Raw genomic sequence first — 57,193 nt, 5'->3', positions numbered from 1 at the left:
AAAAAGAATGCAACAAAAATCGTAAAATCCAAATCAATGGTCACGGAAGAAATCAGTTTGAACACAACGCTTGAACAGGCTGGTTGCACCGTTGTAGAAACGGACCTTGGCGAATACATCCTCCAGGTTGATGACCATGATCCGCCATCACATATTGTCGTTCCTGCCCTGCATAAAAACAAGGAGCAAATCAGGGACGTTTTTACAAAGAAGCTTGGCTATCAAAAAACGGAAAAACCGGAAGAACTGGCCTGGCATGCACGCGAAATGCTCCGGCAGGAATATTTGACAGCAGATATCGGGATTACCGGCTGCAATTTTGCCGTTGCCGAGACAGGCTCCTTCAGCCTTGTGACCAATGAAGGAAATGCCGACCTCGTTACCTCCCTCCCAAAAACCCAAATCACGGTTATGGGGATGGAGCGGCTTGTTCCCACATTCGAGGAAATGGAAGTGCTCGTAAGCCTGTTGACAAGAAGCGCTGTCGGCCAGAAGCTGACAAGCTATATCACTGTACTGACTGGTCCACGGGAAGATCATAATGTCGATGGTCCTGAGGAATTCCACCTCGTCATCGTCGATAATGGACGCTCAAAAATTCTTGGAGGCGAATTCCAGTCTGTCCTCCAATGTATCCGTTGCGCTGCTTGTATCAATACTTGCCCGGTTTACCGACATGTCGGCGGACACTCTTACGGTTCGATTTATTCAGGGCCGATCGGAGCTGTTCTATCGCCGTTGCTCGGAGGATACGATCAGTATAAGGAGCTTCCCTATGCTTCCACCCTTTGCGGAGCCTGTACCGATGTTTGTCCTGTAAAAATACCCCTTCACCAGCTATTGCATAAACATCGGCAGGTAATTGTCGAGGAGGAAGGAAAAGCGCCTATTTCCGAGAAACTCGCCATGAAGGCTTTCGGTCTTGGAGCCGCATCCCCGATGCTGTACAAACTGGGGTCAAAGGTTGCTCCTGCAGCGATGAATCCATTCACAACCGGCGATAAAATTTCAAACGGCCCCGGCCCATTGAAAGCCTGGACTGAGATCAGGGAATTCCCTGCCCCGAATAAAGAAAGATTCAGAGACTGGTTCAAAAACAGGGAAAAAGGAGGCAATGAATCATGACAGGAACAATCCAAAACCGTGAAGCGTTTTTAAATAATATCGCAAGTTCGCTCGGAAGAAACCGTATAACCGGCAACATCAAGCCGCCAGTCTGGAAGCACGGTCCGCAGGATGAAGTTTTAAAGGATGCGACACCAGATGAATTGATTGATGTCCTGAAAACTCAATGTCTTAAAATCCACACAAGCCTGGTCATGACAGATGCCAAGAATCTGCCTGAAACCTTGAATGAAGTTGTAACCAACTATGGAGGCGGACCGGTCGTTTCCTGGAAGGATGACCGATTCGCAAAATGGGGTCTTGACTCCCTGATGAAGCAAGAATGGCCTTCGAAAAACATCGAAGTCTATGAATGGGACCATACAAAAGGCAAGGAAAACATCCGCCAGGCTGAAAGAGCGAATGTCGGACTCACCATCAGCGAAATGACCCTCGCTGAGTCAGGGACAGTCGTATTATTAAGCGATAAAGATAAAGGCCGGACCGTCAGTTTCCTGCCTGCCACTTATATTGCACTCATTCCAAAGAGCACAATTGTGCCAAGGATCACCCAGGCTGCCCGCAAACTTCGGGAGATGCACCTTTCCGGCAAGCAAGTTGCATCTTGCGTCAATTTCATCACCGGACCGAGCAACTCAGCCGATATCGAATTGAACCTTGTCGTCGGAGTTCATGGACCTGTTAAAGCGACATATATTGTGATCGAGGATTTATAGTTTTTAAGTTTTAAAGCCGGTCTCCCAAAAAGGAAGCCGGCTCATTTTTTCGTAAATTGCACATTAACCCAGTTATATTACAAGCTCCAACTGCTAATTGCATGGTTATCCCCGAATTGCACCGGCATCCTTATATTGGAAATAAAAACCGATCCTCAATTAGAACCCTGAGTATTATTGAACCGTATACCCTCCATCTATGACGGCGGCCTGGCCGGTGATTCCTTTTGCAGCATCACTGGCCAGGTATTGAACATAACTGGCGATTTCCTCGACAGTCAGCAAGCGTTTCTGCGGCACGAGCGGAAAAATGACTTCTTCGAGCACTTTTTCAAGTGGGACATTCCTTGTCTCCGCCAGGCTTGATAGCTGATTGCGGACCAATGGAGTATCGACATATCCCGGGCAGACGGCGTTGACGGTGATCCCGTGCTCTGCGGTTTCAAGTGCAGCTACCTTCGTCAAACCAATGACCCCATGCTTGGCACTGTTATAAGCTGCCTTACCAGCAAACCCCACTAGCCCATTGATTGATGCCATGTTGATTACCCGGCCAAAACCTTGCTTTTTCATGACCGGCAATACATGTTTCAAGGCTACAAACGGGGCTGTGAGCATTACTTTTATCAGCAATTCAAATTTTTCCGTTGGGAAGTCTTCAATCATGGATACATATTGCAGACCTGCATTGTTGATAAGAACATCGACACGGCCAAAGTGGTCGACGCATTTCACAACTGCCTGCTCAATGTCTTTTTCGCTGGTAACATCACATTTCCAGCCAGCAGCTTCGAATCCTGATTCACGCAAACAAGCTGCTGCTTCTTCCACCGTTCCTTCCTGTAAATCCGTTAAAAATACCTTCCCGCCCTGTTCAGCAAAACTTTTTGCGATCTCATACCCGATTCCCTGGGCGGCACCGGTTATCAGGACTACTTTATCTTTTACCATCGGGAAGCTCCTTTCCTTAAATACCTAATCCTAGTGTAAATAGAACAATCGCGATTGCCACACCAATCAGCGGTACAATGACGGTCACTGCTGCCACTGGATTGTAGGCATCCTGATGGGACTCGCCGCAAATCGCCCTGACAGTCGTGACCACATAACCATTATGCGGCAGAGAATCTAGCGCTCCCGAGGAAATGGCCGCTACCCTGTGCAATGCTTCCGGATTGACGCCCATATCCATATAGTGAGGTGCAAGTAATGGAAGTGCAATTGCCTGACCTCCGGAAGCCGAACCAGTCATCCCGGCAATGACACTGACGGCAATCGCCGCTCCGATCAACGGGCTTCCAGGTATATTCGTCATCGCATCAACCGCTGTCTGGAAAGCCGGAACTGCCTTCGCCACGCCGCCAAATCCTACAACGGCAGCAGTGTTGCCGATCGCTATCAAAGCGCCCATCGTGCCTTCTGATAGTGCTTCCCAGAAATTTTTGAAGTACTTGCGATTTAGCAAATAAGCGGATACAACCCCGCCAAGCAGAGCTATGATGAGTGCTGATTGTTTTAATGAGTCATGGAAAACGAATGAAATTACTAACACCACAACCAAAGGAATCAGTCCCATCAAAGGATGTGGCAACTCTCGTTTTTCCAACATTGGATCGGTCTTCCTCGCTTCAAATTTCTCTCCTTTTGCGATGGCTTTTGTGATCATTCGTTTCAGCCACCAGTATCCAAAGATCATCATAAAGACGGCAACGATGGCGCTGACCTCCCAGCCTGCAAGCGGAGAAGTATTGAGGAACTCAATCGGAATCCAGTTCTGGATTTCCGGAGAACCTGCAGAAGTCATTGTGAATGTAACCGAACCGAAGGCCAATGCAGCCGGAATGAAACGTCTTGGCAAATTGGCCTGCCTGAACAAGCTTAATGCCATTGGATAAACAGAAAATGCTACGACAAACAAGCTCACCCCGCCATATGTCAACACAGCGCAGGCAACGACAATCGCTAGCACGGCATATTTCATCCCCAGCTTCTCGACGATGAACTCAGATACGCTGTCTGCTGCGCCGCTATCTTCCATTACCTTTCCAAAAATCGCCCCAAGCAGGAACATCATGTACCATGCGGTAACGAAACCCGAAAAACCAGACATATAGTTCCCGACAAAGTTAGCCGCCCCTTCTTCAGCCAGCTGCGGAAACAGCGGCATCCCGCTGAACACAGCTACAAACAACGCGGAAATCGGCCCGACAATAAGCAGGTTCATCCCTCTCATCGTCAGGTAAATCAATAAAGCCAGACCGCCAATCAATCCAATCATACTCAGCATTCTTTTTTCCCCCTTGTTATGTTAAAGTGAACAACTAAAAAAAACTGCCCTCCTTGCCAAATGTGATGGTAACGCTTACAAAAGACTAGAATAAAATTGCTGTATTATCTTATTGCAACTATCGTGCCAACTTTTCGAACCAGGCGGATCGGTATGTATTCATAATTTTCAGTCACCCTTTTCCGGATTTCCGGACTCTAGCATTCTTCTATTCCTTTTACTTAATAGGAATCTGTTTTTTTGAGCTGTGCTTTTCCCACTGATAAACACCATTCATACAGTGGGAACCCTTTTAAATATTGCTAGAAAACAGGGAAGTCCGGAAACTCGGACAGCATTCCAAGTTTCCGGACTACAAGAGACCGTATTTATTCAATTTTTCATAAAGTGTTGATTTGCTGATCCCCAGCTCCCTGCCCATCAGCATTTTGTCGTCATTATTCCTTTCAAGACTTTGCTTCAATACCCATTTTTCTGTTTCTTCAACAATATCTTTTAGCTTCTTGTTCTTGAATCGATAAATCGCTGTCTGTGATTGCAGGTAATCCGGCAAAGAATCCAGCGTAATTTGTTCTCCTTTAGTCAAATGAACGGCAGCTTCGATGACATTTTGCAGTTCACGGATATTCCCCGGCCAACTGTATGATTTCAGGATTTCCATCACATTTCTTTCCATTCCTGCAATCCGCTTGCCTAACCGGTTTGTGACCTTTTCGATAAAATAGGCGATCAGAAGGTTCAAGTCCTCCGCACGTTCTCTTAATGGAGGGACGCTGAAAGGGACGACATTGATCCGGTAAAATAAATCCTCCCTGAATCGTTTCTCCTCGATCATGTTCTCAAGCGGCCTGTTTGTGGCAGCAATGATCCTTACATCAACTGAAACTGGTTTAGTAGAGCCAATCGGTTCAATCTCTCCATCCTGCAAGGCACGCAACAGTTTTACCTGCATGCTCAGCGGCATGTCGCCAATCTCGTCAAGGAAGAGGGTGCCGCCATTTGCCAGCTGGAATTTCCCCTTTTTCCCGCCTTTTTTCGCGCCTGTAAAAGCTCCTTCCTCATAGCCAAACAACTCGGATTCTAGCAGGTTTTCGGGGATTGCTCCGCAGTTTACCTTGATGAAAGGCTTCTGGCTCCGGCTGCTTAACTGGTGGATGCTGTGGGCAAACAATTCCTTCCCTGTGCCGCTCTCTCCCCTGATCAAAATTGAAATATCGCTGTTTGACACCATTTTCACTTTCTCTTTTAAACTGACAATCTGCTGCGACTCGCCAAGGATGTCATCGAGCGTATATTTCACGCCAGAATCAATTTTTTGAATGTAGGGCTGCATTCTCGTGAGCAGGCTTTTTACATGGCTGTCCATTTTCATCCATTCCTGTGTGTCCCTGAAGAAGACAGTGCCGAACGCTGCAACTACCTCGCCATTTTTGATGATGGGCACCCTGTTGGCAATCATGTAATTGCCTTTGATATATTGCAGGTCGGCCAGTTCTTCCTGGCCGGTCTTGGCCACAATATGCATCCTGGTATTCTCGATCACTTGTGTCACATGCCGGCCAATCGTTTCTTCCCGATTGACTTCAAGGAATTCACAATAATTATGGTTGATATAAATGATCCTTCCTTCTTGATCCACGACCACAAGCCATTCAAATGCATTCTCGACGATAGTTTCAATAATGTCCGCAGGGATATGTAAAAGCTTTGTATTCATAATCCGCCACCTGGTTTTTCTTTTGATTTTATCACATTTTTCTGAAAATAATAACGGATTCAAAAAAAGCACCTGAAAAGGCGCTTTCGTCTACATTAACTGCATGGTCGTGATGCAGGTCGCATCGTTTTCAAAAGTGGATATTTCTGATTCAACACTTTTACCGTCATATCCAATCTTTGTTTTGTACTTTTTATCACGCGGAAGCCATAAATCGATGAAGCCGTTCGGCTGGGACATCATCTTCTCGTCAACAACTACGTTTCCTTCCTCATCCTCAATATATACATCAAACTCTTTTTCAACCAATTCACCTTGACAACCTGTCAAGCTATGATTCGTTCAAGGATGGGTTTGATTTTCATAAGGTGCGATTGAGACGAAGAAGTCTTCTTCTGAGATGTCATAGACTTGCTTGTCCCCTTCACTGTCAGCAATCGTCAGCTCATGTGAGGTGATGGATGCCTTGTGGTCCTTGTTTTTGCCCGCGCTGTAATCACTCACCAATTCCTTGATGTTTTGTTGTTGTTTTTCAGGTTCAGCAGATTTTTCTCCGCCATTGCAGGCAGTTAACAGTCCTGCAGCCAAAAACGCCATTCCTAGAATTTTAAATTTCAACCCATTCACCCCCTTATCTTTCAAAGTATGATTATATCATAATCCCACATTCCTATATTAGATGCAAAATATGCATTTTTTATCGAGAAAAAATGCATATTTTGTGACTGATTAGAAAGGGAGCTGGACCCCCTTCGGCCCAGCTCCCTGTTGTTTTTTAGGCTTGTGCTGCACGTTTTGAGATTCTTTTAACTTTGCGTTTGTGCAGCAACATTATGAGATACCTTCATTTTCCGGTCGTAAACAAGTGTAGTGAAAATCCCGATAAACATGATCGCAATCAGGATTGCGAATAACATGGGCATACCGTACAGGTCGACAAGGATTCCGCCCATAAGCGGGCCAATCATCCTTCCGCCCGTAGCGGTACTGTTGACGATTCCCTGGTAAAAGCCTTCCCGTCCTTTTGGCGCCAGGTCATTTGCAATGGTCGGAACGGCCGGCCAGATCAGCATTTCCCCAATCGTCAGGATCACCATGCCAGCAACGAAGCCAGAGAACGCTTGAGCTCCCGCAGCCACTGCATAGGAAACCATGAAGATGACCATTCCGATGATGATCTGCAGCTTCAGCTTATTCTGGAACGGCTTGATCAGCCTGTTCACAATTGGCTGGCCAAGGACGATCAATGCGCCGTTAATTGTCCAGAGAATGCTGTATTGGTTCAAGGAAATATTCAATTCCTGAGTATAAGCTGCAATCGTTGTTTGCCATTGTACGTACCCCACCCAGCAAAGCAAATAGCCAACAGACAGGATCAAAAGAGCATACAGCTTAGTATGGCTTTTTACCGCGCCGTTTTCCTGGAGGACGTTCGTTTGCATCGCAGCCCTGGTGTCGATGCTGCGATAGCCCAAAATAGCAATCACCATGAAAATCAGGTACATAGCTACGTTCGCTATGAAAATCAGCTGGAATGAATAGGATGCGACAAGCCCGCCAAGCGCTGCCCCAACCGCGACCCCAAGATTCTGAGCCACATAAATAGCGTTGAATGCTTTGCGGCCACCCTCTTTCCAGACCGACCCAGCCATTGCATACATAGCCGGAAAGACGATTCCAGAACCAAAGCCAACCAATGTCAAAAAGAAAATATACTGCGGCCAGCCAGGCCAAAAAGTCAAGCCAAGCAGTGCCAAAATGGTGATGCTGATTCCAAGAATGATAGATTTGTAGCCGCCGATTTTATCAAAAAGACTCCCGCCAAAAAGATTGCCGATGACGCTGGCAGCTGAATTCAGCATCAATACGATTCCAGCAACAGACAATGATTTGCCGAGGTGCTCATGTATATAGATTGTGTTCAAAGGCCATAAAAAAGAGGAACCAGTAACATTGACTGCCATCCCGATAATCAAAAGCCACAAGGCTCTAGGCATCATATAACGCCTTCTTTCACTAAATTAATTTCGAAAAAACAAAAAGCGAAAGCGCCTCGTTCAGCCCCGACAAGCACTGGAGGGCCGACCGGTGAAGTCGTTCTTTGACTTCATTGGGCGGACCGAAATCGAAAAGAATAGCCGACTGCCCAGAAACGCAGAAACTGGAGACTCCGACAAAGAAGCGCTTTTTGCTTCTGCAGGCGGAGTTGAAGTTTCGGAGTTTCTAGGAGGCGACACTAGACAAGTGACTCGAGGGGCTAGGCGCTGGAGCTGGATTAAGAAAAACATATATAGTTATCCAAACAGTATATAAATTAAATTTCCAATGCAATACCAAAGTAATTTTAGTGGTTTTTATCGTGGGTTGCAATAGGAATTTATACAGGGATTTGAAATTAATTTTCTATTTTTTTGGTAGTGAAATTGGAAAAAATATTTGATTATTTCCAGTTCGCGGAATTACCTGTGATTTTCGCGGAATTGGGTTGTTCTTTCGCGGAATCTAGTAGTGTTTTCGCGGAATTGAAGCTTAATAACATAGGATTTTTCTTGAATTGTAGACTTTATTCGTGGAACCAAGCAAAACTTACCCCAAATCAATGCAGAATCCAGACGTGTTTTTATCAAATCAAACGGTGTTTTCGCCCGATTCCATTTAATCAATAAAAAAACTAATCAAGGATGATTGACACTTCTCATGTTTTCTGCAAAACTAAAGAAAACACCGTACAAACTAGCATTTGCACAGTGTTTTCCTATTTATCTATTCTCTAAATTTACTATTCTCTATTTTTTTGGAGCTGGCTGTTGGGCCGGGAAGTAACTGTTGATTGCTTTGTCTTTCTTCTTGAAGTTATCTTTTTCGTCGTAAACAGCCTTCTTCACCTTTTCAATCTCTGTCTTGACCTCTTCTAAATTGACGCCTTTTTTGGTCAATTCTTCGATGGCAATATTGATGGCTGCGTTTGATTCTTCAGTCGAAATCCTCAATGAATCCATTGATCCCTGCGGATTATGGAAACCAGCCGAACTTTCAGCCGCTACGATATCCCAGAACCATTGTCCTTTTCTGATATGCTCCTGAGCCTGCTTTATTTTTTCTTCGCTTACTCCTGATGTGATCATCTTATTCACGTAATAGTGTGAGGTAATCGAAATATCCTCGGCCTTATGAAGGGCTTCCATATGAGTATCCTGAATACCGATTACGCGTTCTTTCAGCTCATCCATATCCCTGTTGGTATGGCAGGTTGCGCAGGATTGATCCATTGTCTTCAGAGGCGATGTCCACCAGTGTGAACTGATTTTCTTTTTGCCGTCTACTCTGTCATATGGCATGTGACAGTCTGCACATGTGACTCCAGCCTCGCCATGCGGACCTTCGATATGTGTCTCAAAGTCAGGGTGCTGGGATTTCAGCATTGGCGTTCCGGAAATATTGTGAACCCAGTCTTTCTCAAAACCTTGTTCCTTGGCAGTTGTCTCATAGTATTCATACATATCTTCAGGCTTGAATCCATTCGCCCAAGGATAGGTAACTTCACTATTGTCAGCTGCAAAGTAGTACTCTACGTGGCACTGTCCGCAAACATAGTTCCTCATGTCATTCTTTGTTGGGTTGGACATGTCGATGCCCTGTGATTCCATTGCCTTGATGAAGCTTGGGCGTGTGACGCGCAAATCCATCGTCTGCGGATCATGGCAGTCTGAACAGCCGATTGGCGAATGGCCCATTGCTTCTGCTTTCGGCCAGATGTCTTTGTTAAAATTGCCGCTCCAGTAATCGTCACCCATTTCCTCGATCATGTGCGGTACGGCAGTCGATTTACATGTCAAGCAGGAACCGACCGACTTGTCAGTGATCCTCGCGATCGCCCGGACGTCCTCATTCGCGTAAATATGGCCGCGATCTTCATTGTATTCAGTCGCAAAGCCATAGCCGTTAAAAAGGACTGGCAAATACGGTTCCTTGTCATGGTCGAATTTGCTTCGTTTCACGGAACCGCTGTATTTTGTGTCTTCCATCTTTTCGTTTTGTTTGTAGCTGTCATATTGAAGCGGGAAAAGATCCTTGAAGGCTTCATTGCTGATTTCATCTTTGCTAAGCCCCGTTTTTAGCTCACTGGCTGAAGTGGCTTCTTCATCCGAGCTGGAGCAGCCTGTAATGATGAGCATGACAGCCGCAAGGAGCAAATATGCCCAGCGGAAATTTCTAGCCATTGTTCATCGTACCTCCTTTTTTCTCTAAAAGCTCGCCTGGTTTAGGCGGTTTAAAATAATCCTCTGTCTTGAAGCCTTTTCCATGCGGCACTGCCTGGTGGCAGCTTGAACAGCTGTCTTTAGCATCATGCGATATATTTTCCAGTGTATTTTCATGGCAGCTGATACAGTTTTCATTTATGACTTCGTCAGAGCTTTCTGTTGCGTGGAGCACCTTCGGTATTTTTGCTTCCCCTAGTGTATTGAAATACACATGTGTCATGCCCGCCTTTGCCTTATAGGTATATTTTTTGACCATATTCTCGTGTGGCAAATGGCAGTCCCCGCAGGCCAGACCGGCGTGGTTGGAATCGGAAAACGAGTCATGGACCTCTGTCATGATATGGCAGCTTGAACAGAATTCAGGTGAATCCGTATAAGCGAGTGTCTTGACAGTGACGACCGAAACAATGATTCCAGCGAACACACCAATGAATAACAGCATCTTTTTGTCTATTCCCAGCAGCTTTTTCAGCATTCTCTTTCACCTCCCTTATAGCCAACTACTAAAAACTGTTTCCGCATTCATACGAAAACAGCCTTATTAAAACACGATTGTGCTTTAACCAAGGTCATGGTGAAACTTTTTCCTGGATCAGACTGATTAAATCATCCTTCGTTGTCGGCCCGGAAAAGCGTTCGACTATCTTGCCGTCCCCGTCAATGATGATGGTCTCAGGCTGTCCGATCACATTGTAATCTTTAGAGATGTCTTCTTTTGTGTCTAAAAGATACGTAAGCTTAGAGCCACTTTCTCCGATATATTTTTCCATCCGTTTTTTCGATTCGCCTTTTGCGAGGATCAAAAGTTTTGCATCCTTGTATTCTTTGCCGAAAGCTTCCAATTCAGGCGCTTCATCAATGCATGGCGCACACCATGTCGCGAAAAAATTCAGGACGACCGGCTGGCCCTTAAAATCAGAAAGTTTATAAGTATTGCCGTCGATATCCTGCAGTTCAAAATCGATCGACTGGTCACCAGGCTGGGCGGATGCTTTCCCGCCCAGTCCGCTGACCAAAAAGCCAAGGACTCCGATGACAGCAGCAATCACGATGACCGGAACGATTTTTTTGCCCATTTTCATCACCCGCTTTTTAAAAATCTGAGTTCCATTCTTCCAGTATTTCGATCTCTTTTTTCAGCTGCTTCTGGCGGCGGCCAAGCACAACGACATATCCCGCTATCAACGTCCAGATCACTGTATAACCCATGAATAAGTAAGTCATTTTCCATTCCTCCTTAATAGTTAGCCCGCAAGCTTTTCAATTGCTTTTGACTTAGCCTTTTTGACGATATGTCTCATTTTTTCAATTTCGATGCCTTTTCGCATCAGGAACGTGTACAACAAGGTGATCGTAAAAATCGAGAACAGCAAGGTGACAAGCATGTCAGGCTCGATCCCGCCTCCTGACTGGTTTTTGCCTTCACCGAACACGATTGGATGAAGCTTCGTGTTCCACCAGCGAATCGCCATGAAGACAATTGGCACATTGATGACACCAACGATGCCAAAAACAGCTGACAGCCTTGCGATTTTTTCCATTGAACCGTCCATCTTGCGGACGAAAAGATAAGCGACGTATATGAACCAGAGGATCAGTGTTGTCGCGAGGCGGGGTTCCCATGTCCACCATGTATTCCAGCTTGATTTTCCCCAGATCATCCCGGTGATTAATGTGATTGTCGTGAAAAGGACGCCAATTTCAGCTGAGATTCCGGCATTGATATGGTACTGAAGCCTTGGTTTTATCAGCACTCTCACACTGTAATAACCAACTACACCGAAAGCGAGGAAGGCGACCCAGGCACTGCCAACATGGAAGTAGAATATTTTTTGCGTGGCACCCATCATTTTTTCAACAGGCGACCAGATGAAAATCAGGTAAAGCGCGATAAAAAATGATGGTATCAGCGTAAACAGCAAGATTCGGTCAATCAAACCAGCATTTTTTTTCATCAAGATCCCTCCATAATAAATTCAAATAAGAAAAAGCATGCGGCTAAAAATAACAGGTCATAAGCTCCCATTAATCTGATCCATGACGCTGCATCAGCAATCACTTCATTTTCCAGAACGATTCTTGTCGCCTGGACTCCGGCAATCAGCAATGGGCTTAAAAGCGGAAGCAGCAACACCGGCAATAACATTTCACTGTTTTTGGCATTCGCTGACAGGGCAGCCAGGAATGTGCCGACAATGATAAAGCCCAGTGTCCCGATGACGACAACGAGAATGAACCAGCCTATTTTCCCAAAGAAGCGGTAGTCGAACAGCAGGAACAGCACCGGAATGCTCACAAGCTGAACAGCTGTGACGAGGATGAAATTCGCCAGCGCCTTCCCCAGATAAATACTCGAAGGATCGATGGGTGCCGAGCGCAGTCCAGTCAGGGCATCATTTTCATGCTCCGAAAGAAACGAGCGGTTCAGGCCAAGAATCCCGGAAAAGACAGTGATCAGCCAGACCAGACCTGGAATGACAGCCTTCACCATATTGTTGGTTGGATCGAAGGCAAAGCTGAAAATGAGGACAACCAGACTGGAGAAAATGACCATCATCCCAATCGTCTGCTTTGTCTTAATTTCATTGCGAAGGTCTTTGCTGGCAATCGTCCAGGCATCTAGAAGAATCGACATCATGAGCTCTTCACCTCTGATTCATACCATTGCTTCATCTCTGCCAAGCTGATCCCATCACCAAGTGGCCTGGTCGCGATGATTCTCCCCTTTTTCAGCAGGGCAGCCCTGTCAGCAAGGGCATGCACCTGTTCAAAATCATGTGAGATGATGAGGATGGACGTTCCGCTGTTCCGTTTGTTTTTAATGATTTGATTCAGGAGCGCAACGGCTTCCTGGTCAAGTCCGGTGTGCGGCTCATCGAGCATCAGGATTTCGGGATCAGGCAGCAGCACCCTGGCAATCGCCAGCCTCTGCAGCATCCCTCTTGAGAATGAGCGGATTGGCATATCGCGGAACAGGTACAACCCAACCTCCTTTAAAAGCTCATTCGCTTTCCTGTCAAGGTCCTTCACCTTGTAAAGCTTTCCGTAAAATCTAAGATTCTCGAGCGGGGACAGGTTATTGTACAGGAAGGATTCATGACCTAAGAACCCAATCCGCTGCTTGATCTGTGCAGAGTTTTTCCTGACGAGCTTTCCATCAAGGAGAATCTCTCCGCTTGTAGGCTGCAGCAATCCGACCGTACATTTGAAAAACGTACTTTTCCCGGCACCGTTTGGCCCTATTACCGCGAGGATCTCCCCTTTTTGGAGTTTAAGGGTGATGTTTCGCAGTATCAGTTTATCTCCCAGCATTTTGGTCATTTTTCGCAGTTCAAGCATGGTCCCCAACTCTTTCATCCAGTGTATTGTTCCAATTCCTTGTTCACCTGGTCCAGTCGGCCCTGGTAATCAAGCATTTTTTTATTTATTTCTTCGGTCATTCCTGCTGAGCCGAGCCTGCCTTCCAATCCGGCAAGCTCCTCCTCAATCACTTTTTTCCTTAGTAAAAGGTGCCTGAACAGTTTCTCATTATCGTCAATCACCTTATGTACAGCAGTCCGTTTTCGTTGAAAAAACCACAATAGAGCAATTACAACTACCAGAAACATCAGCACATAATGAGGATTCAACAAGTTCAATCCAGGCGACGTCAGCCAAAAGTTCACGAGCCATTCAGGGTGATAGGCAGGAGCCATTCAACTCACCCCTTCTGCTGGCGGAGTTTTTTCAGTTCCCTGAGAATTTCTTCTTCCGCATCGTCAGCCTGCATTTTCGCTTTGCCTTTTGGCAGTTTGGTTTTGCCTTGCTTAAGCGTTTCTGTTTCTTCCTTTAATAGGTCAGCTGCCAGCAATTGATAATTTTCTTTCATTTTTTCAAAATCATCACTATTGATTTTTTTCATCAGAAAGTCCATTTCCAGCTCATTCACTGCGCTGTACACCTGCTCCAGAGTCAGCTTTTCACCTTCTGCTTCCCTTCCTACGGGCTGGAATTCACCTGAGGAAAAGAAGGGAGAAATGATAAAGTAAAAACAAGTAATGATCACGAGTGATCCAATTATTAAAAATACATAATCCATTTTCATCAACTCCTAGAAAAGCTTTCGGCGCTCTTCGTCAAAAGTTTTGGATGCAATTTCCTTCTCGATTTCGGAATCCCATCCTGCTTTGGCTTCAACGTTTACTTCCGCCTTTTTGAGTGTCAATTTCCTGATCCAGACCCCGACGATCACAGTTCCGATGCCAAATCCTGCAGCCGGCATTCCCCAGGCAATCCAGCCGCTAGTGCCGCCGCCAGGTGTTCTCAAGGCTGCCTGCCCGTATTCATCAACATAAGATTGGATGATTTCCGGCTCTGATTTGCCGCCATTCAGCATTTCTACCACTTCGTCATAATAAATTTTCTTGATTGAACAGGTGGATAGATCATGATCTGCATGACCCTGCATATCAAGCTGGGTGATGACGTGCTTGAATTCTTTTGAGTTATAAGTGAAAGCAGATGTCAGACCAGGAATCAAGATGAAGCAAAGGAATGTCGCAACGAAAATTTTCTTTTTCATCTTCATCACCTTCCCGCAAATTTATTGGTCTGGTAGCGGATCGATGCCGGTCTGCCTCCAATTAACGCGAATGCAGTGCCAATCACCATGATGATACCGCCCATCCAAATCCAGCTGACGAATGGATTCACTTTTACCATGAAGGTAACTTTGTCTTTGTTTTCCCAGGAACTGAGCACCACGTACAAGTCCTGGCTCCATTTCGTCTTGATTGCTACCTCTGTTGATGGCTCAGGCCATGTTTCGTAAAAGATTTTTTCCGGCTTGATTTTGCCGATATCCTTGCCTTTATAAGTTACATCCACATCCGCGGCGACTACGCCATTTCCATTTTTCATATGCTCGGTCAGTTCATTGAATTTCAGGGTGTATTCGCCAATCTTGATGCTGTTCCCGGCGTCGACGGTTTTCAATATTTCTGTTGAGTAAGAGTGAGAAGATATGACTCCCACCGCAATCAGCGCAATCCCGATATGGACGATATAACCGCCATAGCGGCGCTGGTTTTTCACCGTCAGCTTGAAAGCGGCTTTCAGGATGTTTTCCTTTGTCGCTTTCCGTCTTGCGCCAATGCCCCTAGCGAATTCAAGCAAATGTGTACCAAACATGAAGCTTGTTGCCGATAACCCGATGATTGCGTATATTCCTTTAACACCGAAAACGAACAGGAGGATGGCAGTCGCAATGCCCATCGCAAGCGGCCAGAGAATATTTTTCATGAACTTTTCAAATACGGCTTTTTGCCAGGCAATCAGCGGACAGATTCCCATCAGCACAATCAGCACCAGCAAAATCGGGGCCATGACTTTATTAAAGTAAGGCGCTCCAACATTGACCTTAGTCCCGGTGAATGTTTCTGAAATCAATGGATACATCGTGCCCCAGAAGACAGCGAACGCTGCGGCCACAAGAATCAGGTTGTTCAGCAGGAAGCTGCTTTCCTTTGAAAAATAGGCTTCGATCGGACTGCTCTCTTTCTTGATCAATCCATATCTAGTCATGACGACATATAGCGAAAACAGCATCATGAATGCCATGAACACAAGGAAGTAGGTTCCGAGGTTACTGTCCCCAAATGCGTGGACACTGGTCAGGACTCCGCTTCGGACAAGGAATGTTCCAAACAATGTCAGGATGTAAGACAGGATGATCAAGCTTACATTCCACGTTTTCAGCATATTTTTCCGTTCCTGTATCATCACTGAATGCAGGAATGCTGAAACGGTCAGCCATGGAAGGAAGGAAGCATTCTCAACCGGGTCCCAGGCCCAGTAGCCTCCCCAGCCAAGCTCAAGATAAGCCCACCAGCCTCCGATCACGTTTCCAAGTGTCAGGAACAGCCATGCCAGCAAAGTCCATCTTCTCGTCAGCTTGATCCACTCCGAATCCATTTTCTTGAGGATCAGTGCGGCAATCCCAAACGCGAATGGAACCGCCAGTCCGACATAGCCCATATAGAGCGTTACAGGATGGAGGATCATCCCCGGATTTTGAAGCATCGGATTCAACCCTTTTCCGTCTGCCGGGATTTTATCAGTCATTTCAAATGGATTGACATTGAGGGCCATCACCGTAAAAAAGAATAGGATATTCACCAGCAGGATGCTTGAAACATATGGCATCATAGGGTTCTTCTTTTCTTTTGAAAACACGACCATTGCCGCATAAATCGATAATAGGAAAGCCCAAAGCAGCAGGGATCCGGCATTTCCAGCCCAGAAGGCTGTCAGTTTGTAAGCCATCGGCAGGCTTTCGTTTGTATAGGAAGCCACATATTTATATTGGAACTGGCTTGTTCCGAGAAGATACAGCAGCAGGAACGAGGCGATGCTCGAAACGAAAGCCAGTGAGAGGACCGCTCCTCTTGCACTTTCAAGCCATTTGCTGCTTTTCTTCTTTAACCCTGTAAGGTTGGCGATAATTCCATACAGGGAAATCGCGATTCCTAGGTAGATTGAGATATTCCCGATCAGATACATACAGATAACCACCCATCTGTTTTATTCCTTCTTGTCATTTTTGTACATTTCCTTATGCATTTCGCTGTCATAGTTCTCCATGTCTTCGCCTTCATATTTTGTCGGGCATTTAGTCTGGACTTTTTCCGCTTCGAACACTCCGTCTTTTTGAATAAAACCTTCGACTAAAACAATGACATCCTCTGAAAAGTTATCTGGCTTGATTCCTTTATGGAAAACCTGCAGTGTCCCTTCGCCTTCTTCGTAAAGTTCGAAACGAAGCTCCAGCTTATCCGCATCCCATTTCACCGATTCCTTATTGAGCAAGCCCTGAGTCATAATATAGTCGCCTTCATAGTTCGATCCGTTTTTGCTCAGGTCTTCAATCGTAATTTCCTTGCTTCCCGCACTTGGCATCGTTGAAAACATCATGATGACGAACGCAATTGCTGCAAGTCCCAGTCCGATCACGATTTTTTTGTTTTTGGACATCACTTTTTACCTCCCAGCTTTTTAAGCAGTTCATTGTATTCAGTTTCCGTTATGCTTCCTTCAACGAGCATCGCCCTGAGTTTTGCCTTTTTAGCTTCCAATTCAGATGAAGCATTGACCTGCACAGGCTTTGTTTTCTGTCTCTTCATGAAGAAAATTAATAACAAAGCGGCGATGATTGTGATACTCCCGACTACCGTGATAACCAGCCATAAAGGCATTTTCTCGTCGTTCTGTTTAACAGTTCCCGCCTTTTTTGCATCCCCAGCCATGTCCTCCATGATCTCAGCGGTCGTCCTGTCGTCAGTTCGTTTGTATTCGAGCTTGATATTCTTTGCTTCACCGGCTTTCATTTCCTGGCTCTGATAAAGGAACATATTCATGTTGTAGGAATTTTTCTGCTGCTGCTCTGAAGCCGGTTCAAGCTTGAAGCTTTCCGAATTGAGCGGTTCAACGAAAATCAGGTTCAGCAAACCAATTTCCGTAAAGTTTGTAAAATCGTAAGCAAGCTCCTTTGTGCCGTCTTTCTCGCTGATGCTGTCTGTGTAGTACTCAATCACAAATTTGTAAATCTCCCCCGGCTGGATTTCCTCACTCGTTTCCCAGGAAATTGTTCCTTTTTCCTGATCCAGCTCGTATTCAATTTCATTCATTTCGGTGAGGTCCCGCGAATAATCACCGGCAAAACCAATCCTGAAATTCTTCTCATCCATTGGGAGCGGAACGACCACCTGGCCTTTTTGCGGCTGTTCAGCATTGTTTTTAAGGGCACCATGGTATCCCACCAGCAGTGGCGGATTCTTCTTTTTATCTTTCGGATGGTAGGAATATTCAGGCATTACCTGGATTGTGAGCTCCTCCATATTCAAAACATCTGGTTTAGCCTCTGCTTCAGCCAGACCAGGAAGCTGAAAAATGAATAATAAGATGAAGGACATTATTAGCTTAGGAACTTTCATTTTCTTGACTCCTTTCTATATGTGACGAATTCGTGAATAATTTCACAAGACAACTTTCATTTAAAAACAATTATTTCATCTACTGGCGTTTTTAATTTCCTGCTCCTGCTTTACTACCTTATTTAAACCATTTCTCAGAGCCCTCAATCTGTGATTTAAATCACGAAATTTTCGTCAGTTTTATCCGAATTGTGAACGGGGGGTATTTGTTAAATGAACAATACTGTGGCCCTTCTACTATTGACACAATAAAAAAACCCCACTTCCTTTCTGGAAGTGAGGGTGTTACAAATTTATGAAGATTGCCCTGGTTCGGGATGGAATTTTGACTTTACAGGCTGCCCGCCACTTTGTTCATACATCTTCTTGGATTCTTTAATTGGATCATGCTCCATTCCAAGTTCAATATCCTGGTTGTTCATTCCATTCCGTGTCTTTTGTTCAGGATTATTCTGCTTTGAGCGCTTTTTCAAAGTTTATCCCTCCCGTTTTAATGATCAAGCAATATCATATTGTTTTGAACCTGCTGCAGCTGCAGTCTCATTCGGTGAAGCTGGTCACGCTGCTGTGCATTCGCACTGAAGGCGAGCTTGGCAAGATCATTATATGCAGCTTCGATGGCCTGAAGAGCGTTTGTGAAATCGCCGTCATTATAATGCTGTTGGGAAGCAGCGCTTTTGTATTGTTCCTGGGCAAGATTGATGGCATCCTCACATTGCTGAAGTAGCTGGTCAACCGATTGACGTGTTGCCAATTTTAGCCCCTCCTTTTCTTGATGCTGAAGCAAGTCTGCTTCTTCTTTATTTTGTTCACAATTGATTTTCCTATCACGTTTTTGTCAATATTTAATGCTGGCAATAGCTTTGACAGAGATTTAAACTGCAGAATTCAAAAAGCAGCTATTAATTCAAAACAGCCTTTTGTAATCTTTTTGCAATTGGATTCACCTATCCTAAGTGGTACAATTTTTATTATTACTGACTGACAGGTTATAAGGAGGTTTCTGGCATGAAACAGGCCAACCCTTTTCCATACGCAACAGATGATAAACGATACCACACATGGAATTACCATTTGCGGAACCATTTTGGCCACAAGGTTTTCAAAGTGGCGCTTGATGGCGGCTTCGATTGTCCGAACCGGGACGGCACGGTAGCCCACGGCGGCTGCACATTCTGCAGCGCAGCTGGTTCAGGCGATTTCGCCGGTGACCGGGTAGAAGATCTCGGCACACAATTCAAGAAGATAAAAGAAAAAATGCATACAAAATGGAAAGACGGCAAGTACATGGCCTATTTCCAGGCTTTCACCAATACCCACGCACCGGTCGAGATCCTGAGGGAAAAATACGAAACCGTTCTGAAAGAGGAAGGTGTCGTTGGCCTTTCGATTGCAACCAGGCCTGACTGCCTGCCGGACGATGTGGTTGAATACCTTGCTGAACTGAATGAACGCACATATTTATGGGTTGAGCTTGGTCTTCAGACTGTCCATGAAAAAACAGCCAATCTAATCAATCGTGCCCATGATTACCAGACATACAAAGAAGGAGTGGACAAGCTCCGCAAGCACGGCATCAGGGTTTGTTCTCACATCATTAACGGATTGCCTCTAGAAACACCGGAAATGATGATGGAAACGGCTCAAGAAGTCGCCAAACTTGATGTCCAGGGCATCAAGATCCATCTTCTCCATTTGCTGAAGGGTACACCGATGGTCAAGCAGTATGAAAAGGGGATGCTTGAATTCCTTAGCCTTAAGGATTATGTAAAATTGGTCTGTGACCAGCTCGAAATCCTGCCCCTTGAAATGATCATCCACAGGATTACAGGAGATGGCCCAATTGAGCTGATGGTCGGCCCGATGTGGAGCGTCAACAAATGGGAAGTGCTGAATGCGATCGACAAAGAAATGAAACGCCGCGACAGCTGGCAAGGTAAATTCTATACTGGAAACAAAGTGGTGATTGAAAATGAAGCTTGAGAGGATTCTTCCATTTGCACGGAATCTCCTTGAACTAGCGGTTAAACCAGGGGATATTGCGGTGGATGCTACTGTTGGAAATGGCCATGATACGTTGTTTTTGGCTAATCTCGTAGGCCCGGCCGGCCGTATTTATGGCTTTGACATTCAGGATGAAGCGCTTATGTCATGCAAAACAAAGCTTCGCGAGCACGAATTGCAGGATCAGGTCACCCTGTTCCATACCGGACATGAAAACATCACAGAATGCATTCCCCCACTACATTTCGGTAAAATAACCGGTGCCGTTTTCAACCTTGGCTATCTGCCAGGCGGGGATAAAAACATTGTCACCGTGCCCGAAACCACCATCCATGCCATCGACCAGCTGCTCGAAATCATGGCGCCAGAAGGAATCATCGTGATTGTGATTTACCACGGACACCCGGAAGGCAAAGTAGAGCGGGAATATTTATTGCGTTATGTAAAATCACTGGATCAAAACATCGCACACGTTTTAGAGTATAAATTCCTGAACCAAAAGAACAATCCGCCATTTATTATTGCGATTGAGAAGAGATAAGAGAGGTTCCCTGAAATGGGGGGCTTTTTTTCTTTAGGACAGCTTTTCTTCTGTAAGCACTGAAGTTGTCCTAAATTGGCTCTATTTCGGACAGCTTTTCGCCTGTAACCACAAATGTTGTCCGAAGTCGCACTCAGTTCAAGCTGAAAGGTACCCTTATGCAATCGAAGCTATCCTCATAAGGGTACCATTCAAGCTGAAAGATACCCTTATGCACGCGAAATTGTCCACATAAGGGTACCATTCATGTCGAAAGATACCCTTATGCAGGCAAAGCTATCCTCATAAGGGTACCATTCAAGCCGATAGATACCTTATGCAGGCGAAGCTATCCTCATAAGGGTACCATTCAAGCCGATAGATACCCTTATGCAGTTGACATTGTCCACATAAGGGTACCATTCATGTCGATAGATACCCTTATGCACGCGAAATTGTTCACATAAGGGCACCATTCAAGACGATAGATACCCTTATGCAGGCGAAATTGTTCACATAAGGGTACCATTCATGTCGATAGATACCCTTATGCAGGCGAAATTGTTCACATAAGGGTACCATTCATGTCGATAGATACCCTTATGCAGGCGAAATTGTTCACATAAGGGTACCATTCAAGACGATAGATACCCTTATGCAGGCGAAATTGTCCATATAAGGGCACCATTCAAGTCGATAGATACCCTTATGCAGGCGAAATTGTCCATATAAGGGCACCATTCAAGTCGATAGATACCCTTATGCAGGCGAAATTGTCCACATAAGGGCACCATTCAAGTCGATAGATACCCCTATGCAGGCGAAATTGTCCATATAAGGGCACCATACAAGGGTATGTATAACGTTTTTTCAGTTAAGACACATATTTACATGGCACCTCTCTCTAGTTCTACGACCGTACTCCGAGTGGTTTCCTCTTTTCGGGCGCAGCTGCTCCTTTTCTGCGACCGTATCCGAGTGATTTCCTCTTTTTGGCGCAGCCCGTCTTAGTCTGTAACCGCAATCGAATATCACCTTAATTTAATTTGATTGATTCGGGGACTTAAATCTCCTAATTTAAAAACAGCCAAGGCTCAATCCCTGGCTGCAATCCTATTTTATAAACGCCTTCACAACCCCCGATGGCATCCACTTCTGCAATGACCGATAAGCTCGTCCATTAATATAAAAGAAGTAGCTGACGGGGCCTGCTGTTTTGATCATTTCCCTGGCGAGCTTCCTTATTCTTTCCTGCCGCCTTACTTTTTCATCGGATAGATAAACGCCGAGAAGTCCGCGGTTGATCAGTTTGTGGAATTTCCGATGCGGCAATCGAGCTGTGTGCTGGTCGGCATTTTCAACAAAATGCCGCAACCTCCCAAACAAAGCTTCTTCATTTTCATAATAGAAACAGAAGTTCAAATCGCCACCTTCGCGGTCCTCTTCCTGGTCGATGAAATAATCCAGGAGTATGTGCAGTCCTTGTATGTATGGAAAATAACCATTGCGGATGCTATCTGCGTATTCCGGTTTGAAATCATCGCGAAGCGCGTAGGATACGAGACAAAAGATGCCGAGCGTCGATCCGGTGCAGGCTGAGAATTCGTACCATTCCATGTCGGGAATATTTTCACGATGGCCATCGAACCATGTTTGCAATCTCGGCACACGCTCTTTCACCTCGACATGCTTATGTATCTGCAAATCGCAATAATAATCACACAGTTCAACCAGATGCTTCTTAATACCCTGATAATGATCAAGCCCGGCAAGGACTTCGCGGCAAACGGTCACCAGCTCGATCAGATACCCGCCATCATTCTGGTCTTCCCGCTCGCGATAATAATTTTTCAACTGGTTGTCCAGGCTGAGAGCATCTGCCATCGACTCATGCAGTGCGGCAAAATCCACTGGATCCAGCGAGGTGCTGCGGTCACATAGATTATCGAGATAATCGCTGATCGTCTGGTACGCCACAATGAACCGGATGGCCTCTTTATATTGTTTTTTAGCGGTCAGGCTCATAATAGAGCCGCCCTCACAATGGAAAGTCTTGAGCTCGATGCTGGCCAATGCCTGCCTCCTGAGTTCAGGATTCGGGATTTCCTCTGCCCTGCTTTTCCAGTATGCCAGCTCTCGATGTACCTGTGGCAGGACTTTTCTGTACACCCGGTACATCAAACTGATGGGCATTGATGGGATCATCATGCTGCGGCTTCACCCTTTCTCTTTCTAATAAATATATCCAATCGCCTTCAGCTGGCTCATGACAAAATCATTCGCATAGTCAAAAACCTCTTCGCGTTCAGGTTCATTGAAGACTTCATGGTAGCATTTCGGCCATTCTTTATATCGTTTCTCTGAAAGCGGGGCATTGTTAAACCATTCTTTAACCGCTCGCTTATCGACTATCTTATCATCTCCGCCCTGCAGAAGCAGTGTCGGTACGTCCTGGACTTTATCCATATTATCGAACGCAAGCCCCATGGCCGCTGCCAGCTCGCGGTACCAGCGCACCGATACCTTGGTAATATATAATGAATCATTCGCGTCGACTGCCCTGACATCCTCATTCCTGGTTGCCATATCTACAGACAGGCCCGATGAGATCCTGAATGTCGGTAAAATGACATTCAGGCCGTGCGAGAGCATATCCAGCATTTTTGATGGATACTTCACCAATCCGAGGCATGGAGATGATAGTATCAATCCGGCAAGTTCGACACGTTCCTCCTGCAGCAAGCGGATGGCAATAAGTCCACCCATGCTGTGGCCCAGCAAAAACACTGGGAGGTCAAAGTCATAAGCTGCCTCTATCCACTCTTTCACTTCCAAAATATATTCATCAAAGGAATCAATATGGCCACGGTTTGCTCTTGTGGTCATGCCCTGTCCTGGCAGGTCACCCATTATGACATGAAAACCGGATGAACGCCAGGCCTCAATCAGCCAGCCATACCGGCGATGATGCTCCTGCGCACCATGAATCATGACAATCACAGCCTTAGCATCCCCATCAGCTTCCCATTTCCACATGACCATTCCCCCACTCAAATACTTTTTCTTTCTTTAAAAGAACTATAATATATAATTAGCGAATTAGAAAAGCGGAAGCTCCTGGGTCAGCCCCGACAAGCGCTGGAGGGCCGAACAGTGAAGTCGCTCTTTGACTTCATTGGGCGGACCGAAATCGAAATGTATAGCCGACTGTCCAGAAACGCAGAAACTGGAGACTCCGACAAAGAAGCGCTTTTTGCTTCTGCCGGCGTAGTTGAAGTTTCGGAGTTTCTAGGAGGCGACACTAGACAATTCGAAAAGCGGAGGCGACTGCCCAACTCCGACAAGCGTTGGAGGGCCTGACAGTGAAGTCGTTCTTTGACTTCATTGGCAGGACCGAAACGTCTCGAGGAGTTAGGAGCCGCAGCTAGCCAAGTGACTCGAGGGGCTAGGCGCTGGAGCTGGACAATTCTCAAAGTTAATTTTAAACTTTCTAATTCTAAAATAAAAACGAAAGCATTATAAAATTACAGGAGTGTGCACAAATGATTTATCCTTACAATGGCAAAACACCTAAAATAGCAGATTCCGCTTTTATCGCGGATTATGTAACAATTACCGGAGATGTTGAAATCGGTGAGGAATCGAGTGTCTGGTTCAATACCTCGATCCGCGGCGATGTCGCCCCGACGATCATTGGCAATAAAGTGAACATCCAGGACAATTCGGTCCTGCATCAAAGTCCGAATAACCCTTTAATCCTCGAAGACGAGGTGACCGTCGGACATCAGGTCGTCCTCCACAGCTGCATCATCAGGAAAAAGGCCCTTATTGGGATGGGGTCAATCATTCTTGATGAAGCTGAAATCGGCGAAGGCGCTTTTATTGGTGCCGGCAGCCTCGTTCCTCAGGGTAAGAAGATCCCGCCCAATACACTGGCTTTCGGACGACCGGCAAAAGTCATCCGTGAATTGAACGAAGACGATATCCGGGATATGGAACGCATTTCCAGAGAATATGCCGAAAAAGGGCAATACTATAAAAGTTTGCAGAACAAAGATGAATGATCTGCTAAAAAAACTCCCTCACCAGTCCGATACTAAATAATATAATATACCCTATTATTTTTGAAATATGCGGACGGGGTGATGGATGTGGACAAACTGTATTTACCTCTTGCAGCAATTATCCCTTTGCTGCTCATGTTTTATCTATTGATTCGAAAACAAAATAGCATGATGAAATCCATCCTGATGTTCCTGTTTGTTTTTACCTCAATCGTTGGTGCTTTCCTCCTCGAGAACCTTCAGGCTTCACATGTAGCCCTGGCCGTACAATCGGTGAAAGACTGGCTGGATGAGCCTGAACCCAGAGCAAAAAGGGTACCTGCTGTCCAGGAAGAGAGCGAACCTAAAATCATACCGATTAAAAAGCAGGTACTCCTTGAGGCACCAATCATATGGCAAATGCCTGAGCTCCCTCGAGGATGTGAGGTAACAAGCCTGGCCATGCTCCTCATGCATCAGGGTGTAAAAGTGGACAAGCTGACACTCGCCAGCGAAGTCAGGAAAAACCCGGCTGAGTACCGCCTCGATAATGGAAAAGTCTTTTTTGGAGACCCGAATGAGGGCTTTGTCGGCAATATGTACACATACACAGAACCAGGGCTCGGAGTCTATCATAAACCAATTGCTGAACTGGCAGAGAAGTATCTTCCCAGCAAAATAAAAGATCTTACGGGCGCAGAATTCCAGGATATTAAATCGCACCTGTCAGATGGCAGGCCAGTTTGGGTGATCATTAACACCGAATACAAAAAGCTGGACGACAGCTTTTTCCAGACATGGTACACGCCTGGCGGGCCTGTTAAAATTACAACGAAGGAACATTCTGTCCTGATTACCGGGTATGATGAAAACTTCGTCTATTTCAATGATCCTTTATCAAATGAAAAAAATAAAAAAGCACCCATTAAGGATTTCGCAGAATCCTGGGTGCAGATGGGAAGGCAGGCCATCACCTACCTTCCCTAATTTTTAAGATTGTAATACTTTTTGAGCCTCATACTCCTTCTGGAAGGAGTATTTTTTTTCGACATACACATCATGCCACATCATGAACATCAGAACTGTCCAGATTTTACGGCTGTTATCCGCCTTGTTCTGGCAGTGTTCATCCAATAGTCTTAAAACGTAAGACTTATTGATAAGATGTTCTGTGTTGCTTTCCTTGATGATGTTCTTTGCCCACTCGTTCATTTCATTCTTAAGCCAGTGTCTGATTGGCACCGGGAAGCCGAGTTTCTTGCGGGTAAGCACGTGGTCAGGGACCACTCCTTCTGCCGCTTTTCGCAAAATATACTTCGTTGTATTATTCGCTGTCTTCAGGCTTGTCGGAATCTTTGAAGCTGTTTCAAAAACAACCTTATCCAGGAATGGTACGCGAAGCTCCAAAGAATGAGCCATCGTCATCTTATCTGCTTTCAATAAAATATCGCCGCGCATCCATGTGTGGATGTCGATGTATTGCATTGTATCAACCGGATCATAGCCTCTGCTTTCACGATATAAAGGCTTCGTGACATCCCTGTAATCGTACTGGCCGTTATAAACATGCAGCAGTTCGCTCTTCTCTTTTTCCGTGAACATCTTCGCGTTTCCGATATAACGCTCCTCCATTGGAGTCACGCCGCGCTCGATGAAGCTCTTGCCTCTCATACCCTCTGGCATCATTTTGGAAATGCCCTTAAGCATCGCCTTCCCTACTCCGGGAATTTTATTGAATACCTCGAGGTCTTGCGGTTCGCGGTAAATATTATAGCCCCCGAACAATTCATCGGCACCTTCACCGGAAAGGACTACCGTTACATGCTTCCTTGCCTCACGGGCAACGAAATACAAAGGTATGGCTGCCGGATCAGCAAGCGGGTCATCCATATGCCACATGATTTTAGGAAGTTCATCCATGTATTCCTGCGGGCTGATCACATAGCTGATATTTTCAACACCGAGTCGATCAGCCGTTTCCTTGGCGACGTCAATCTCGCTGAAGCCATTCTGTTCAAATCCGACAGAGAATGTTTTGATTCCAGGATGGTATTGCTTCGCAATCGATGCGATGATAGAAGAATCAATCCCGCCGGAAAGGAAAGAACCAACCGGCACATCACTGCGCATGTGGATTTTCACCGATTCGAACAGGACATCCCTGATCTCCTTCGTGAATTCATCCTCAGATTTTTGGATTGGCGAGAAGCTCGCTTTCCAATAACGCTTGATTTCCATAGGTGAACCGATTTTCTTTGTAAAATAATGCCCTGGCTCAAGCTTGTAGATGCCTTCAGACATTGTATTAGGTTCTGGGACAAATTGATAAGTTAAATAGTGCTGCAGTGCCTTATAATCAATCACATCATTCTGCAGCGCAAGCAAAATGCTTTTCTTTTCAGAACCGAAGAATGTGCGATTTTCATCTTCAAAATAGAAGAATGGCTTGATGCCGAAATGGTCACGTGCACCGTAAAGGACTTGTTCCTGCTTATCCCAGATGACAAATGCGAACATTCCGCGCAGCTTGTCTACAGCCTGCTCCTTAAGGTGGCTGTATAGGGCAATGATGACTTCAGTATCAGAGTGCGTTTCGAAAGTCAGTCCTTCTTCAATCAACTCTTCACGAAGTTCGAGATAGTTGTAGATTTCCCCGTTAAAAATGATCCAATAGCGTTCATTTTCATAAGTCAATGGCTGATGGCCAGCCTCAAGGTCGATGATGCTCAGACGGCGGAAGCCGAACTGGATATGCTCATCATAGAAATACCCATCATCATCAGGCCCGCGGTGGGTGATGATGTCATTCATATTTTTGAACAGCTGCTTATCATCGCTGCTGAATTCCTGTGCATTTTCATGTACACAACCGATAAAGCCACACATTATGTACTTCACCTTCTCCATTTCAGAAAAAATTTATTGTGATTTTCCAGTAATTTTACTTCCAAAAAACATACCATCTAATACTACCATTAAACGCAAAATTTTTGCAGTAAAATCTGAGGGAAATTTAAGGTAATACTTTATTTTACACCTTTTGGACCAGGTGCAAACCTTGAAAATATCTGGCGCTCCCTAATTAGACGGCAAATAATAAAGGGAGTTACATATTTCTATGCAACTCCCGTTGTTCCTTTTTATTTACCTTGAGCCTGAGTGCGGAGTGCCTCTGCCTTGTCTGTACGCTCCCATGGAAGGTCAACGTCAGAACGGCCGAAGTGTCCGTATGCAGCTGTCTGCTTGTAGATTGGCTTGCGCAGGTCAAGCATGTTGATGATTCCAGCTGGACGAAGGTCGAAGTTGTTTTCAACAACATCGATCAATACATCTTCGCTTACCTTGCCTGTTCCGAACGTATCGATTGAGATAGATACCGGACGGGCAACACCGATTGCGTAAGCAAGCTGAACTTCAACTTTTTCAGCAAGGCCTGCAGCGACGATGTTTTTCGCAACATAACGCGCAGCGTATGCAGCTGAACGGTCAACTTTTGTAGGATCCTTACCAGAGAATGCGCCTCCGCCGTGGCGAGCGTATCCGCCGTAAGTATCAACGATGATTTTGCGGCCAGTAAGACCTGCGTCACCCTGTGGTCCGCCGATTACGAAACGGCCAGTTGGGTTGATGAAGTATTTTGTGTTTTCATCGATCAGCTCTGCCGGTACGACAGGGTTGATGACATGTTCTTTAAGATTGCGCTGGATTTGCTCAAGCGAAACTTCAGGATGGTGCTGTGTTGAGATAACGATTGTGTCGATGCGGACTGGCTTGTCATTCTCATCGTATTCTACCGTTACCTGAGTTTTTCCGTCCGGACGAAGATATGGAAGGATTTCTTCCTTGCGCACTTCAGTCAGGCGGCGGGAAATTTTGTGCGCCAATGAAATCGGAAGCGGCATAAGCTCTTTCGTTTCATTACATGCAAAACCGAACATCAAGCCCTGGTCGCCAGCTCCGATTGCTTCGATTTCTGCATCGGACATTTGTCCTTCACGTGCTTCAAGAGCCTGGTCAACACCCATCGCGATGTCTGCAGACTGCTCGTCAATGGAAGTTAACACTGCGCAAGTTTCAGCGTCAAAGCCGTACTTCGCGCGAGTATAGCCAATTTCCTTGACAGTTTCACGTACGATTTTAGGAATATCTACGTATGTAGATGTTGTGATTTCGCCTGCAACTAGTACAAGGCCAGTTGTAACTGATGTTTCAGCAGCAACACGTGCGTTAGCATCTTTAGCAAGGATCGCATCCAAAATCGCGTCAGAAATCTGGTCGCAAATTTTATCCGGATGGCCTTCTGTTACTGATTCAGAAGTGAACAAACGGCGTTTGTTTGACATCTGAGTTCCTCCCTCATGTATAAAAATTGATCGAGGCTGTCCCAATACAAACCTCGGTTTGATACGGTACTCATTCCCTATGTAGTATGAAATAAACGCTGAGTTTTTATTAGAAAAATTTGTTTAAGATTCATGGTGAATTTCTTTTTTTCCTAATTTTCACCCACGGGAGCAATGACACCAAAGAAGGCAGTCCAGTTGCATTTCTATGCATCGGACAGAAAAAAGCAATATAAAAAACCTCTCCAATTGTGAGGAAAGGTTTTAGCTTTAACCGCGCCTTTCGCTCTTATCGTTCAAGGGCAATTCCCTTGCGTCAGGTTAGCACCTTTGCCCGGAAAAGATCAGCTGATTCTTAGGCTGTTTTTCTCGTTTGCAGGTTGCTGGGTTTCATTGGGCCTGTCCCTCCACCAGCTCGGGATAAGAGAGTATCCGTTCAAATCAAAATCATAACGAACCTGTCTGGCCATGTCAATCATTTTCTCGACAAAAATGTCGATTGTTGTTGAAACCATTTCTTTAAAATAGGCTCTGTTAAAGCCCAATGTTGTTTTTACACCTGTTGATTGTAGTGGAAGGCGCGTAGGCTCCTGCGGGCGCAGCTGGTTAGGTGAGACCCCGCAGGAGCAAAGCGACGAGGAGGCTCAGCGCCAGCCAAGAAGAATTTGGTCTTTGAAAAAGCTGGCACTTGAGCTTTTTCATAATTCTTCCCCCGCGGAAAGCGAAGCGCCTGGAACAAAAATCAACAGTCTTGTTTAACAGAGCCTTAAAATAAAAAGTTGTCAAACCAACCCATATTACTTGACTATATAAAGAAAGAATTATATAACGCAAGTTAGGTACAAGGTAATTTTTTCATCATTAGTATAGATTAATTGAAGCAATGTGTTATACTATTACCGAGATGTAAACACTTACAAATTATCATTCTTTCAAGAAAAGTGGAAGCGCCTTGACCTGCCGCGGCAAGCGTTGGAGGCTGACCAGCGAAGTCGTTTTTTGTCTTCATTGGGCAGACCAAAATCGAAAAGTATAGCCGTCTGCCCAGAAACGCAGAAACTGGAGACTCCGGCAATGAAGCGTTTTTTGCTTCGGCGGGCGGAGTTGAAGTTTCTGAATTTCTAGGAGGCGACACTAGCCAAGCGACTCGAGCGGTCAGGCGCTGGAACTGGATTCTCGAAAGTTGATATACGTATTTTGAATCTATAAAAAAGGAAGGTATCCTCCGATGAACGTTGTAGGAATATCAAATGAACTTTCAGCATTATTAAAAGGAAGCAATGTACAGGTACAGCTATCTGTGCCCCAGCTTGTCGAAAAGGTCCTGAACCGCAACGAAGGGCTTCTGACATCAACTGGAGCAGTAAGAGCGACTACTGGTAAATATACTGGCCGTTCACCTAAAGATAAATTCATTGTCGAAGAAGAATCCGTGAAAGACAAAATTGACTGGGGCTCGGTCAATCAGCCGATCTCCGAGGAATCCTTCACGAAGCTATATAATAAGGTATTGAAGTTCCTTAAAGATAAAGAGGAAGTTTTCGTATTCAAGGGATTCGCCGGCGCGGATAAGAAATACCGCCTGCCAATCCAGGTCATCAATGAATACGCATGGCACAACCTGTTTGCCCATCAATTGTTCATCCGTCCGACTGAGGAAGAGCTTCCTGAGCATGAATCCGAGTTTACGGTCATTTCGGCTCCTACTTTCAAAGCAGATCCAGAGGTTGATGGAACAAACTCAGAAACATTCATCATTGTTTCCTTCGAACAGCGCGTCGTCTTGATCGGCGGAACGGAATATGCGGGCGAAATGAAGAAATCGATTTTCTCCGTGATGAACTATATACTTCCGGAAAATGGAATCCTTTCGATGCACTGCTCAGCGAATGTAGGCCGCGAAGGGGATGTAGCATTGTTCTTCGGACTATCTGGCACAGGCAAAACAACTTTATCTGCTGATAATAATCGCCGTTTGATCGGTGACGATGAGCATGGCTGGTCACCTAATGGTGTGTTCAACATCGAAGGCGGCTGCTATGCGAAATGCATCAACTTGTCCAAGGAAAAAGAACCGCAAATCTTTGATGCAATCCGCTTTGGATCTGTTCTTGAGAACGTCGTAGTCGATGACGAAACACGCGTGGCCGATTATGATGACGGCAGCCTGACAGAAAACACTCGTGCAGCCTATCCGATCCAGGCTATCGAAAACATCGTGGACCCAAGCATAGCGGGGCATCCAAACGCAATCGTATTCCTGACAGCTGACGCTTTCGGAGTCTTGCCTCCAATCGCCAGGCTGACAAAGGAACAAGCAATGTATCACTTCCTGAGCGGATACACTTCGAAGCTTGCTGGAACAGAACGCGGCATCACTTCACCACAGGCAACATTCTCAACATGCTTCGGTTCTCCATTCCTTCCGCTTGCAGCCACAAGGTACGCGGAAATGCTTGGTGAAAAAATCGATGAGCACAACGCAAAGGTATTCCTCGTGAATACAGGATGGACAGGCGGAGAGTATGGAACCGGCAGCCGCATGAAGCTGGCGTACACTCGCGCGATGGTCCAGGCAGCACTTGAAGGCGAACTGAACAACGTCGAAACCGCCAAAGACGAAATCTTTGGCCTCGATATCCCGCTGCACGTACCAGGTGTACCTGACGATGTCCTCCAGCCAGTCAAAACATGGAGTGACAAGGAAGCCTACTACGCAAAAGCAAACGAACTCGCAGACCAGTTCCGTGACAACTTCAAAAAGTTCACAAACGTACCGTCTGAAATCGAAGAAAAAGGCGGACCAACCGTTAAATAAGAATTTGATCGAGGCCATCTCTGGAAAAGAGATGGCCTTTGATTTTATTATTTTGTTATTCATAAATGGATTCTTATATTGAGCAAAGCCACAATCCCGTTCCCTTGTAGGACAGGGCACCAATAAAGCCCTTTGCTGACCTAAATTCCCGTTCCATCCGAAAACAGGGCACCAATAAAGATACACTTTGCACACTTGATTGTTTTTCTAACAGCTAGCACCAGCCCTATTCAAAAAAAACAGAGCACAGTATGTGCCCTGCTCAGTTTGTAGAGTTCAAGGAAACTAATTGATACGTAATGGTTGTTTCATTTTCTGTCCACTCGACCTTTGAAATGACTCCTGTTCCAGTCAGGTCGCCTTCGATCGTCTTTTTGACTTCTACTGGAATGTCAATTGGATAAAGCCTGTAGCCTTCCTTTTTCAAAGAGAAGAAGTTGTCTTCGAGCCTTTTTTCGCGGCCCTTTGTCACGATCATTGTATTCAACTCTAATGGCATCCCCATCATTTTTCGCTCCTATTCGCAAGTAACTTCAAATTCATTTTATCATTGTTGCGGCTGTGATTTCATCCAATTCGTTAAATCGTTGACCACTTTCCGGTTCATCACCGGTGGAAAATAGTGCGTATATTCATCAAAGTACCAGCTTTCGACAGGCATGTCCAACTCTTTTAACCGTTTCTCGATCCGATAGGAGTGTTCAACCGACACATTGCGGTCATTGCGGCCGTGGATCAGCAGCACAGGTGCTTCAAGGTTTTCGATTTCGTATAAGGGCGTCCTGAATTTATATCGATTCGGCACTTTTTTCGGCGATCCGCCAATTACCCTTTTCATCATTCTTCGCAAGTCTTTTCTTTCCACATAGGTTAAAAACATATCGGTTACACCGCCCCAGGTGACAACTGAGGCTGTCTCCGGAAATTGAATGGCAGTCAGCAAAGCCATCAAACCGCCTCGGGAAAACCCAAAGACATGAACCCTTTCAACCCCTTGCAGTGATTGAAGCAGCCTAAAGCCGGCATAGGCATCGTCACGGTCATTACCGCCAAAATCTTCATCCCCTTCACCACCCTGGTTGCCACGGTAAAAAGGAGCAAAAACCGTAAAGCCTTCGGAAGCGAATTGGGCAATCCGGGCTGGCCTCACCTTCCCGACATTTTTGATTCCGCCACGAAGGTAAAGGAACCCTTCTGCCCCGCTTCCTTCAGCCGGTCTTGCCAGCAGCCCTTTGACACGCAGCCCGCCTGCAAAATAAGTAACCATTTCAAGTTCGACTTTTGGGTTGGGAGAAGGAAACTTATATGCTGATATGATTTGACCGTCATTGTCCACCGTCATCACTCCTCTTATATGAATTTTTTTCTATTTTGCTACTGGGCATTCACACATTTTTTCTCTCCTCATACATTATCGTAAGCCCAATTTAAGACAGATTTTAGGAGGCATCTATATGAAAAAATGGTTCAAAGCCGGTTTTGCTTTATTTTTGGTTGCCATACTTATTATACCTCTTGCAGCCTGCAGTCAAGACAAGGTACAGACTGTTAAAGTGGCAGAGGTAACTCGTTCAATTTTCTATGCTCCTCAATATGTTGCCCTTGCCAAAGGATTTTTTGAGGAAGAAGGACTGAAAATCGAGCTCACTACAGCTTGGGGCGGCGACAAGACAATGACCGCCGTGCTTTCGAATGCGGCAGATGTTGCACTAGTTGGCTCGGAAACTTCCATTTACGTTTATGCCCAGGATTCAAACGACCCGGTCATCAACTTTGCCCAGCTGACCCAGACGGATGGCACCTTCCTTGTTTCCAGAGAGAAGATCGACAATTTTTCATGGGATCAGCTGAAGGGATCTACCTATCTCGGACAGCGTACAGGCGGAATGCCGCAAATGGTCGGTGAATTCGTGCTCAAAAAACACGATATTGATCCGAAACAAGATTTAAAGATGATCCAAAATATTGATTACGCCAATATTCCAAATGCCTTTGCTTCCGGAACCGGCGACTTTGTGCAGCTATTCGAGCCGCAGGCAAGCATGTTTGAAAAAGAAGGCAAAGGTCATATCGTCGCATCATTCGGTACTGAATCCGGTCATGTACCTTATACCACATTCATGGCAAAACAAAGCTACATGAAGGAAAACCCGGAAACGATTGAAAAGTTCACCCGTGCCGTTTACAAAGCACAGAAATGGGTCGATTCCCACAGTGCCAAAGAAACCGCTGAAGCCATACAGGAATACTTTAAAGATACAGATTTAGCGCTGATCGAAACAGTGGTTGACCGTTATAAGAGCCAGGGTTCATACGCAACTGACCCAATCCTTGATGAGGAAGAGTGGAACAATCTCCAGGCCATCATGGATGAAGCCGGGGAACTTCCTAAGCAAGTCAGCCATGACACTTTAGTCAATACAGAAGTGGCAGGAAAAGTCATGAAATAACAGGAGGTTGCAGCCTAATGGACTTTTTGACATTAAGAGGGATTCATCACACTTATTTTACAAAAACATCCGCTGTCACTGCGCTGAATGACATTTCACTCGATGTCCAGGAAGGGGAATTCGTCTCCTTCCTGGGTCCGAGCGGCTGCGGCAAGACGACACTGCTTTCGATTATCGCAGGGCTGATCGAACCTTCTGACGGCAAGGTAAAACTCGAAGGGAAATCTGTCAAAGAGGCTTCGAACCAGACCGGATACATGCTGCAGCAGGATTACTTATTCCCCTGGAAAACGATTGAGGAAAATATATTGCTAGGATTAAAGATCAGCGGAACATTGGAAGAGTCAAAAAAAGAGGAAGTTTTAGCGCTGCTGGGACAGATGGGGCTGGAGAATGTAGAAAAACTTTATCCTAAACAGCTGTCCGGCGGGATGCGCCAGCGTGTGGCCCTGGTGCGGACACTGGCAACAGAACCCAAGCTGCTCATGCTCGATGAACCGTTTTCCGCCCTCGATTATCAAACGAAATTGAAGCTCGAGGACCTGGTTTCAAATACATTCAAGTCGTTTGGAAAAACAGCGATTTTGGTCACCCATGATATCGGGGAAGCCATCGCGATGAGTGATCGCATATTCCTGTTCTCACCAAGGCCAGGCCGCTTGCATAAAACCTTTTCATTGCCGGAAGAGCTTAGAAACCTGAGCCCTTTTGAGGCGAGAAATCACCCTTTATACAATGATCTGTTCCAGACAATATGGAAGGAGTTGGAATCCGTTGAACCAGAAGAAAACTGAACTCCTTCATCAACAGTATCTGAAAAAGCTGAGCAGAGAGCAGAAAAAAGTCCGCCTCTATCAATTGTTGATTTTCATCGTTTTTTTTGCAAGCTGGGAAATATCAAGCCAGCAAAAATGGATTGATCCTCTACTCTTCAGTTCACCCTCAAAAGTCTGGAATCTGCTGATTGAGAAGACGCTCGACGGTTCGCTCGCTGTCAACCTTGGCATAACACTGGCAGAGACTGTTCTCGGATTCATCCTGGGTACCCTCGCCGGAACCATACTCGCCGCAATACTATGGTGGTCCCCGCTGCTATCAAGAATACTGGACCCGTACCTCGTCATTTTGAATTCAATGCCAAAAGTGGCATTAGGGCCGATCCTGATTGTCGCGCTGGGGACCAATATGACCTCCATTATTGCAATGGGAGCCATCATCTCCGTGATCATCACGACAATCGTGGTCTACACCTCTTTTAAAGAAGTGGATCCCAACTATTTAAGAGTGCTGCAAACATTCGGTGCCACAAGGACGCAGTGCTTCAGGGAAGCCATCCTGCCAGCCTCATTCCCGACCATCATTTCAACCTTGAAAGTGAATGTCGGCCTTAGCTGGGTAGGCGTCATGGTTGGAGAATTCCTCGTTTCGGCACGTGGACTTGGATACATGATCATCTATGGATTCCAGGTATTCAACTTCACGCTCGTGTTCCTGTCGCTGCTGGTCATCGCTGTGTTCGCAACCGTGATGTATCAGCTGGTCGAGCTGCTCGAAAAGAAACTGATTAAAAGTAACCAGTGATGAAGCCAGGTTTAATCCTTCTGGCTTCTTTTAGATTTAGGCGTAAAATGATTCTCTCTTTAGAATAAGTAGTGCCATCGCCAATAAAATCAGATTTTCGCCAATAAAATGGTGAAAACCGCCAATAAAATTTGTTTTTCGCCAATAAGTTAGTGAACTGCACTTGTTAAGACCTTTCGTAATGCGCATTTGCCATGAAAGATCATATTCCCGTATAGATCCACCTAAAAAAGCGGCGGTTTCAACAGCTCACCGCCAATTTTTCATCTCTTTTTCTGCAAAAATTCAAGCGCATGTTTAATCACATTGTCCTTCATGATAAAGCTATACTCATCCTTCATTCTATCCGCGAGCAGATCTCCACTTATAAGTACGGGGCCCCCTGTTTCCAGGTAATCATCCTGGGGTACGATTTTCTCCACTTCACCGTAAAAGATTCTTTTTACAAATGAACCTTCTCTATCCATAACCTGATATTCCCCAATAAACTCGAGGCTGCTTAAAACTGCACCGGTTTCTTCCATGACCTCCCGGTGAGCGGCATCCTCCAGGGTTTCATCTTTCTCCATTTTGCCGCCGGGAAACTCGAGACCTCTTACTTTATGGTTGGTCAAAAGCCACTGGTCTCGATATTTACAGATGACCAGCACGTGGCATGCCTTTTTTTCAAAGGCGTTTTCCTGAAAGGACAAGATTACGTCCTCGCCGTTCATCGCTTTAAACTTTTCCATGCTCCCTCTCCCCGTTCTATTTCATGACCTAATTATATAGAAAAACAGAAAATGAATAAACCGCAGACGATTTGTCTGCGGCTGCTCTATCTTTCAGGTAGTATTCCCATGCTTTCAATATGGTTCCTCGCTTCTTCATCTCCAAGTTTATAGATCATTTCGTATGTCTGGATCAGTTGTCTGTCGAGAGCATCATTTTCCCGGTCATAATGGTACTGGACATATGGAACGTGCGCCCTCATGAAGTTCTGCCAGCCTGTGGAATGTCCCTGGTCGAATATTTCCCTTAATGCGGTGATTTCCTCGTCAGTTGCCTCAATTTTAAAATTCCATGGAGATGCAGTTGATACGCTTTGAATCTCGCCATCACTGATGTTGATATAGTATGTTTTTTTGCTTTCTGTCATGTTTCTCACCTCATGGATATCGTTCCCTGCGTCTATATTTCTTTATACTGAATATCATTAAAATAATTAATTTTTAAGCACTCCAAATTTACTTTTAAAGTAGGGAGTATGTTAAAATTAGACACAAATAAAAATAAAGTGAACCAATAACCCAACAGGGAAATACTTCAAGTTGAAGGCATATTTTTTCCTATGGAGGGTATTAAATAAGTATAGGATTATGGAGGATAAAAGAAGGAGAGGTGAAATGCCATGAAACTGATTGATGAGCTATACGAACTATACCGCAACAAATTGACCGGCGACGAAGAGGATATCGATATGCTCGCTTTTGCCTTCCTTGAAGAAATGAGCCGTGAAGACCTGTTGAAGATTATCCAGGACCTTGATAAGCAGGAGCTTTATGATTTGATGGGTCTCTATTTAATCGAGAGTCTTAAGGGGAAATTTGCCCAGGATGACTTTGGCGCGCGCTCTGTCACATATCCTTCCCGCAACATCCATTAACGAATAGTCCATACATACAAACCGGCTGTTGAAGCCGGTTTTTTCTTTATTTAACAAAAAAAAACTGGCTACGGCCAGTTTTTTCTTTCTAGATAAGAAAGTGTAAAATTCACTTATATAATTGTCCAGCTCCAGCGCCTAGCCCCTCGAGTCGTTTCGGTCCGCCCAATGAAGTCAAAGAACGACTTCACCGGTCGGCCCTCCAACGCTTGTCGGCGCTGACCGAGGCGCTTCCGCTTTTCTTTATCCAAGATAAGCCTTGAACATCCACATATGTTTGCGAAGGCTCATTTTCACTTCCGTCATCATATCAGCGGTAGCGGTATCGTCTGCCTTCTCTGCAAGTTCGATTGCTTGCTGAAGCTCTTCAACGATTGTTGCAAAGTCATCATGCAATTGTTTTACCATTTCTTCTTCTTTTTCAGAACCTGTTGCCTCTTTTACTGAAGACAGTTCCAAATATTCTTTAAGCGTTGCTACAGGCTTTCCGTCCAACGCGAGAATTCTTTCTGCAAATTCATCGATGATTGTCGCTGCTTCATTGTAAAGTTCTTCAAATTTCACATGAAGTGTGAAAAAATGCCGGCCTTTTACATACCAGTGATAATTGTGGAGCTTGGTATAAAGAACCGTCCAGTTCGCTACTTGTTTGTTTACTGCTTGAATTAGTTCATTTTGTGCCATGTAAATTCATCCTCCTCTTAGTCATAAATTATATTCCCCTCCCTGGGTGAGAAAAAACATGCTGGCAGCAACTTTTTTCCTATCCCAGAATGGAACATGCTACAATAATTTTGAACAAAGGAGGACGTATTATGTATACCGTTTTGATTATCTCAGTCATTATCGTCATCGTTGTCCTGGTTTTAAGCGTGTTGACGACTTCGAAGGCATATCAATTCAAACACACGATCGACCCGATTGAAAGCAGCAGCGAAGAAACCAGGGAATCTGAAAACGAAGAACCTGGTAAAAATAAATAAAAAAGGAGCCGATAGCCAGCTCCTTTTTCCTGATTCTATTTACAAGAAGGGATTTACCTATGCTAAAAAAAGCATTCATCGGCATTATCCGATTTTATCAAACGGTCATTTCGCCATTAAAGCCGCCAACTTGCCGTTTTTACCCGACCTGCTCCCATTACGGGCTTGAAGCGATCCAAAAATTCGGACCCTTTAAAGGCGGCTGGCTGACAATCGTCCGGATCCTGAAATGCCAGCCATTGCATCCTGGCGGCTTCGATCCTGTACCGGAAGAGTGGCCTTCCAAGAAAAAAGCCAAGGCACATGATCATTAAGGGTGATTCATTCTACCTAGATCATTGAATTATTTTTCATATCCATCAATCACGCGATCCAGCCTTCCTGTTGCCGGATCGATCACGAGACCATGAACAGGAACATCCTTAGGCATCAAGGGATGGTTTTTTACGATTTCGACACTGTGGGCAACGCTGTCCTTTACATTGTCAAAACCGTGAAGCCATTCCTTCACATCGATACCCGAATAGTTTAATGTATTCAGCATATCATCGCTGACCCCGCGCTTTTTCATCTCATCAATCACGATGTCGGGCTTCATCCCGCTCATACCGCAGTCATAATGGCCAATGATCGCTACTTCCTCAGCCTGGAGCTGATAAACAGCAACAAGCAGGCTTCTCATGATACTTCCAAACGGATGCATGATGAGTGCGCCCGCGTTCTTGACGATTTTCACATCACCATTACGGATGTTCAATGCTCTTGGCAAAAGCTCGACAAGCCTTGTATCCATGCATGTTAATATGACCATTTTTTTGTTTGGAAATTTGGTAGTCGTAAACTCTTCATATTTCTTTTCAGCTACAAATTGTTCATTAAAATGAAGGATTTCCTCAAGCATTTTCATCTTCTCTACTCCTTTTTAACATGTTCTCTTAAATAGAATACCGCAAATAATGGCTGAGCAAAAATGTTTTACTTGATTTTGAATCAATCCTTTTGTATGATACAGAAGGTAAATCGTAACGATTACGAATTAATATTTTTTACAGCTGACTAGAAAACTAAAATGAATTTTACCAGTATACTTTATAAATCGTAATGAATACGTTTTAAACCAGGGAGGCCAATATGAAAAAATACGCTTTAATACTATCTTTATTTTTTACAATTTCAGCTTTACTGAGCGGATGCGGGCAAGGGGAAACTGCTAATAAGGAAAAGGATGAAAACCTTTTGCAGGTTTACACAACCGTCTATCCGCTTCAGTATTTCACACAGCAAATCGGCGGTGAATTTGTTGATGTAAAAACAATCTATCCGCCGGGAGCAGATGAACATACATTTGAACCTTCTCAAAAAGATATGATGGCACTGGCTGACGCAGATTTATTTTTCTATATCGGCCTCGGTCTTGAAGGATTCGTTGATAAAGCCGGGAAAACTTTGAAGAATGAGGATGTTAAAATGGTCCCCGTCGGAGATTCGCTGCACATTGGTGAAGAAGGCTCTGGAGAGCAGGAAGATCACGGCGAAGATGAACATGCAGATGGTGACGGCCATGCACACGGAGACATTGACCCGCATGTTTGGCTCGATCCAATCTATGCAAACGAACTTGCTCTTACTATCAAAGACCAGTTAGTTGAACAAATGCCTGAACAGAAAGATGCTTTTGAGAAAAATTATTCTGACCTTGCTGCCCAATTAAAGGGTCTGGACAAGGAATTTACAGAGGTAATCGGGACTGCAAAGCGCAAGGAAATCATCGTAGCCCATGCTGCCTACAGCTATTGGGAAAAGCGATACGGCCTTGAGCAAATCAGTATTTCCGGCCTGTCGACGACTAATGAGCCAACCCAAAAAGAACTTCAAAAACTCATATCACATGCAAGGGATGAAAAAATAAAATATGTTTTGAACGAACAGAATTTCAACTCCAAACTGGCAAAAATGGTCCAGGAAGAAATTAACGGTAAGCCACTTTCACTCCACAACCTTTCTGTTTTGACAGATGAAGACATAAAAAACAAAGAAACATACTTCTCCTTGATGGAAAAGAATCTTTCCACTCTAGGAAAAGCACTGAATGAATAAATGTGTATGCCTCCCTATTTGGGAGGTTTTTTTTATAGGATTCCACCTACATATTTTCCTATAAAGTGACTCCTTCTGTTCCCGGATTCATCTATTTTTGGAGCCTGTTCATGCAGGATAAAAGATATTTGCGTCAAAAAAAGACCAGGGAACAAACCTGATCCTTTTTACCTAATATTAGCTTGAATGAGTTATACCCTCACGCTGCAAGCTAAAGGTGTATCAATCAAAAAAGGAGTGGTACACCGATGGCAAAAGATGTATTGTGCGAAGTCAATAACTGTCAATATTGGGAGCATGGCAACCTTTGCAATGCCGATAAAATCTATGTAGTCAGCCATTCCGGCGAGACAGCCGACAATAGCCGGGAAACCGACTGCAAGACGTTTGAAGCGTTAAGTTAATCAATCCAGGATCGGGTTGCTCCCGGTCCTATTCAAGCCTTTAGTAAGGACAATGAATCAAACTCATAATCCGGTTTATCTAATTTATATAATGCAAGCGTGGAATCCTTACCGCAAGCGGAATCCAACACTATTTTTATTTAGACACCTCCCTCTAACTTCACAACCCCCTGCTGCCGTTTTAAAAAAACAATCAAACCCTTTGTCCTCTGCCCAGACTTTCTAATTCTATATGAATCCTTTCTGGATCGATCCGTTCAAATAGTGGCTCTACAGCAGTTACACTACGAGCTGTGATTGTCTGCGGTTTCCAGTTTTCTTCTGTAAGAGACAGCATGTGTTTTACCTTTTCACTAGAAAATGGCAGGAAAGGTGTCAGGATATTGGCCAGATTCCCTAGGATGTAGACACAGTCTGCCAGAGTCTGTTTGCATTCTTCTACATTTTCATGGACCTGTCTCCAGGGCTGCTGCTGGTCAAAGTATTTATTCGAATATCTGACCAAATCAAATACTGTTTCCAATGCCTGTTTAAACCTTGTCTCCTCAATACTTCGGCCTGTGTCTTCATATAGTCTGGCAACTCGATCCACTATTTCTTTGCTAATTCTTTTTTCCGGAATGACGCCATCAAATGATTTTTGGATGAACTTCAAGCTCCGGTTCACAAGGTTTCCATATGCACCAAGCAATTCACTATTATGACTATAGATAAATTCCTTCCATGAGAAATCCGCATCCCGATTTTCGGGGGCGTTGATCGTCAGAAAATATCGGATAGAATCAGGATCATACCTCTCTAAAATATCAGGGACCCAGACAGCCCAATTTCTGCTTGTCGACAATTTTCTTTTTTCCAATGTGAGATATTCATTCGAAACAATGTGAGTTGGCAAAGGATCTTTTCCTAACCCGGCTAGGATAGCAGGCCAAATGATGGAATGGAAAGGGATATTGTCTTTTCCGTGTACATAATAGGATTCAGTCCCAGAACTCCAAAAATTCTGGTCATCCCCATTTGTTTCTTTTTCCCATAATTTACTGGCGGTATAGTAACCAGAAACAGCCTCGATCCACACATAGATTTTCTTTTGCTCATAACCCTTTACCGGCACACTTACCCCATGGTCTAAATCACGAGATACCGCCCGATCCTGAAGACCCTCTTTCAGATACCTCCTGGTCAGAGAGACGGCATTATCACGCCAGTCCCCATTGCTTTCTGCTTCACCAACATAGTGTTCCAGAGTCTTTTGAAAGGCGCTTAAGGCAAAATAAAAGTGTTCCGTTTTTCTCACCGTTGGAGGCTGACCGCAGATTTTGCATCGTCTATCCAGCAAATCCAGCGGTTCCAATACACTTGAACAGGCGTCGCATTGATCACCCCTTGCAGTCGCTCCGCAGATTGGGCATAGACCCTCTACATATCGGTCAGGCAAAAACTGTTTATCATGCTCGCAATATAATTGATCAATTTCTTTCTTGTAAATGAATCCTTTCTCCAACAGCTCCAAAAAGATGGCTTGAACCATTTGATGATGATGTTCTGTATCAGTCCTCGTATACAGGTCATAAGAGAACCCCAGATGAGAAAAACAATCAACGAATTCGTTATGATAGTAATCCGTTATCTCTTTTGCCGTAACTCCCTCCTGCTTAGCTCTGATCGTAATAGGTGTACCATTGCAGTCGCTGCCAGAAACATATAGAACTTTTTCTCCTTTTAACCGGTAATACCTTGCTAAAATATCCCCCGGCAACAGACTGGAAATATGCCCGAGATGCAAGGATCCATTAGCATAAGCCCATGCTCCTCCAATAAAAATGCTCATTTAATATGACCTCCTTAGAAAAATAAAAAAACCCCGCCCTTAACCGTAAAAGTTAAGGACGAGGTTTGGATTCCCCGTGATACCACCTTATTTCGCAAATAGCTTACACTATTTGCCTCACCAAGTACGGAGCATGGAATGCCTGCTCTTATACTGTGACATTGATAACGAGTGCCAACTCTCGCCGTTACCTACTAATGCCAGCAGCATGTTCAGGACGGGGCTCAGAGACCATTTTTCAAGTGTCTGTTTTTGCTTCTTTTCAGCTTCCGAAGCTCTCTGGTAAAAAACAGGGGCACCCTACTTTTTCTCTTCATTGCTTTTTAAAATTTATTAATCTGATTTTATTCAGAAATTTCCAGGAAGTCAATAAAATTGCCATTTTATTCCGATGTAAAAAAAGATTTTAAATATACCAAAACCTTTTATAATCACACACGTCTAAGTATTGAGTTCATTAACAGGGAGAGAATTGATATGGCTGACTACAGGGATGAAGATATAAATGAATGGTACGTTCTTTATCATCAAACAATTTTCAAGTTTATTTTCATGCTCACCAAAGACTATCAGCAGGCTGAGGATTTAACCCAGGAAACTTTTTTTAAGGCATATAAGTATTATCATAATTTCAATCGTGATTCTAGTGAAAAGACGTGGTTATTCAGTATTGCTCATAACACAACTGTTGATTACTTAAGAAAGCAAAAACCAATTCGTTTTTTCAAAGAGTTGTTTCAACCTCAAGTTGACATAAAACTATTGCCAGAGAATGTAGTACAGCTTAAAGAAAGTTCTAAGGAGATATACGAAGCATTAAGTGCACTTAAACAATCGCATCGAGAAGTAATCATTCTTAGAAAAATAAAGGGTTTTTCAATTACTGAAACAGCGGAAATATTGAATTGTTCGGAAAGTAAAGTAAAATCTACCTTGCATCGCGGGATGTTAGCTTTGGAAAAAAGATTGATAAAGGAGTCGTGGTTAAATGAACATACAAAGTGAATTGAACACTTTTAATCGTGCTCTTCAGAAAGTAGAATATGATTTAGAATGGAGTCAGGATCAAGCCAATTTAGTCAGGAGAAAACTGGAGAAACAAATTTATAAAGAAAAGGTTAAATCTCGAATTTTTAAAATTTCTGGTTACGTATCAACCATAAGTATCACTTTTTCTCTTCTTTTTTTGCTCATTATTCAATTGGGGAATGAAGATTCATTTGTCTCAGGAATGCTATCAAATAAAGAAAAGCTGTATACAATGGAAGTGATCGACGGGAAAGAGAGACCGGTTTTAACCGAAAAAGGGATGGAATATGTCGTATATCCAATGGATGCCTACAAGGAGATCAATACAATCTCAGGAGAACCACTTCTTGGAGTATCTGTTGGAAAAATAGGGAGTAAAGAACAAATATATACACAGGCCTTATACCCGACTTCAGAAGGAAGGTTTATTTCAGTACATTATTCAAAGAATGAAACTGGGTCAGTTGAAGAAATGAGTAGGCATTTCTTTCCCGAACATCCCCTATACGGAACAAAAGTCACTAAAATAAACGTTTCAGGTCAACGGGCATTTCTACATGAACCGACAACAGAGTATGGCTCAACTGCGTTATATATCGTAACCAAAAATTATGTATACTATATGACTAATGATGGGTTGTTGGATAAAAAGCAGGGTGATTCAGAGGAGTTAATACGACTTGCCAATTTATTTAACTTTGAAGCTGAGAGATAAAGCTTATAAAAAAACAACGCTTGGTACGTTAACATCTCCAAGCGTTGTTTTTTTATTTTGAATATTTTTATATAGCCAGTTAAGCCTCTAAGCTTGCCATTGGCCCGAAGAATTCGAAGTGAATTCTGTCTTCTGTAACGCCAAGATCTTTTAATGCAGAGTTGACTGCTTTCATGAATGGTACTGGGCCGCAGAAATAGAAGTCTGATTGTTCAAGGTTCACATTTTCTTTTAGCCATTCTTTTGTAATATACCCTTCAACATCAAAGCTGTTGTTCTGGCGGTCTTCTTCTGTTGGCTGGTCGTAGAATACTACTGAATTGACCTTTGCTTTGGCTGCGGTTGCTGCGACTTCCTCTTTAAGGGCATGCACTTTTCCATTCTGGGCTGCATGGATGAAAGTCACTTCTTTTTCCGGCTGCAGTTCTGCTACGGTGTTCAGCATGCTGACCATCGGAGTCAGGCCAACACCGCCGCTTAGCAGTACGACTGGAGTATCTTTTTCTGTATCAAGGAAGAAGTCGCCTGCTGGTGCACTAATTTGCAGAACTTCGCCTTCTTCTACGCTGTTGTGCAGGTAGTTCGATACTTTGCCATCCGGAGTTTCCATGCCAGCTTCTTTTTTCACGCTGATACGGTAATAATCTTTTCCAGGAGCATCTGATAGGCTGTACTGGCGGATATGTGTGAACTCTTCGCCTTCGATTTCTAGCTTGATGCTGATATACTGCCCTGGCTTAAATGCAGCGATTGCCTTCCCATCGACCGGCTTCAAGTAGAAAGAAGTGATGACATCACTTTCCTCGACTCTTTTCGCAACAATAAATGGACGGAAGTCCTTCCAGCCGCCTCTTTGGTTCGCAGCTTCATCATACATTTCCGCCTCCACAGAGATGAATGCGTCCGCGATTACGCCATATGCTACGGCCCACGCATTGATGATTTCATCTGTAGCCGCATCTCCAAGAACTTCCTTGATCGCAATCAGCAAGTGCTTTCCGACGATTGGATAATGCTCAGGCAGGATGCCAAGGCTGCGGTGCTTATGCGCAATCTGGTTTACAACCGGAAGGATCGCTTCAAGATTATCGATGTATTTTGCAGCAGCATAGACTGTTCCAGCCAGCGCTCTTTGCTGTCTGCCCTGCTTCTGGTTTGCATGGTTAAAAATGTTCAATAATTCTGGATGGTTTTCGAACATAGTTTTATAGAATACTGTCGTGATTTGTTCTCCGTGCACTTCAAGTACTGGTACTGTTGATTTGATGATCTCAATCGTTTTCTGATCTAGCATTTCAAACACTCCCCTATGTCAATATCTTCTCGTTGAGGTGTTTTACCTCATTCCCATAGTGATTATAATAAATTATTTCAGCAGACTAAGTGATTCAAATCACACTATCGTAAAATAGTTCTTTTGAATCAGCTTTTTCATTGGGATTTGCTTCATTCCTAACGTAATTCATGAGAAAAATGAATCAATCACCAAATATGGCTGAATAAGACCATTAAACTGTACGAAAAAAGGACTTACGATAATTTTTTATAGCGAGATTTTAATTTATATAGCGAAAATTTCATTTATATAGCGAGTTTTTCGTTTTTATAGCGACTTTTCCTTTTTATAGCGAATTGGAAAAAAACACTTACTTTTTCCAATTTGACCTGACAAAAAAATAAAGCACTGCCAAAGCAGTGCTCTCCATATTTTCTAGAACTCAAACCGTTCTTCAAAAACAGTAACTTCCTTCATTCGTTTCCTGTTCAGTTCAAAACCGATGCCAGGGTTCTCAGGCACCTTGATCATCCCGTTTTCCACTTTGATTTCCGGCTCTATGATATCTTCTTCCCAATAGCGGTCCGAACCGGAAATATCCCCTGGTATTGTGAATCCCGGCAGTGAAGCGAGCGCAATATTATGTGCTCTTGAAATGCCGAATTCTATCATGCCGCCGGCCCAGACAGGAATGTCTTTTGAGCGGCAGTAGTCATGAATTCTTTTTGCTTCGCCAATGCCGCCGACACGGCCGATTTTTATATTAATGACCCCGCAGCTGCCGAGTTCGACTGCTTTCCTGGCGTCATCGAAAGTGACGATGCTTTCATCCAGGCAGATGGGTGTCTTGATCTGGTTCTGAAGTTTGGCATGATCAACAATGTCATCAAAACCCAGAGGCTGTTCGATCATCAGCAGGCCGAATTCATCTAACAATTTTAACCGGTCCGCATCCTTTAGCGAATATGCCGAGTTTGCATCTGCCATCAATGGCAAATCAGGAAACCGCTGACGAATGCCGGAAATCAGCTCGTAATCAGTTTCGGGGCTGATTTTAACTTTCAAACGCTTGAAGCCTTTCTCCAGATAGCTTTCGGTTTGTTTCAGGACTTCAGACAAGTTTGGGTTGCCTACAACCACACCTGCAGGTATCTCTGACATCGATCCGCCAATAAGCTTCGATAGCGGAATGTTTTCTTTCTTTGCCTGCAGATCCCAGAGTGCTGTTTCAAGGGCGGCCTTTGCCATATGATTCCTGCGCACGGAACTGAACAACCCGAAAGCTTCTTCAGGATGGCTGATCCCCTTTTTTTTCAAAAGAGGGATCAAAAAATCTTTAAGCACATGATATGAGGTTTGCACCGTTTCCTCCGTATACCAGGGTGATGAAAATGCTACCCCTTCGCCATATCCAGTGATGCCATTACGATCTTCCACTTCTACTATGATCGCTTCCCTGTCGGTCACGGAACCTAAATGAGTCATGAAAGGCTGCTTCAATGGCATTTTAATGACCGATAAATGTACCGACTTAATCGCCATTTTCATCACGCTCCACATCCAGCCACTCGCGCAGTTTGCGCCTTAATAATTTCTTTGCGGCATTACGCGGCAGGCTGTCAACAAAGTAGAACTTTTTAGGAAGCTTGTATTTTGCAAGTTTTTGTTCACATAGCTTGAGCAACTCTTCTTCTGACACGCCCAAATCATTTTTCACAATAAAAGCGACAGGCACCTGTCCCCATTGCTCATCAGGCATTCCAATCACTCCGGCATCAGCCACGCCTGGATGCGAAAGCAGGACGCCTTCAATTTCAGCAGGATAGACATTTTCCCCGCCGGAAATAATTAAATCGGAACGGCGGTCAAGAACATATAGGAATCCATCTCCGTCCACATAGCCAATATCACCGGTATGAAGCCATCTCTCACGGATTTTATCTGCCGTTTCATCAGGGCGGTTCAAGTACCCGACTGTCACGTTCGGCCCTTTTACAACAATTTCACCCTCTGCACCAGGCGGAACATCCAGGCCATCTGCATCCACAATCCGTATCTGGTTGGAAAATAGCGCTATACCGGCAGAACCAAGGCGCTCAATGCTGTATTCCGGTGATAATGTCGCAAACTGTGAAGAAGTTTCTGTCATCCCATAGGTTTGGAATACCGGGATATCTTTTTCCAGACAGGATTGAAGTAATGGTAAAGGAGCAGGCCCGCCCCCCAACAGCATGCATCGGAATGATCCCGGCAGTCTGTCAGAGCCCAATTCGTCAATGATCCGCCTTAGCATCGTGCTGACGACCGACATAATGGTGATCTGATATCGACTGATATCTTCGATTGCCTTTTTCTCCTCGAAAGAAGAATGTAAGACAATCGGCATTCCATATATTTGTCCCCTCATTAAAATAGAGTAGCCGCTAATATGGAAAATAGGCACAGTGCAAAGCCATTTATCCTGAACATGCAAACCAAGATTGAGCGCTGAAGCATTCGCGCTCCACCAGTGGTTTCCATATGTTTGCATGACCCCTTTCGGATTGCCGGTCGTGCCTGATGTATACATGATCGAAGTGACTTCATCCATATCGTATTCTTCAAGAATAAGTGGATTTATTCCCTCGAGTTCTTTTAAATCATTGATGCTGACCTTCTTTGTATCAGAATGAATTCCTGACACTTTATCAATGAAGCGAGTTTCATATAGAAGTACGACCGCTTGACTGTCATCCAGCTGCCATGACAGTTCTTCTGATGTCAGGCGATTGTTCAAAATAACCGCTCTGACTCCCGCCATTTGCAAAGCGTATAAAATAAAGGCAGATTCAGCCTGATTGGAAAACAGCACGGCAGCCGCCGCACCTTTTTGAATCCCCAGTGCGCCAAGTTTTCCCGCATACGTTTTTGCTTTTTCAAAAACTTGCTTAAACGTATAGGTATGTTCTTCAAATATCAGCGCTTCCCGGTCTGGAGAGAGATCGGCCCGCTTTTTCAGCCAATTCGGTATCGTTTCTGACATTGATGTCACCCTTTCTCTACATACTAAAACAGCTTGATGGAGGTCCATCAAGCTGTGTCATAATTATAAAATCAAGGGAATCTTGGAAACTGGCCGAAGTCTGGCTTGCGCTTTTCCTTGAATGCGTCGCGGCCTTCTTTTGCTTCATCTGTTGTGTAGTAAAGCAATGTTGCATCTCCTGCCATCTGCTGTAGTCCAGCAAGCCCATCAGTATCAGCGTTCATTGCCGCTTTCAGGAAGCGAAGAGCAGTCGGGCTCTTCTCAAGCATTTCTTCACACCACTTGAGAGTTTCCTCTTCAACTTGGTCAAGAGGTACAACTGTGTTGACAAGACCCATGTCCAGCGCTTCCTGGGCATTGTACTGACGGCACAGGTACCAGATTTCACGTGCCTTTTTGTGGCCGACGATTCTTGCAAGGTAGCCTGAACCGTAACCGGCATCAAAGCTTCCTACTTTAGGACCTGTCTGACCGAATATAGCGTTATCAGCCGCAATTGTCAGGTCACATACGACATGAAGCACATGGCCGCCGCCGATTGCATAACCCTTTACCTGAGCGATAACTGGCTTAGGAATTACACGGATCAAGCGCTGAAGGTCAAGGACGTTCAAACGTGGAATCTCGTCTTCACCAACATATCCGCCGTGTCCGCGGACTTTTTGGTCACCGCCGGAGCAGAATGCATCGTCTCCAGCTCCAGTAAGGACGATAACACCAACGCTTGAATCATCTCGAGCATAAGAAAATGCATCGATCATTTCCATAACCGTTTTCGGACGGAAAGCGTTGCGCACTTCCGGGCGGTTAATGGTGATTCTCGCAATGCCATTATATGTTTCATACAGAATATCTTCGTAATTGCGTTCTGAAACCCATTCAACTGTCATTAAGATAACCTCCTATTATGTATTCGACAAAAACTCACTTACTATTGTACCAAATTTTTCTCGTTCTTCCACATGAATTGCATGCCCGCATCCATTTATCGTCAATTTTGTCGGATTTGGCAGCTTCAAGGCCATGTCGTCGGCTATTTTGCAAAACTTTTTATCAAGCTCTCCTGTAATCAACAGGGTCTCGAAATCAAAGTTCACAAGCTCATCCCACCATGAAGGCTGAGCGCCGGTTCCCATTCCCCGCAGGCTGTTTGCCAGGCCAACGGGGTCGTTCTTCAGCCTTTGACTTCTTATTTGTTCCCTTACTTCTGCGGGGAGATTCAACTGCGAATGAAAAAGCGGGATCGTTTCCCAAAAATCAATAAATTTCTCCACGCCTTCTCTTTCAATCCTGGCAGCCAGTTTATGGTCCTGCTGAATTCGTGCTTCGCGCTCTTCAGATGTTTTTAGTCCTGGCGTCGTGCTCTCAAGAATGAGCTTCCTTACTCTTTCAGGATACAGACTTGCAAAGGTAATGGCTGTCCGTCCGCCCATTGAGTATCCAAGCAAATCCGCTTTTTCAATACCGAGCTGGTCTAAAAGAACCTTGATGTCGTTGGCTGCTCCCTTTATATCATATCGCTCCATATCGCCTGGCGATTCAGTCTCACCGTGCCCAATGAGGTCTACCATAACAAGGTCTGAGTGCTGTCCCCATATAGGACAAAACGGCTCCCATGTAGAAGCCGCTCCGGTAAAACCATGGAGCAATACGAGTGGAAAGCCGCTTCCGTATTGCTCGACATGATATTGGATTCCATTAATCATGGTGTTCATGATTCGTCACCTTTTAACATTGCAGTTATTTCCCGGGAAACAGATTTCCACAAATTTCGATGTTCCATCATGTTAGAATCCCTTGCCGTCCGGATTTCCATGACCTTCAAGCCTTCGGCGCGCTGGTTTTCTGTAAAGGTCTCAGAAAAATGCGCCCAGTCTTTAATCAGGTCATATTTCCCCTTGTACATCGCGACAACATGGCTGAAGTCAAGATCGAGCGGAGTGCCGAAAAGCATCTCGAAATGCTTCGGCTCGTTTGCCTGGGGGAGGAAGGAGAATATTCCTCCGCCATTATTATTGATCAGCAAAATATTAATATCGATATTATACAATTTTGATGCCAATAGCCCATTCAGGTCATGATATAAAGTTAAATCCCCCAGCACCAGGTAACATGGCTGCGATACACTCGCTACCCCAAGTGCTGTAGAGACAATCCCGTCTATGCCATTCGCTCCCCTGTTGGCCATAACCTTGATATTCTTATCATTAAGCAGGAAAAATGAATCGAGGTCGCGGATCGGCATACTGTTGCCAACGAATAGAGTCGCTCCTTCAGGAAGAATTTCAGCAAGCAGATGAAACAGCTTGCCTTCACTCATTTCTTCTACCTTTGAAATGCCCATCAGCTGCTGTTTGGCTGTATCGTTCAACGCAAGCCACTTATCCAAGTAGGGAGACTCATCAACATGATCAACTGCACTGCTTATCTTCTCGCAAAAAAGTGCTTCATCACAATAAAACATATCACTTGCCGACATCGTCGGCTCGCGCCAGCCGGCACCGCTATCGATCACAAACTGGCGGGCGTTGCGATTCTCTTTTATAAAGATAGTCAGCGCTTTTGAAACAGGCATCGCACCAAAACGGATGATCACATCGGGCTTTAAAGCTTCCTTCGCGTCTTCGTTACGCAAAAACGCATCATATGTATCGACAATATGACGTCCGTCGTGTTCACCGCTTCGCAGCTGTGACAGCGGATCAGCGATAATCGGGAACTTCAGGCTGTCAGCGAGCGCAATCACGCGTTCAGCAAAATCACTGCTGTCGATCTGCCCGCAGACGATGATTCCGTTTTTAAATGACGCAAGGTCTTCAGCAATTCTCTCGAACATTTCATCTGATAAGCTTATACGTCCGGTCTGGATTTCGACATATCCACCAACACGCTCAGGCAGTTCGAACAAATTTTCATCCAGCTTCGGAATCAATGGCTCCCTGAACGGGAAGTTCAAATGAACAGGTCCCTGCGGATAGCTTGATGCTGTTGCAGCAGCTCTGCCGCAAACAGTACGTGCATAGCGGATCATATCCTCTGTTTTTTGCGGCGGCGCCATCTCAACAAACCATTTGACGTTTTTTCCATACAAATGGATTTGGTCTATCGCCTGTGGTGCACCGACATCTCGGAGTTCATGCGGACGATCCGCTGTGAGGACGATCAGCGGAACCCTTGAAATGCTAGCTTCTATGACCGCAGGATAATAATTCGCCGCTGCCGTCCCAGATGTACAAAGCAGTGCGACGGGTTTTCGGGTTGCTTTGGCAATCCCGAGGGCGAAAAATGAAGCAGAACGCTCATCGACAAGAATATGGGTCCTCAGTTCAGGGTGTTCTACCATCACCAGTGCCATTGGCGTTGATCTCGAACCAGGGCTGATGACAACATCCCTCACCCCTGTTTTGGATAACTCTGCAACAAATGCAGCGATATACGCTGTTAAACCTTCCTGGTGACTCATGTTATCTTTCCTCCAAGTGCTGTAAGCATCGGTCGGAACTTGATGCTAGTCTCTTTATATTCGCTTTCGGCATTTGAATCTGCCACGACTCCACATCCCGCAAATAAGGAAGCCTCTTTTCCCTGAATCAGTCCTGAACGGATTGCTACGGCAAATTCACCGTTCCCCTGATAATCCATCCAGCCAACAGGTGCAGCATAAAGCCCTCTGTCCAGCTGTTCGATTTCCCTGATTTTCTCGATGGCTGCCTGTTTCGGCAATCCTCCAAGTGCTGGAGTCGGATGGAGTCTGTCCACCAGGTGAAGAATCGATGTTCCTTCCCGGTTTTTACCGATGACCGGGGTATACAGATGCTGGATGTATTTCATCTTCATTAAAGCAGGCTGCTCTGGAAGGATTACCTCATCACAGGTTTCCTCCATCGCTTCTTTGATCATATCGACCACATATTGGTGTTCAATCAAGTTCTTCTGGTCAGTTAAAAGTTCACAGCCAAGCTTTTCATCTTCTTCAGGAGTGTTCCCTCTAGCGATCGAACCTGCGAGACATGCTGAAAACAGGCTGTCGCCATCCTTCTTGACCAGCCTTTCGGGTGATGCACCAATAAAACAATCCCCATTGGATTCAAAAGCGAATGTAAAGCTTGCTTTTTGGTGATCCAGCAGATTCGCCAGAACTCTTTCTGCCTGGACCTCATCTTCGAAATGAAGGCGCAGCTCCCTTGCGAGGACAACTTTTTTCAGTTCGCTATTCTCAAAACTGTTTACGACATCTGTTACAGTCTGCTTCCATGCTTCCGGTTCGATTTCAACAATTTCCTTGAGATGAAGCTGACCAAGTGCTGGTTTCACAACTGCCCTCGAGAGCACTTCTTCCCGCTCCCTGGACAATTTTTCAAATAAGGTTAGATCATCATGCTGGGTGCAAATTACGTTGGTAGTGAAATACGCCTCACCCTTGATTATAGTCAGCATGTATTTCGGAATATGGAACAGTGCTTCTGAAAACTTGGACCATAAAGCAGTTCCTTTTTTCAGCGGATCGAACGAAAATCCGCCGAACAAGGCTGGACCTATTCCATTGAGATTGTATTTATTAAATACCAGCGCGGAATCCATGAAGCGCTTCCACTCTTTTTCAACATGAAAAAAGCGGTCAGCTGCCTGATCCGACTGTATTTGCCCGCAAATTCCCAACCCCGCAAGGATTTGTTCTCCCTCAGGATCCTTCCAGAAAAAACGTTCTCCTAAGTACTTTTCCCGGCCGTAAGCAAAAAAATGAAAAGGATCGATACGATCTATTTTATGGACTTCGCTTACCAAAATCGACTGAGATAGTCCTTTGGCCCGCTCAATCCCATCAAGGATTCCCTGTCTAAGTTCCGTTTCCTGAATGGCAACCAAAAATATCCCCCCAATAACAGCCTCTCATCTGTTATCAAACGTTTAAAAGCTTATTTTAAGATACACCTCATACATCACGATGTCAATCATGGCGGGCTTTCCAAAGCGATTATCATCCTTATTATATATTTCACGCCAAAGACTTGCATAATCTGGTAAAACCATCCTGCTTAGACGTGAAAATACTAATTGACAGTGGATATGTGAATATCTACACTTATAATTGTAAGGTAATTTAACCTAGATGTTAAAGGTCTTTTTGACAATTTTCGTTCTTTTAGATAAAATATTTAGGTTTGATAGATTGATATTAAGGGAGAGAATTAGATATGCAATCACAGCTACAGCCTAGTTCTTCACCAGCAGTTGATAAAGAAAGCTGGAAAGTCTGGTGGCAATTAACCCGTCCTCATACATTGACTGCCGCATTTGCCCCTGTCCTTCTCGGCACTGCCTTAGCCATAGAAAACAGCGGCGGCATCCATTGGGGCATGTTTATAGCCATGCTCGTTGCAAGCCTGTTAATCCAGGCAGCAACAAATATGTTCAATGAATATTATGATTTTAAACGCGGACTGGATAATGAGAATTCCGTTGGGATCGGCGGCGCGATTGTCCGTCACGGCATCAAGCCTAAAACGGTCTTGAACCTTGCTTTCAGTCTATATGGAATATCCGTTTTACTCGGTGTTTATATCTGTATGAGCACAAGCTGGTGGGTCGCAGCTGTCGGGGTTGTTTCCCTGGCTGCCGGTTACCTTTACACAGGCGGTCCGCTGCCAATTGCCTACACTCCTTTCGGTGAGCTTGTCGCTGGATTTTTCATGGGTGTACTGATCATTCTGATCTCGTTTTATATCCAGACTGGCACGGTCACACCTACAAGTGTACTCGTATCATTCCCAAGCTTTTTGCTGGTAGGTGCCATCCTGCTTGCTAATAATATCCGTGACCTTGACGGCGACAAAGATTTTGGGCGAAAAACACTCGCTATCCTGCTTGGAAGAAAAGGGGCAATCCGCCTGCTTGCTGGCATGTTCATCGTGTCATATACATGGGTAATCGGCCTGATCATTGCGGGTGTCGTTTCTCCTTGGCTGGCGATTGTCGCACTAAGCATTCCAAAAGCAGTCAAAGCAACAAAAGGTTTTATCGGAAAGTCCAATCCCATGCAAATGATGCCGGCAATGGCTGCAACAGCAAAGACGAACACGATCTTTGGCCTGCTTTTATCCGTCGGTATTTTCATCAGCTTAATTTAATGTTAGGCTGTTTTCGTAAAGATTGTTGTTAAAATCCTAAAGCCGATTTTAACGTGATAATATGCCATTTTGTCGTTCGGAATTAAGTGTGCAGGCTCTTTTCTCTTAAATTTTGTGAAGAAAAATAGGTCATTTAATCCCATTTTGTAGCCAAAAGCAACAAAGTTTGAGAAAAAAGCCTAATTAAACGAGAAGCTTCTGCCTTAGGCGGAAGCTTTTTCTATGTTTCCTGAAATGATGAGCGGGTATTTAGAACGTATGACACGATACAATATGAAGGATGTGTAATCATGCTGACAAAGGACCAGCTCAATAACTTGAAGGACACACTTATTAATGAAAAAGAAACACTTCAATCACAAATAGATCAAAATGAAGAGGAAGGTTACCTCGAAGGCAGCCAGCGGGAGGCAACCGGAGAACTTTCTTCATACGATAACCATCCCGCCGACAGTGGAACAGAACTATTCGAGCGGACCAAGACCCTTGCGATGGACGAGCATCATGAGGACCAGATGGGCAAAGTCGAAAACGCCCTGAAGGCGATCGAGGATGGCACATACGGAAAATGTGCCGAGTGCGGGAAAGAGATTCCATACGAGCGACTCGAAGCAATCCCATACACTTTATACTGCGTCGATCACTCCCAGGAACAGGGCGTATCAAATGACCGTCCAGCAGAGGAAGATGTATTGGAATACAACCACGATGCAGATTTCGACCGCAGACAGAACGAGGAGATGGCGGACAACAGGAACAGCTTCGATGATGTAGCTGAGTTCGGGACCTCCGAAACACCTTCCGATTTTACCGGGGATCACGAAGACTACAATAAGCTTTATATTGATAATGAAACCGAGCGCGGGTTCACTGAAGACTATGAATCCTTCAGCGCCACAGATATCGAAGGCGCTGACAGGCAAGTATTTCAGAGCGACAGCGAAGAGGAATACGAGGAAAGGCTTGACGAAACCGGCATGGAATCGGAGCTTGGCGATATCCCTTATAAAGAAGGAGATAGTTATGTAGAAGACGAAAAAAAGGATGACGATAAATAAGAAGAAGCCTCAGTTCATTAAGTGAACTGAGGTTTTTTTTCACCATTCTGAAACATAAGGCACAAATCAAGTCGTTCAGCTTAGGCACAAGAATATTCTCCGAGCAGAGTCTCAAACTAAGACTAAATAATATAGAAACGGAGATAGAAAATGAGTATTATTCTTGCTCTGCTTGCTGCACTTTTTGCTTCTTTTACAGCGATTCTCGCCAAGATTGGCATTGAGGATGTCGATTCCAACCTGGCCACTGCTGTCAGGACTGTGGTGGTCGTTATCATGGCTTATTTAATGGTGGTGATTACAGGGCAGACGGACAATATAATGACAGTATCTGCGAGATCACTGATTTTCCTTATTCTCTCAGGATTGACAACTGGCCTTTCCTGGCTGGCATTTTTCAAAGCAATCCAGATTGGTGATGTTTCCAAGGTTGTCCCGATTGATAAATCAAGCGTAGTGCTGACGATCCTGCTTTCTTTCATCATCCTCAGGGAACCTGCTACAATGCCTGTTGTGGCAGGGGGCATCATCATTTCGATAGGTACCTTCGTATTGATTGGAAAAAAGGAAAAGAAAAATACCGAGAGAAAAAAGGTATTCAACATGAAATCGTATCTTTTCCTCGCCATCATGTCTGCTGTTTTCGCAGCGTTGACCAATATTCTCGCAAAAATCGGGATTGAAGACGTCGATTCCAATGTGGCCACCTTCATCCGTACTGTCGTAATCATCATTTTCGCCTGGGGAATTGTATTTTTTCAGGGAACTGTGAAGGAATTGAAGAACATCTCCAAGAAGTCATACATCTTTCTTATTCTATCAGGTGCAGCTACAGGCTTCTCCTGGCTTTGTTACTTCGCTGCACTCGCAATCGGAAAGGTGAGTATCGTCAATCCAATTGATAAATTCAGTGTCGTCCTGACAATGATCCTGAGCTTCATCATTTTAAAAGAAAAACCGACCCGCTCCACCGTGGCAGGTGCTGTATTGATCACGATTGGCACTGGGCTGCTGATCTTGTAAAAAAATTTTGAGAAAACAAGAAAAGAGGGTGTCCCAAAAGTATAAACTTTTGGGCACCCTCTTTATTTTTGAGACTGCTTGGAAAATAGTCCGTTGATTTCCGTTCCAGGCGCTTCGCTTTCCGCGGGGCTGGCGCTGAGCCTCCT

The 57,193-nt window shown here is 44.7% G+C and carries 59 protein-coding genes, 1 riboswitch and 1 other annotated feature (1 of these 61 cut by a window edge); of the genes, 21 read left to right on the top strand and 38 right to left on the bottom strand.

Translation table 11 applies throughout. From position 1 onward, the window contains the following. Both M3593_RS21060 and M3593_RS21055 read left to right on the top strand, forming a co-directional pair. Positions 1 to 1,125, top strand: the 3' portion of a protein-coding gene (locus M3593_RS21060) for a LutB/LldF family L-lactate oxidation iron-sulfur protein (protein ID WP_144477144.1). 306 nt of this gene lie to the left of the window's left edge; only the last 1,125 of its 1,431 coding nucleotides appear in the window; its start codon lies off the left edge, out of view; the stop codon is at positions 1,123 to 1,125. Next, complete coding sequence (locus tag M3593_RS21055) at positions 1,119 to 1,841, top strand: LutC/YkgG family protein (protein WP_251544786.1); 723 nt, start codon at positions 1,119 to 1,121, stop codon at positions 1,839 to 1,841. The genes M3593_RS21060 and M3593_RS21055 overlap by 7 nt, the downstream gene beginning before the upstream one ends. Before the next feature lie 174 nt (positions 1,842 to 2,015). On the opposite strand, the gene M3593_RS21050 is transcribed toward M3593_RS21055, so the two are convergent. The 5 genes from M3593_RS21050 to M3593_RS21030 form a co-directional block, all read right to left on the bottom strand. Beyond that, the gene (locus M3593_RS21050; protein ID WP_251544750.1) at positions 2,016 to 2,792 is read right to left on the bottom strand and encodes a 3-hydroxybutyrate dehydrogenase; all 777 of its coding nucleotides are present in this window, start codon (positions 2,790 to 2,792) and stop codon (positions 2,016 to 2,018) included. A gap of 16 nt (positions 2,793 to 2,808) precedes the next feature. Next, positions 2,809 to 4,128: a GntP family permease gene (locus M3593_RS21045; protein ID WP_251544751.1), complete on the bottom strand. Its 1,320-nt coding sequence runs from the start codon at positions 4,126 to 4,128 to the stop codon at positions 2,809 to 2,811. Between the two features lie 352 nt (positions 4,129 to 4,480). Next, a complete protein-coding gene (locus M3593_RS21040; RefSeq protein ID WP_251544752.1) occupies positions 4,481 to 5,845 on the bottom strand; it encodes a sigma-54 interaction domain-containing protein in 1,365 nt (454 codons plus the stop codon). Between the two features lie 90 nt (positions 5,846 to 5,935). After that, positions 5,936 to 6,463 (bottom strand): CueP family metal-binding protein, encoded by a 528-nt coding sequence (locus M3593_RS21035; RefSeq protein WP_251544753.1) that lies wholly within the window; start codon positions 6,461 to 6,463, stop codon positions 5,936 to 5,938. Positions 6,464 to 6,651: 188 nt separating this feature from the next. Next, complete coding sequence (locus M3593_RS21030; protein ID WP_144477785.1) at positions 6,652 to 7,842, bottom strand: MDR family MFS transporter; 1,191 nt, start codon at positions 7,840 to 7,842, stop codon at positions 6,652 to 6,654. A gap of 91 nt (positions 7,843 to 7,933) precedes the next feature. Here M3593_RS21030 and M3593_RS21025 point away from each other — a divergent pair, with 91 nt between their 5' ends. Beyond that, complete coding sequence (locus tag M3593_RS21025) at positions 7,934 to 8,158, top strand: hypothetical protein (RefSeq protein ID WP_144477126.1); 225 nt, start codon at positions 7,934 to 7,936, stop codon at positions 8,156 to 8,158. 473 nt (positions 8,159 to 8,631) lie between these two features. On the opposite strand, the gene M3593_RS21020 is transcribed toward M3593_RS21025, so the two are convergent. The 15 genes from M3593_RS21020 to M3593_RS20950 form a co-directional block, all read right to left on the bottom strand. Further along, on the bottom strand, positions 8,632 to 10,065 hold the full coding sequence (locus M3593_RS21020) for an ammonia-forming cytochrome c nitrite reductase subunit c552 (RefSeq protein WP_144477123.1): 1,434 nt from the start codon (positions 10,063 to 10,065) through the stop codon (positions 8,632 to 8,634). Then, positions 10,058 to 10,582 carry a NapC/NirT family cytochrome c gene (locus tag M3593_RS21015; protein ID WP_144477119.1) on the bottom strand — a complete coding sequence of 175 codons (525 nt, stop codon included), beginning with the start codon at positions 10,580 to 10,582 and terminating at the stop codon, positions 10,058 to 10,060. The genes M3593_RS21020 and M3593_RS21015 overlap by 8 nt, the downstream gene beginning before the upstream one ends. A gap of 94 nt (positions 10,583 to 10,676) precedes the next feature. Continuing rightward, positions 10,677 to 11,183, bottom strand: a complete 507-nt coding sequence (locus M3593_RS21010; protein ID WP_144477116.1) for a TlpA family protein disulfide reductase — start codon at positions 11,181 to 11,183, stop codon at positions 10,677 to 10,679. 16 nt (positions 11,184 to 11,199) lie between these two features. Then, entirely contained in the window at positions 11,200 to 11,331 is a 132-nt protein-coding gene (locus M3593_RS21005; RefSeq protein WP_251544754.1) for a CcmD family protein, read from the bottom strand. A 20-nt stretch (positions 11,332 to 11,351) separates the two neighbouring features. After that, the gene (gene ccsA, locus M3593_RS21000; RefSeq protein WP_251544755.1) at positions 11,352 to 12,062 is read right to left on the bottom strand and encodes a cytochrome c biogenesis protein CcsA; all 711 of its coding nucleotides are present in this window, start codon (positions 12,060 to 12,062) and stop codon (positions 11,352 to 11,354) included. Beyond that, the gene (locus tag M3593_RS20995) at positions 12,062 to 12,745 is read right to left on the bottom strand and encodes a heme exporter protein CcmB (RefSeq protein WP_251544756.1); all 684 of its coding nucleotides are present in this window, start codon (positions 12,743 to 12,745) and stop codon (positions 12,062 to 12,064) included. Before M3593_RS20995 ends, ccsA begins: the two co-directional genes overlap by 1 nt. Beyond that, positions 12,742 to 13,446, bottom strand: a complete 705-nt coding sequence (gene ccmA / locus M3593_RS20990; protein WP_251544757.1) for a heme ABC exporter ATP-binding protein CcmA — start codon at positions 13,444 to 13,446, stop codon at positions 12,742 to 12,744. The genes M3593_RS20995 and ccmA overlap by 4 nt, the downstream gene beginning before the upstream one ends. 14 nt (positions 13,447 to 13,460) lie before the next feature. After that, positions 13,461 to 13,802 carry a hypothetical protein gene (locus tag M3593_RS20985; protein ID WP_251544758.1) on the bottom strand — a complete coding sequence of 114 codons (342 nt, stop codon included), beginning with the start codon at positions 13,800 to 13,802 and terminating at the stop codon, positions 13,461 to 13,463. A gap of 5 nt (positions 13,803 to 13,807) precedes the next feature. Beyond that, positions 13,808 to 14,185 (bottom strand): hypothetical protein, encoded by a 378-nt coding sequence (locus M3593_RS20980; protein ID WP_144477104.1) that lies wholly within the window; start codon positions 14,183 to 14,185, stop codon positions 13,808 to 13,810. Between the two features lie 12 nt (positions 14,186 to 14,197). Beyond that, positions 14,198 to 14,668 carry a cytochrome c-type biogenesis protein CcmH gene (locus M3593_RS20975; protein ID WP_251544759.1) on the bottom strand — a complete coding sequence of 157 codons (471 nt, stop codon included), beginning with the start codon at positions 14,666 to 14,668 and terminating at the stop codon, positions 14,198 to 14,200. 5 nt (positions 14,669 to 14,673) lie between these two features. Continuing rightward, positions 14,674 to 16,647: a heme lyase CcmF/NrfE family subunit gene (locus tag M3593_RS20970; RefSeq protein ID WP_251544760.1), complete on the bottom strand. Its 1,974-nt coding sequence runs from the start codon at positions 16,645 to 16,647 to the stop codon at positions 14,674 to 14,676. A gap of 21 nt (positions 16,648 to 16,668) precedes the next feature. After that, the gene (locus M3593_RS20965) at positions 16,669 to 17,118 is read right to left on the bottom strand and encodes a cytochrome c maturation protein CcmE (RefSeq protein WP_251544761.1); all 450 of its coding nucleotides are present in this window, start codon (positions 17,116 to 17,118) and stop codon (positions 16,669 to 16,671) included. Then, on the bottom strand, positions 17,118 to 18,077 hold the full coding sequence (locus M3593_RS20960) for a hypothetical protein (protein ID WP_251544762.1): 960 nt from the start codon (positions 18,075 to 18,077) through the stop codon (positions 17,118 to 17,120). The genes M3593_RS20965 and M3593_RS20960 overlap by 1 nt, the downstream gene beginning before the upstream one ends. Before the next feature lie 293 nt (positions 18,078 to 18,370). After that, complete coding sequence (locus M3593_RS20955; RefSeq protein WP_144477090.1) at positions 18,371 to 18,550, bottom strand: glycogen biosynthesis protein GlgD; 180 nt, start codon at positions 18,548 to 18,550, stop codon at positions 18,371 to 18,373. Positions 18,551 to 18,567: 17 nt separating this feature from the next. Continuing rightward, positions 18,568 to 18,831 carry a YtzC family protein gene (locus M3593_RS20950; protein ID WP_144477087.1) on the bottom strand — a complete coding sequence of 88 codons (264 nt, stop codon included), beginning with the start codon at positions 18,829 to 18,831 and terminating at the stop codon, positions 18,568 to 18,570. 254 nt (positions 18,832 to 19,085) lie between these two features. Here M3593_RS20950 and mnmL point away from each other — a divergent pair, with 254 nt between their 5' ends. Both mnmL and mnmM read left to right on the top strand, forming a co-directional pair. Continuing rightward, a complete protein-coding gene (mnmL, locus tag M3593_RS20945) occupies positions 19,086 to 20,060 on the top strand; it encodes a tRNA modification radical SAM protein MnmL/YtqA (RefSeq protein ID WP_251544763.1) in 975 nt (324 codons plus the stop codon). Beyond that, on the top strand, positions 20,050 to 20,622 hold the full coding sequence (mnmM, locus tag M3593_RS20940; protein ID WP_144477081.1) for a tRNA 5-(aminomethyl)-2-thiouridylate-methyltransferase MnmM: 573 nt from the start codon (positions 20,050 to 20,052) through the stop codon (positions 20,620 to 20,622). Before mnmL ends, mnmM begins: the two co-directional genes overlap by 11 nt. Positions 20,623 to 21,714: 1,092 nt before the next feature. Here the strand turns inward: mnmM and M3593_RS20935 are convergent. Both M3593_RS20935 and M3593_RS20930 read right to left on the bottom strand, forming a co-directional pair. Then, positions 21,715 to 22,809, bottom strand: coding sequence for a tetraprenyl-beta-curcumene synthase family protein (locus tag M3593_RS20935; protein ID WP_251544764.1), 1,095 nt, complete (start codon positions 22,807 to 22,809; stop codon positions 21,715 to 21,717). Between the two features lie 24 nt (positions 22,810 to 22,833). Further along, a complete protein-coding gene (locus M3593_RS20930; RefSeq protein WP_251544765.1) occupies positions 22,834 to 23,637 on the bottom strand; it encodes an alpha/beta hydrolase in 804 nt (267 codons plus the stop codon). A 506-nt stretch (positions 23,638 to 24,143) separates the two neighbouring features. On the opposite strand from M3593_RS20930, the gene M3593_RS20925 reads away from it, so the two are divergent. Beyond that, complete coding sequence (locus M3593_RS20925; RefSeq protein ID WP_144477073.1) at positions 24,144 to 24,665, top strand: gamma carbonic anhydrase; 522 nt, start codon at positions 24,144 to 24,146, stop codon at positions 24,663 to 24,665. 81 nt (positions 24,666 to 24,746) lie between these two features. Further along, positions 24,747 to 25,631, top strand: a complete 885-nt coding sequence (locus M3593_RS20920; RefSeq protein WP_483308965.1) for a C39 family peptidase — start codon at positions 24,747 to 24,749, stop codon at positions 25,629 to 25,631. 3 nt (positions 25,632 to 25,634) lie between these two features. Here M3593_RS20920 and asnB read toward each other — a convergent pair whose 3' ends face one another. Both asnB and metK read right to left on the bottom strand, forming a co-directional pair. Then, complete coding sequence (gene asnB, locus M3593_RS20915; protein WP_144477070.1) at positions 25,635 to 27,530, bottom strand: asparagine synthase (glutamine-hydrolyzing); 1,896 nt, start codon at positions 27,528 to 27,530, stop codon at positions 25,635 to 25,637. Between the two features lie 254 nt (positions 27,531 to 27,784). Further along, positions 27,785 to 28,987: a methionine adenosyltransferase gene (gene metK / locus M3593_RS20910; protein ID WP_144477067.1), complete on the bottom strand. Its 1,203-nt coding sequence runs from the start codon at positions 28,985 to 28,987 to the stop codon at positions 27,785 to 27,787. Positions 28,988 to 29,273: 286 nt separating this feature from the next. Continuing rightward, positions 29,274 to 29,414, bottom strand: a riboswitch (SAM riboswitch). A gap of 801 nt (positions 29,415 to 30,215) precedes the next feature. On the opposite strand from metK, the gene pckA reads away from it, so the two are divergent. Then, a complete protein-coding gene (gene pckA, locus M3593_RS20905) occupies positions 30,216 to 31,805 on the top strand; it encodes a phosphoenolpyruvate carboxykinase (ATP) (RefSeq protein WP_251544766.1) in 1,590 nt (529 codons plus the stop codon). A gap of 262 nt (positions 31,806 to 32,067) precedes the next feature. Here pckA and M3593_RS20900 read toward each other — a convergent pair whose 3' ends face one another. Further along, the gene (locus tag M3593_RS20900) at positions 32,068 to 32,310 is read right to left on the bottom strand and encodes a DUF2584 domain-containing protein (protein ID WP_144477779.1); all 243 of its coding nucleotides are present in this window, start codon (positions 32,308 to 32,310) and stop codon (positions 32,068 to 32,070) included. A 42-nt stretch (positions 32,311 to 32,352) separates the two neighbouring features. Further along, positions 32,353 to 33,141, bottom strand: coding sequence for an alpha/beta hydrolase family protein (locus M3593_RS20895; protein WP_483308939.1), 789 nt, complete (start codon positions 33,139 to 33,141; stop codon positions 32,353 to 32,355). Between the two features lie 118 nt (positions 33,142 to 33,259). Here M3593_RS20895 and M3593_RS20890 point away from each other — a divergent pair, with 118 nt between their 5' ends. The 3 genes from M3593_RS20890 to M3593_RS20880 are packed head-to-tail and all read left to right on the top strand — an operon-like array spanning position 33,260 to position 35,836. Continuing rightward, entirely contained in the window at positions 33,260 to 34,255 is a 996-nt protein-coding gene (locus M3593_RS20890; RefSeq protein WP_251544768.1) for an ABC transporter substrate-binding protein, read from the top strand. Between the two features lie 17 nt (positions 34,256 to 34,272). Continuing rightward, a complete protein-coding gene (locus M3593_RS20885; protein WP_251544769.1) occupies positions 34,273 to 35,049 on the top strand; it encodes an ABC transporter ATP-binding protein in 777 nt (258 codons plus the stop codon). After that, complete coding sequence (locus M3593_RS20880) at positions 35,030 to 35,836, top strand: ABC transporter permease (RefSeq protein WP_251544770.1); 807 nt, start codon at positions 35,030 to 35,032, stop codon at positions 35,834 to 35,836. The genes M3593_RS20885 and M3593_RS20880 overlap by 20 nt, the downstream gene beginning before the upstream one ends. A 263-nt stretch (positions 35,837 to 36,099) precedes the next feature. Here M3593_RS20880 and ytkD read toward each other — a convergent pair whose 3' ends face one another. Beyond that, a complete protein-coding gene (ytkD, locus tag M3593_RS20875) occupies positions 36,100 to 36,567 on the bottom strand; it encodes an RNA deprotection pyrophosphohydrolase (protein ID WP_251544771.1) in 468 nt (155 codons plus the stop codon). Positions 36,568 to 36,653: 86 nt separating this feature from the next. After that, positions 36,654 to 36,974 carry a hydrolase gene (locus M3593_RS20870; protein WP_144477045.1) on the bottom strand — a complete coding sequence of 107 codons (321 nt, stop codon included), beginning with the start codon at positions 36,972 to 36,974 and terminating at the stop codon, positions 36,654 to 36,656. A 252-nt stretch (positions 36,975 to 37,226) separates the two neighbouring features. On the opposite strand from M3593_RS20870, the gene M3593_RS20865 reads away from it, so the two are divergent. Continuing rightward, entirely contained in the window at positions 37,227 to 37,481 is a 255-nt protein-coding gene (locus tag M3593_RS20865) for a DUF6154 family protein (protein ID WP_144477042.1), read from the top strand. A 243-nt stretch (positions 37,482 to 37,724) separates the two neighbouring features. Here the strand turns inward: M3593_RS20865 and M3593_RS20860 are convergent, their stop codons facing one another. Beyond that, entirely contained in the window at positions 37,725 to 38,165 is a 441-nt protein-coding gene (locus M3593_RS20860; RefSeq protein ID WP_144477039.1) for a Dps family protein, read from the bottom strand. A 131-nt stretch (positions 38,166 to 38,296) separates the two neighbouring features. On the opposite strand from M3593_RS20860, the gene ytzI reads away from it, so the two are divergent. Together ytzI and yidD are read left to right on the top strand one after the other, a co-directional pair. Then, complete coding sequence (gene ytzI / locus M3593_RS20855; RefSeq protein WP_144477036.1) at positions 38,297 to 38,464, top strand: YtzI protein; 168 nt, start codon at positions 38,297 to 38,299, stop codon at positions 38,462 to 38,464. A gap of 59 nt (positions 38,465 to 38,523) precedes the next feature. Next, positions 38,524 to 38,778: a membrane protein insertion efficiency factor YidD gene (yidD, locus tag M3593_RS20850; protein ID WP_144477032.1), complete on the top strand. Its 255-nt coding sequence runs from the start codon at positions 38,524 to 38,526 to the stop codon at positions 38,776 to 38,778. Positions 38,779 to 38,807: 29 nt separating this feature from the next. On the opposite strand, the gene M3593_RS20845 is transcribed toward yidD, so the two are convergent. Then, positions 38,808 to 39,371: a beta-class carbonic anhydrase gene (locus M3593_RS20845; protein WP_251544772.1), complete on the bottom strand. Its 564-nt coding sequence runs from the start codon at positions 39,369 to 39,371 to the stop codon at positions 38,808 to 38,810. A 224-nt stretch (positions 39,372 to 39,595) separates the two neighbouring features. Between M3593_RS20845 and M3593_RS20840 the strand changes: the two genes are divergently transcribed. Both M3593_RS20840 and M3593_RS20835 read left to right on the top strand, forming a co-directional pair. Next, positions 39,596 to 40,561, top strand: a complete 966-nt coding sequence (locus tag M3593_RS20840) for a metal ABC transporter solute-binding protein, Zn/Mn family (RefSeq protein WP_251544773.1) — start codon at positions 39,596 to 39,598, stop codon at positions 40,559 to 40,561. Between the two features lie 248 nt (positions 40,562 to 40,809). Next, positions 40,810 to 40,965, top strand: coding sequence for a DUF1540 domain-containing protein (locus M3593_RS20835; protein ID WP_079510168.1), 156 nt, complete (start codon positions 40,810 to 40,812; stop codon positions 40,963 to 40,965). 193 nt (positions 40,966 to 41,158) lie between these two features. Here the strand turns inward: M3593_RS20835 and metG are convergent, their stop codons facing one another. After that, the gene (gene metG, locus M3593_RS20830) at positions 41,159 to 42,796 is read right to left on the bottom strand and encodes a methionine--tRNA ligase (protein WP_251544774.1); all 1,638 of its coding nucleotides are present in this window, start codon (positions 42,794 to 42,796) and stop codon (positions 41,159 to 41,161) included. A 51-nt stretch (positions 42,797 to 42,847) separates the two neighbouring features. Next, positions 42,848 to 43,122, bottom strand: a binding site (T-box leader). Between the two features lie 151 nt (positions 43,123 to 43,273). Here metG and M3593_RS20825 point away from each other — a divergent pair. Next, positions 43,274 to 43,801, top strand: a complete 528-nt coding sequence (locus M3593_RS20825) for an RNA polymerase sigma factor (protein ID WP_251544775.1) — start codon at positions 43,274 to 43,276, stop codon at positions 43,799 to 43,801. After that, positions 43,785 to 44,540, top strand: coding sequence for a hypothetical protein (locus tag M3593_RS20820; protein ID WP_251544776.1), 756 nt, complete (start codon positions 43,785 to 43,787; stop codon positions 44,538 to 44,540). The genes M3593_RS20825 and M3593_RS20820 overlap by 17 nt, the downstream gene beginning before the upstream one ends. A gap of 79 nt (positions 44,541 to 44,619) precedes the next feature. Here the strand turns inward: M3593_RS20820 and hmpA are convergent, their stop codons facing one another. From hmpA to M3593_RS20785, 7 genes are all read right to left on the bottom strand, one after another. Further along, on the bottom strand, positions 44,620 to 45,834 hold the full coding sequence (hmpA, locus tag M3593_RS20815; RefSeq protein WP_251544777.1) for an NO-inducible flavohemoprotein: 1,215 nt from the start codon (positions 45,832 to 45,834) through the stop codon (positions 44,620 to 44,622). Between the two features lie 417 nt (positions 45,835 to 46,251). Beyond that, a complete protein-coding gene (menC, locus tag M3593_RS20810; RefSeq protein WP_251544778.1) occupies positions 46,252 to 47,358 on the bottom strand; it encodes an o-succinylbenzoate synthase in 1,107 nt (368 codons plus the stop codon). Further along, on the bottom strand, positions 47,348 to 48,838 hold the full coding sequence (locus M3593_RS20805) for an o-succinylbenzoate--CoA ligase (protein ID WP_251544779.1): 1,491 nt from the start codon (positions 48,836 to 48,838) through the stop codon (positions 47,348 to 47,350). The genes menC and M3593_RS20805 overlap by 11 nt, the downstream gene beginning before the upstream one ends. 71 nt (positions 48,839 to 48,909) lie before the next feature. Continuing rightward, entirely contained in the window at positions 48,910 to 49,728 is an 819-nt protein-coding gene (gene menB, locus M3593_RS20800; protein WP_144477006.1) for a 1,4-dihydroxy-2-naphthoyl-CoA synthase, read from the bottom strand. A gap of 15 nt (positions 49,729 to 49,743) precedes the next feature. Then, positions 49,744 to 50,553, bottom strand: a complete 810-nt coding sequence (gene menH, locus M3593_RS20795; RefSeq protein ID WP_251544780.1) for a 2-succinyl-6-hydroxy-2,4-cyclohexadiene-1-carboxylate synthase — start codon at positions 50,551 to 50,553, stop codon at positions 49,744 to 49,746. After that, the gene (gene menD / locus M3593_RS20790) at positions 50,550 to 52,301 is read right to left on the bottom strand and encodes a 2-succinyl-5-enolpyruvyl-6-hydroxy-3-cyclohexene-1-carboxylic-acid synthase (RefSeq protein ID WP_251544781.1); all 1,752 of its coding nucleotides are present in this window, start codon (positions 52,299 to 52,301) and stop codon (positions 50,550 to 50,552) included. Before menD ends, menH begins: the two co-directional genes overlap by 4 nt. Further along, a complete protein-coding gene (locus M3593_RS20785; protein WP_251544782.1) occupies positions 52,298 to 53,704 on the bottom strand; it encodes an isochorismate synthase in 1,407 nt (468 codons plus the stop codon). The genes menD and M3593_RS20785 overlap by 4 nt, the downstream gene beginning before the upstream one ends. Positions 53,705 to 54,033: 329 nt before the next feature. Here M3593_RS20785 and M3593_RS20780 point away from each other — a divergent pair, with 329 nt between their 5' ends. The 3 genes from M3593_RS20780 to M3593_RS20770 all read left to right on the top strand — a co-directional run bounded on the left by M3593_RS20780 (position 54,034) and on the right by M3593_RS20770 (position 57,047). Then, a complete protein-coding gene (locus M3593_RS20780; RefSeq protein ID WP_144476992.1) occupies positions 54,034 to 54,966 on the top strand; it encodes a 1,4-dihydroxy-2-naphthoate polyprenyltransferase in 933 nt (310 codons plus the stop codon). A 290-nt stretch (positions 54,967 to 55,256) separates the two neighbouring features. Further along, entirely contained in the window at positions 55,257 to 56,024 is a 768-nt protein-coding gene (locus tag M3593_RS20775; protein WP_251544783.1) for a TraR/DksA C4-type zinc finger protein, read from the top strand. 150 nt (positions 56,025 to 56,174) lie between these two features. Then, positions 56,175 to 57,047: an EamA family transporter gene (locus M3593_RS20770; RefSeq protein WP_251544784.1), complete on the top strand. Its 873-nt coding sequence runs from the start codon at positions 56,175 to 56,177 to the stop codon at positions 57,045 to 57,047. The last annotated feature ends 146 nt before the right edge of the window (positions 57,048 to 57,193 follow it).

This window comes from Mesobacillus sp. MER 48 (assembly GCF_023714225.1).
Lineage (GTDB): Bacteria > Bacillota > Bacilli > Bacillales > Cytobacillaceae > Mesobacillus > Mesobacillus oceanisediminis_A.
Note: the sequence above shows the minus strand (reverse complement) of the source record. Positions and strands in the feature narration are given on the sequence as shown.

Bases quoted from the DNA above. Each gene is read 5' to 3' on its own strand.
- M3593_RS21005 (WP_251544754.1), bottom strand. From the start codon at position 11,331: ATGACTTACTTATTCATGGGTTATACAGTGATCTGGACGTTGATAGCG.
- M3593_RS20995 (WP_251544756.1), bottom strand. From the start codon at position 12,745: ATGATGTCGATTCTTCTAGATGCCTGGACGATTGCCAGCAAAGACCTT.
- M3593_RS20860 (WP_144477039.1), bottom strand. From the start codon at position 38,165: ATGGCACAAAATGAACTAATTCAAGCAGTAAACAAACAAGTAGCGAAC.
- M3593_RS20930 (WP_251544765.1), bottom strand. From the start codon at position 23,637: ATGTGGAAATGGGAAGCTGATGGGGATGCTAAGGCTGTGATTGTCATG.
- menC (WP_251544778.1), bottom strand. From the start codon at position 47,358: ATGGCGATTAAGTCGGTACATTTATCGGTCATTAAAATGCCATTGAAG.
- M3593_RS20840 (WP_251544773.1), top strand. From the start codon at position 39,596: ATGAAAAAATACGCTTTAATACTATCTTTATTTTTTACAATTTCAGCT.
- ytkD (WP_251544771.1), bottom strand. From the start codon at position 36,567: ATGGAAAAGTTTAAAGCGATGAACGGCGAGGACGTAATCTTGTCCTTT.
- M3593_RS21040 (WP_251544752.1), bottom strand. From the start codon at position 5,845: ATGAATACAAAGCTTTTACATATCCCTGCGGACATTATTGAAACTATC.
- M3593_RS20975 (WP_251544759.1), bottom strand. From the start codon at position 14,668: ATGAAAAAGAAAATTTTCGTTGCGACATTCCTTTGCTTCATCTTGATT.
- mnmL (WP_251544763.1), top strand. From the start codon at position 19,086: ATGAAACAGGCCAACCCTTTTCCATACGCAACAGATGATAAACGATAC.
- M3593_RS21010 (WP_144477116.1), bottom strand. From the start codon at position 11,183: ATGGGCAAAAAAATCGTTCCGGTCATCGTGATTGCTGCTGTCATCGGA.
- ytzI (WP_144477036.1), top strand. From the start codon at position 38,297: ATGTATACCGTTTTGATTATCTCAGTCATTATCGTCATCGTTGTCCTG.
- M3593_RS20920 (WP_483308965.1), top strand. From the start codon at position 24,747: ATGGATGTGGACAAACTGTATTTACCTCTTGCAGCAATTATCCCTTTG.
- M3593_RS21030 (WP_144477785.1), bottom strand. From the start codon at position 7,842: ATGCCTAGAGCCTTGTGGCTTTTGATTATCGGGATGGCAGTCAATGTT.
- M3593_RS20935 (WP_251544764.1), bottom strand. From the start codon at position 22,809: ATGATGATCCCATCAATGCCCATCAGTTTGATGTACCGGGTGTACAGA.
- M3593_RS20960 (WP_251544762.1), bottom strand. From the start codon at position 18,077: ATGAAAGTTCCTAAGCTAATAATGTCCTTCATCTTATTATTCATTTTT.
- M3593_RS20825 (WP_251544775.1), top strand. From the start codon at position 43,274: ATGGCTGACTACAGGGATGAAGATATAAATGAATGGTACGTTCTTTAT.
- M3593_RS20870 (WP_144477045.1), bottom strand. From the start codon at position 36,974: ATGACAGAAAGCAAAAAAACATACTATATCAACATCAGTGATGGCGAG.
- M3593_RS20835 (WP_079510168.1), top strand. From the start codon at position 40,810: ATGGCAAAAGATGTATTGTGCGAAGTCAATAACTGTCAATATTGGGAG.
- yidD (WP_144477032.1), top strand. From the start codon at position 38,524: ATGCTAAAAAAAGCATTCATCGGCATTATCCGATTTTATCAAACGGTC.
- M3593_RS20925 (WP_144477073.1), top strand. From the start codon at position 24,144: ATGATTTATCCTTACAATGGCAAAACACCTAAAATAGCAGATTCCGCT.
- M3593_RS20865 (WP_144477042.1), top strand. From the start codon at position 37,227: ATGAAACTGATTGATGAGCTATACGAACTATACCGCAACAAATTGACC.
- menB (WP_144477006.1), bottom strand. From the start codon at position 49,728: ATGACAGTTGAATGGGTTTCAGAACGCAATTACGAAGATATTCTGTAT.
- ccsA (WP_251544755.1), bottom strand. From the start codon at position 12,062: ATGAAAAAAAATGCTGGTTTGATTGACCGAATCTTGCTGTTTACGCTG.
- M3593_RS20885 (WP_251544769.1), top strand. From the start codon at position 34,273: ATGGACTTTTTGACATTAAGAGGGATTCATCACACTTATTTTACAAAA.
- M3593_RS20805 (WP_251544779.1), bottom strand. From the start codon at position 48,838: ATGTCAGAAACGATACCGAATTGGCTGAAAAAGCGGGCCGATCTCTCT.
- M3593_RS20890 (WP_251544768.1), top strand. From the start codon at position 33,260: ATGAAAAAATGGTTCAAAGCCGGTTTTGCTTTATTTTTGGTTGCCATA.
- M3593_RS21050 (WP_251544750.1), bottom strand. From the start codon at position 2,792: ATGGTAAAAGATAAAGTAGTCCTGATAACCGGTGCCGCCCAGGGAATC.
- M3593_RS21015 (WP_144477119.1), bottom strand. From the start codon at position 10,582: ATGCTGAAAAAGCTGCTGGGAATAGACAAAAAGATGCTGTTATTCATT.
- M3593_RS21045 (WP_251544751.1), bottom strand. From the start codon at position 4,128: ATGCTGAGTATGATTGGATTGATTGGCGGTCTGGCTTTATTGATTTAC.
- mnmM (WP_144477081.1), top strand. From the start codon at position 20,050: ATGAAGCTTGAGAGGATTCTTCCATTTGCACGGAATCTCCTTGAACTA.
- M3593_RS20980 (WP_144477104.1), bottom strand. From the start codon at position 14,185: ATGGATTATGTATTTTTAATAATTGGATCACTCGTGATCATTACTTGT.
- ccmA (WP_251544757.1), bottom strand. From the start codon at position 13,446: ATGCTTGAACTGCGAAAAATGACCAAAATGCTGGGAGATAAACTGATA.
- M3593_RS20985 (WP_251544758.1), bottom strand. From the start codon at position 13,802: ATGGCTCCTGCCTATCACCCTGAATGGCTCGTGAACTTTTGGCTGACG.
- M3593_RS21020 (WP_144477123.1), bottom strand. From the start codon at position 10,065: ATGGCTAGAAATTTCCGCTGGGCATATTTGCTCCTTGCGGCTGTCATG.
- M3593_RS20775 (WP_251544783.1), top strand. From the start codon at position 55,257: ATGCTGACAAAGGACCAGCTCAATAACTTGAAGGACACACTTATTAAT.
- M3593_RS20780 (WP_144476992.1), top strand. From the start codon at position 54,034: ATGCAATCACAGCTACAGCCTAGTTCTTCACCAGCAGTTGATAAAGAA.
- M3593_RS20965 (WP_251544761.1), bottom strand. From the start codon at position 17,118: ATGTCCAAAAACAAAAAAATCGTGATCGGACTGGGACTTGCAGCAATT.
- asnB (WP_144477070.1), bottom strand. From the start codon at position 27,530: ATGTGTGGCTTTATCGGTTGTGTACATGAAAATGCACAGGAATTCAGC.
- M3593_RS20970 (WP_251544760.1), bottom strand. From the start codon at position 16,647: ATGTATCTGATCGGGAATATCTCAATCTACCTAGGAATCGCGATTTCC.
- menD (WP_251544781.1), bottom strand. From the start codon at position 52,301: ATGAGTCACCAGGAAGGTTTAACAGCGTATATCGCTGCATTTGTTGCA.
- metG (WP_251544774.1), bottom strand. From the start codon at position 42,796: ATGAGCATTTTTATTGGAGGAGCATGGGCTTATGCTAATGGATCCTTG.
- M3593_RS20900 (WP_144477779.1), bottom strand. From the start codon at position 32,310: ATGGGGATGCCATTAGAGTTGAATACAATGATCGTGACAAAGGGCCGC.
- M3593_RS20770 (WP_251544784.1), top strand. From the start codon at position 56,175: ATGAGTATTATTCTTGCTCTGCTTGCTGCACTTTTTGCTTCTTTTACA.
- hmpA (WP_251544777.1), bottom strand. From the start codon at position 45,834: ATGCTAGATCAGAAAACGATTGAGATCATCAAATCAACAGTACCAGTA.
- menH (WP_251544780.1), bottom strand. From the start codon at position 50,553: ATGAACACCATGATTAATGGAATCCAATATCATGTCGAGCAATACGGA.
- M3593_RS20820 (WP_251544776.1), top strand. From the start codon at position 43,785: ATGAACATACAAAGTGAATTGAACACTTTTAATCGTGCTCTTCAGAAA.
- pckA (WP_251544766.1), top strand. From the start codon at position 30,216: ATGAACGTTGTAGGAATATCAAATGAACTTTCAGCATTATTAAAAGGA.
- metK (WP_144477067.1), bottom strand. From the start codon at position 28,987: ATGTCAAACAAACGCCGTTTGTTCACTTCTGAATCAGTAACAGAAGGC.
- M3593_RS20845 (WP_251544772.1), bottom strand. From the start codon at position 39,371: ATGAAAATGCTTGAGGAAATCCTTCATTTTAATGAACAATTTGTAGCT.